38 protein-coding genes are annotated in these 48,706 nt (G+C 71.0%); 21 read left to right on the plus strand and 17 right to left on the minus strand.

What is annotated here, in order from left to right; all coding sequences use genetic code 11:
• Positions 1-450, minus strand: a 450-nt coding sequence (locus tag ACWDR3_RS28260; protein WP_450355381.1) for a GTP-binding protein, incomplete at its 3' end; no start/stop codon positions are given.
• Positions 451-704: 254 nt separating this feature from the next.
• On the opposite strand from ACWDR3_RS28260, the gene ACWDR3_RS28265 reads away from it, so the two are divergent.
• Complete coding sequence (locus ACWDR3_RS28265; RefSeq protein ID WP_450355382.1) at positions 705-1,805, plus strand: XdhC family protein; 1,101 nt, start codon at positions 705-707, stop codon at positions 1,803-1,805.
• Between the two features lie 41 nt (positions 1,806-1,846).
• Here ACWDR3_RS28265 and ACWDR3_RS28270 read toward each other — a convergent pair whose 3' ends face one another.
• Entirely contained in the window at positions 1,847-2,347 is a 501-nt protein-coding gene (locus ACWDR3_RS28270; protein WP_450355383.1) for a metallophosphoesterase family protein, read from the minus strand.
• A 116-nt stretch (positions 2,348-2,463) separates the two neighbouring features.
• Between ACWDR3_RS28270 and ACWDR3_RS28275 the strand changes: the two genes are divergently transcribed.
• The 3 genes from ACWDR3_RS28275 to ACWDR3_RS28285 all read left to right on the plus strand — a co-directional run bounded on the left by ACWDR3_RS28275 (position 2,464) and on the right by ACWDR3_RS28285 (position 5,710).
• On the plus strand, positions 2,464-2,925 hold the full coding sequence (locus ACWDR3_RS28275; protein WP_450355384.1) for a MarR family winged helix-turn-helix transcriptional regulator: 462 nt from the start codon (positions 2,464-2,466) through the stop codon (positions 2,923-2,925).
• A 128-nt stretch (positions 2,926-3,053) separates the two neighbouring features.
• Entirely contained in the window at positions 3,054-3,638 is a 585-nt protein-coding gene (locus tag ACWDR3_RS28280) for a hydrolase (protein WP_450355385.1), read from the plus strand.
• Positions 3,639-3,757: 119 nt separating this feature from the next.
• Complete coding sequence (locus ACWDR3_RS28285; protein WP_450355386.1) at positions 3,758-5,710, plus strand: glycosyltransferase; 1,953 nt, start codon at positions 3,758-3,760, stop codon at positions 5,708-5,710.
• 59 nt (positions 5,711-5,769) lie between these two features.
• Here ACWDR3_RS28285 and ACWDR3_RS28290 read toward each other — a convergent pair whose 3' ends face one another.
• The 4 genes from ACWDR3_RS28290 to ACWDR3_RS28305 form a co-directional block, all read right to left on the minus strand.
• Positions 5,770-6,573 (minus strand): class I SAM-dependent methyltransferase, encoded by an 804-nt coding sequence (locus tag ACWDR3_RS28290; RefSeq protein ID WP_450355387.1) that lies wholly within the window; start codon positions 6,571-6,573, stop codon positions 5,770-5,772.
• Between the two features lie 69 nt (positions 6,574-6,642).
• Positions 6,643-7,710, minus strand: coding sequence for a glucose-1-phosphate thymidylyltransferase (locus ACWDR3_RS28295; protein WP_450355388.1), 1,068 nt, complete (start codon positions 7,708-7,710; stop codon positions 6,643-6,645).
• Positions 7,711-7,809: 99 nt separating this feature from the next.
• On the minus strand, positions 7,810-7,983 hold the full coding sequence (locus tag ACWDR3_RS28300) for a hypothetical protein (protein ID WP_450355389.1): 174 nt from the start codon (positions 7,981-7,983) through the stop codon (positions 7,810-7,812).
• A gap of 103 nt (positions 7,984-8,086) precedes the next feature.
• The gene (locus tag ACWDR3_RS28305; protein WP_450355390.1) at positions 8,087-9,055 is read right to left on the minus strand and encodes an alpha/beta hydrolase; all 969 of its coding nucleotides are present in this window, start codon (positions 9,053-9,055) and stop codon (positions 8,087-8,089) included.
• 213 nt (positions 9,056-9,268) lie between these two features.
• On the opposite strand from ACWDR3_RS28305, the gene ACWDR3_RS28310 reads away from it, so the two are divergent.
• Positions 9,269-9,736 carry a MarR family winged helix-turn-helix transcriptional regulator gene (locus tag ACWDR3_RS28310; RefSeq protein WP_450355391.1) on the plus strand — a complete coding sequence of 156 codons (468 nt, stop codon included), beginning with the start codon at positions 9,269-9,271 and terminating at the stop codon, positions 9,734-9,736.
• Here ACWDR3_RS28310 and ACWDR3_RS28315 read toward each other — a convergent pair.
• Positions 9,723-12,182, minus strand: coding sequence for a SpoIIE family protein phosphatase (locus ACWDR3_RS28315; RefSeq protein WP_450355392.1), 2,460 nt, complete (start codon positions 12,180-12,182; stop codon positions 9,723-9,725). The two genes, ACWDR3_RS28310 and ACWDR3_RS28315, sit on opposite strands and share 14 nt — an antisense overlap.
• Before the next feature lie 179 nt (positions 12,183-12,361).
• Between ACWDR3_RS28315 and ACWDR3_RS28320 the strand changes: the two genes are divergently transcribed.
• On the plus strand, positions 12,362-14,518 hold the full coding sequence (locus ACWDR3_RS28320; protein ID WP_450355417.1) for a SpoIIE family protein phosphatase: 2,157 nt from the start codon (positions 12,362-12,364) through the stop codon (positions 14,516-14,518).
• 286 nt (positions 14,519-14,804) lie between these two features.
• On the opposite strand, the gene ACWDR3_RS28325 is transcribed toward ACWDR3_RS28320, so the two are convergent.
• Positions 14,805-16,217: a S1 family peptidase gene (locus ACWDR3_RS28325; protein WP_450355393.1), complete on the minus strand. Its 1,413-nt coding sequence runs from the start codon at positions 16,215-16,217 to the stop codon at positions 14,805-14,807.
• 768 nt (positions 16,218-16,985) lie between these two features.
• Between ACWDR3_RS28325 and ACWDR3_RS28330 the strand changes: the two genes are divergently transcribed.
• The 4 genes from ACWDR3_RS28330 to ACWDR3_RS28345 all read left to right on the plus strand — a co-directional run bounded on the left by ACWDR3_RS28330 (position 16,986) and on the right by ACWDR3_RS28345 (position 23,154).
• Positions 16,986-17,201 (plus strand): type A2 lantipeptide, encoded by a 216-nt coding sequence (locus ACWDR3_RS28330; RefSeq protein WP_450355394.1) that lies wholly within the window; start codon positions 16,986-16,988, stop codon positions 17,199-17,201.
• A gap of 112 nt (positions 17,202-17,313) precedes the next feature.
• Entirely contained in the window at positions 17,314-18,120 is an 807-nt protein-coding gene (locus ACWDR3_RS28335; protein WP_450355395.1) for an HlyD family efflux transporter periplasmic adaptor subunit, read from the plus strand.
• On the plus strand, positions 18,117-20,339 hold the full coding sequence (locus tag ACWDR3_RS28340) for an NHLP family bacteriocin export ABC transporter peptidase/permease/ATPase subunit (RefSeq protein ID WP_450355396.1): 2,223 nt from the start codon (positions 18,117-18,119) through the stop codon (positions 20,337-20,339). The genes ACWDR3_RS28335 and ACWDR3_RS28340 overlap by 4 nt, the downstream gene beginning before the upstream one ends.
• 1 nt (position 20,340) lies before the next feature.
• Entirely contained in the window at positions 20,341-23,154 is a 2,814-nt protein-coding gene (locus ACWDR3_RS28345) for an NHLP bacteriocin export ABC transporter permease/ATPase subunit (RefSeq protein WP_450355397.1), read from the plus strand.
• A gap of 4 nt (positions 23,155-23,158) precedes the next feature.
• Here ACWDR3_RS28345 and ACWDR3_RS28350 read toward each other — a convergent pair whose 3' ends face one another.
• Positions 23,159-23,686 carry an SRPBCC family protein gene (locus ACWDR3_RS28350; protein ID WP_450355398.1) on the minus strand — a complete coding sequence of 176 codons (528 nt, stop codon included), beginning with the start codon at positions 23,684-23,686 and terminating at the stop codon, positions 23,159-23,161.
• Positions 23,687-23,840: 154 nt separating this feature from the next.
• Between ACWDR3_RS28350 and ACWDR3_RS28355 the strand changes: the two genes are divergently transcribed.
• On the plus strand, positions 23,841-25,349 hold the full coding sequence (locus ACWDR3_RS28355) for an MFS transporter (RefSeq protein WP_450355399.1): 1,509 nt from the start codon (positions 23,841-23,843) through the stop codon (positions 25,347-25,349).
• Positions 25,350-25,553: 204 nt separating this feature from the next.
• Complete coding sequence (locus ACWDR3_RS28360) at positions 25,554-25,976, plus strand: STAS domain-containing protein (RefSeq protein WP_450355400.1); 423 nt, start codon at positions 25,554-25,556, stop codon at positions 25,974-25,976.
• A gap of 156 nt (positions 25,977-26,132) precedes the next feature.
• Here the strand turns inward: ACWDR3_RS28360 and ACWDR3_RS28365 are convergent, their stop codons facing one another.
• Positions 26,133-26,570 (minus strand): protease inhibitor, encoded by a 438-nt coding sequence (locus tag ACWDR3_RS28365; protein WP_450355401.1) that lies wholly within the window; start codon positions 26,568-26,570, stop codon positions 26,133-26,135.
• Positions 26,571-26,894: 324 nt separating this feature from the next.
• On the opposite strand from ACWDR3_RS28365, the gene ACWDR3_RS28370 reads away from it, so the two are divergent.
• The 4 genes from ACWDR3_RS28370 to ACWDR3_RS28385 all read left to right on the plus strand — a co-directional run bounded on the left by ACWDR3_RS28370 (position 26,895) and on the right by ACWDR3_RS28385 (position 31,197).
• Positions 26,895-27,458: a hypothetical protein gene (locus ACWDR3_RS28370; RefSeq protein ID WP_450355402.1), complete on the plus strand. Its 564-nt coding sequence runs from the start codon at positions 26,895-26,897 to the stop codon at positions 27,456-27,458.
• A gap of 162 nt (positions 27,459-27,620) precedes the next feature.
• Complete coding sequence (locus ACWDR3_RS28375; protein ID WP_450355403.1) at positions 27,621-29,219, plus strand: purine-cytosine permease family protein; 1,599 nt, start codon at positions 27,621-27,623, stop codon at positions 29,217-29,219.
• A complete protein-coding gene (locus ACWDR3_RS28380) occupies positions 29,216-29,911 on the plus strand; it encodes an alpha/beta fold hydrolase (RefSeq protein ID WP_450355404.1) in 696 nt (231 codons plus the stop codon). Before ACWDR3_RS28375 ends, ACWDR3_RS28380 begins: the two co-directional genes overlap by 4 nt.
• Before the next feature lie 116 nt (positions 29,912-30,027).
• Complete coding sequence (locus ACWDR3_RS28385) at positions 30,028-31,197, plus strand: lactate 2-monooxygenase (RefSeq protein ID WP_450355405.1); 1,170 nt, start codon at positions 30,028-30,030, stop codon at positions 31,195-31,197.
• Between the two features lie 15 nt (positions 31,198-31,212).
• Here ACWDR3_RS28385 and ACWDR3_RS28390 read toward each other — a convergent pair whose 3' ends face one another.
• The 3 genes from ACWDR3_RS28390 to ACWDR3_RS28400 form a co-directional block, all read right to left on the minus strand.
• A complete protein-coding gene (locus tag ACWDR3_RS28390; RefSeq protein WP_450355406.1) occupies positions 31,213-32,826 on the minus strand; it encodes an RICIN domain-containing protein in 1,614 nt (537 codons plus the stop codon).
• Between the two features lie 541 nt (positions 32,827-33,367).
• Positions 33,368-33,745 carry a toxin Doc gene (locus ACWDR3_RS28395; protein WP_402343825.1) on the minus strand — a complete coding sequence of 126 codons (378 nt, stop codon included), beginning with the start codon at positions 33,743-33,745 and terminating at the stop codon, positions 33,368-33,370.
• A 3-nt stretch (positions 33,746-33,748) separates the two neighbouring features.
• Entirely contained in the window at positions 33,749-33,994 is a 246-nt protein-coding gene (locus ACWDR3_RS28400; protein WP_450355407.1) for a hypothetical protein, read from the minus strand.
• 146 nt (positions 33,995-34,140) lie between these two features.
• Here ACWDR3_RS28400 and ACWDR3_RS28405 point away from each other — a divergent pair, with 146 nt between their 5' ends.
• Together ACWDR3_RS28405 and ACWDR3_RS28410 are read left to right on the plus strand one after the other, a co-directional pair.
• Positions 34,141-34,635, plus strand: a complete 495-nt coding sequence (locus ACWDR3_RS28405; protein WP_450355408.1) for a methylated-DNA--[protein]-cysteine S-methyltransferase — start codon at positions 34,141-34,143, stop codon at positions 34,633-34,635.
• A gap of 14 nt (positions 34,636-34,649) precedes the next feature.
• The gene (locus ACWDR3_RS28410) at positions 34,650-35,372 is read left to right on the plus strand and encodes a 2OG-Fe(II) oxygenase (protein WP_450355409.1); all 723 of its coding nucleotides are present in this window, start codon (positions 34,650-34,652) and stop codon (positions 35,370-35,372) included.
• Between the two features lie 68 nt (positions 35,373-35,440).
• Here the strand turns inward: ACWDR3_RS28410 and ACWDR3_RS28415 are convergent, their stop codons facing one another.
• Together ACWDR3_RS28415 and ACWDR3_RS28420 are read right to left on the minus strand one after the other, a co-directional pair.
• Positions 35,441-36,070 carry a hemerythrin domain-containing protein gene (locus ACWDR3_RS28415; protein ID WP_450355410.1) on the minus strand — a complete coding sequence of 210 codons (630 nt, stop codon included), beginning with the start codon at positions 36,068-36,070 and terminating at the stop codon, positions 35,441-35,443.
• Entirely contained in the window at positions 36,070-37,680 is a 1,611-nt protein-coding gene (locus ACWDR3_RS28420) for an MFS transporter (protein WP_450355411.1), read from the minus strand. Before ACWDR3_RS28420 ends, ACWDR3_RS28415 begins: the two co-directional genes overlap by 1 nt.
• A gap of 168 nt (positions 37,681-37,848) precedes the next feature.
• Here ACWDR3_RS28420 and sigJ point away from each other — a divergent pair, with 168 nt between their 5' ends.
• Positions 37,849-38,784, plus strand: a complete 936-nt coding sequence (sigJ, locus tag ACWDR3_RS28425; protein WP_450355412.1) for an RNA polymerase sigma factor SigJ — start codon at positions 37,849-37,851, stop codon at positions 38,782-38,784.
• Positions 38,781-40,346, plus strand: coding sequence for a cytochrome bc1 complex cytochrome b subunit (qcrB, locus tag ACWDR3_RS28430; protein ID WP_450355413.1), 1,566 nt, complete (start codon positions 38,781-38,783; stop codon positions 40,344-40,346). Before sigJ ends, qcrB begins: the two co-directional genes overlap by 4 nt.
• Here the strand turns inward: qcrB and ACWDR3_RS28435 are convergent.
• Together ACWDR3_RS28435 and ACWDR3_RS28440 are read right to left on the minus strand one after the other, a co-directional pair.
• The gene (locus ACWDR3_RS28435) at positions 40,291-42,534 is read right to left on the minus strand and encodes a glycoside hydrolase family 9 protein (RefSeq protein ID WP_450355414.1); all 2,244 of its coding nucleotides are present in this window, start codon (positions 42,532-42,534) and stop codon (positions 40,291-40,293) included. The genes qcrB and ACWDR3_RS28435 overlap by 56 nt on opposite strands.
• Positions 42,535-42,747: 213 nt before the next feature.
• Positions 42,748-45,846 carry a glycoside hydrolase family 2 TIM barrel-domain containing protein gene (locus tag ACWDR3_RS28440; protein WP_450355415.1) on the minus strand — a complete coding sequence of 1,033 codons (3,099 nt, stop codon included), beginning with the start codon at positions 45,844-45,846 and terminating at the stop codon, positions 42,748-42,750.
• Positions 45,847-46,184: 338 nt separating this feature from the next.
• Here ACWDR3_RS28440 and ACWDR3_RS28445 point away from each other — a divergent pair, with 338 nt between their 5' ends.
• Positions 46,185-48,563 (plus strand): SpoIIE family protein phosphatase, encoded by a 2,379-nt coding sequence (locus ACWDR3_RS28445; protein WP_450355416.1) that lies wholly within the window; start codon positions 46,185-46,187, stop codon positions 48,561-48,563.
• Positions 48,564-48,706: the final 143 nt, after the last annotated feature.

The raw sequence follows: 48,706 nt of genomic DNA on the forward strand, positions 1-48,706 counted from the left end.
CGGTGTGAGCCGGTCGGCGATCTCGCGCAGCACACCGTCCTGGCGGGCCCCGCGCCGGTCGATCTTGTTCACGAACAGCAGGGTCGGGATGCGCAGCCGCCGCAGTGTCCGCATCAGGACGCGCGTCTGCGCCTGGACGCCCTCGACGGCCGAGACGACGAGCACCGCGCCGTCGAGCACGCCGAGGACGCGCTCCACCTCGGCGATGAAGTCCGGGTGGCCCGGTGTGTCGATGAGGTTGACCGTCACGTCGTCGACCTGGAAGGAGACGACGGCGGACTTGATGGTGATGCCGCGCCGGCGCTCCAGCGCGAGGGTGTCGGTACGGGTGTTCCCGTCGTCGACGCTGCCGATCTCGTCGATCACGCCGACGGTGTGCAGCAGCCGCTCGGTCAGGCTGGTCTTACCTGCGTCGACGTGCGCGAGGATGCCGAGGTTGAGCAAGTGCACGAAGCGTCATGTCCTTTGGGTGAGGGGTCATTCCTTCCTGGGTGGACATGAACGGTGCGCGCATCTCAGCTCCTCGGTTCTTTCACTGCGGGTTCCTGAGCAGTGCAGCAGACGGACGTCCGCGATGCCAACGGATTATCGGGGAGCGCGATGATGGAAGGCGTGGTGATACGGAGTCGCTCGGGGCCCGGATGCGACCCTTGACCCGACCGCCGGAACACCGGCTGACCTGGGCCTGTCCGAAGGAGCGGAGCGTGCGTGACATCCTCCCGCGGCTGAGCGAGTGGTATGCGGACCGGGTGCCGTTCGGCCTCGCGACCGTCGTCGCCGTCAGCCGCAGCGCGCCGCGCGATCCCGGCGCGGCCATGGCGGTCGGGCCCGGCGACGAGGTCGTGGGGAGCGTGTCCGGCGGCTGTGTCGAGGGAGCCGTCTTCGAGCTCGCCCAGGAGGTGGTGGCGAGCGGCGAGGCACGCCTTGAGACCTTCGGGTACAGCGACGAGGACGCGTTCGCGGTCGGGCTCACCTGCGGCGGCGAGATCACGCTGCTGGTCCGGCCCGTCACTCCGGAGACCGATCCGACGTTCCCGGTGATCGCGGAGGCCGTCGCCGCGGGCCGTCCGGTGACCGTCGCGACGGTGCTCGACGGACCCGCGCCGCGCGGGGCGACCCTCGCGGTCGGCCCCGACGAGGTCTCGGGCACGCTGGGATCGGAAGGCCTGGACTTCGCCGTCACCGCCGACGCCCGGGGCGAACTCGCCCTCGGCGCAACGGGGTTGCGGCACTACGGGCCGCGCGGCGAGCGCCGCGAGGACAAGGTCACCGTCTTCCTGCACTCCTTCGCCCCACCGCCCCGCATGCTGGTCTTCGGCGCGATCGACTACGCGGCCGCGGTCGCCCGCATCGGCGGCTTCCTCGGCTACCGCGTCACCGTGTGCGACGCCCGCCCGGTCTTCGCCACCCCGAAACGCTTCCCGACGGGCGTCGAGGTGGTCGTCGACTGGCCGCATCGCTACCTCCACGGCACGGACACGGACGAACGCACGGTGATCTGCGTGCTGACCCACGACCCCAAGTTCGACGTACCGCTCCTGACGGAGGCGCTGCGCCGCCCGGCCGCCTACATCGGCGCGATGGGCAGCCGCCGTACCCACGACGACCGCATGCGGCACCTGGTCGACGCCGGCCTCACCGAGCCCGAGCTCTCCCGACTGCGCTCCCCCGTCGGCCTCGACCTCGGGGCCCGTACGCCCGAGGAGGTCGCGGTGTCAGTCGCGGCGGAGATCATCGCGTTGCGGTGGGGCGGCAGCGGCACGCCGCTCTCGGCCACGGCGGGGGCGATCCATCCGTCGTCGTAGGCGTCAGGGCCCGGTAGGTCTGCGTCGCGCCACCGGCGGGGCTACCTCGGAGGCAGTCGGTGCAGTTCCAGGTCGGTGAGGCGGCCGTCGGCGGCCGTGGCGGTCATGTACGTGCAGTGCGGCTGGCGTCGGCGGTCGGTCGGGGAGCCGGGGTTGAGCAGGCGCAGGCCGGTGGCGGCGGTGGTGTCCCAGGGGATGTGGCTGTGCCCGAAGACCAGCACGTCGAGGTCCGGGAAGCGTGCGGCGCAGCGGGCCTCCCTGCCCTGGGCGGCGCCCGTCTCGTGGACGACACCGAAGCGCAGGCCGCCGAGTTCGGCGTACGCCACCTCGGGCAGCCGGGCGCGCAGGGGCGGCCCGTCGTTGTTGCCGTACACGCCGACGACCCGCTGGGAGCGGGCCTCCAGCAGATCGAGGGTGGCGCTGTCGACCCAGTCCCCGGCGTGCAACACGACGTCCGCGCGCGGGAGTTCGGCGAGCAGCGGCGCGGGGAGTTCCTTGGCGCGCTTGGGGAGGTGGGTGTCGGACATGAGGAGGAGGCGCACGGGGTCAGCCTAGGGAGGATGGCGGGAGTCCGCTCGGCCGGTCCAACAGAGGTCTACAGTTGAAACTGTTCAGTCTGGACTGGACAGTTTCCCGATCACGGATCTACGGTGGGCCCATGAACGCATCGGCCACCGACCCGCCCGAGGGCATCTCCGACTCGGCGGCCCGGGCAGCCCGTGACCTGCGGGTGGTGTTCAGCCGGCTGCGGCGCCGGATCCGAGTGATCGCGGAGAACGAGGAGCTCACCCCGCCCCAGGTCTCCGCGCTCACCCTGGTCGCCAAGCACGGCGCGGCCACGGCCAGCGCGCTGGCCACGGCGGAGGGCGTACGTCCGCAGTCGATGGCCACCACGCTCGCCGCGCTCGACCGGCAGGGCATGATCCGCCGCACCCAGGACCCCGACGACGGCCGTCGTCAGCTCGTCACCCTCACCGATGCCGGGCGCAGACGCGTCGACGGCGACCAGCAGGCGCGCGAGGAGTGGCTGGCCCGGGCCCTCCAGGACCGGTACACCGAGGACGAGCGGAGAAGACTCCTGGACGGGCTGGCCCTGCTGGAACGGCTGACGCAGGAGTGAAAAGCCCGGCTTGAGAGGCTCGCTCGCGAGGCCTCCCCCTCGTCGGCCGGCACGCCCCGGGGAGCGCACACCGTCCTCCCCGCTCCTCCTCCCCCCAGCTCCACCGCACTCTCCCGAAAGGCACGTCCATGACCGTCACCGCCCTCGACCCGCGCACCGCCCTCGTAGTGATCGACCTTCAGGCCGGCATCGTCGGCGCGCCCACTCAGCCGTACTCCGGCGAGGAGGTCGTGGCCCGCACGGTCGCGCTCGCCGACGCCTTCCGTGACCGGGGGCTGCCCGTGGTCCTGGTCCGGGTCTCGTTCGCCGCCGACGGGGCGGACGCCCCCTCCGGCCGCACGGAAGCCGCCGGACGGACCGGGACCCCGCCCGAGGGCTGGGACCTGATCGTCGGTGAACTCGCGGGCCACGCGGGCGACATCACCGTCACGAAGCACAACTGGGGCGCCTTCCACGGCACCGACCTCGACGTCCAGTTGCGCCGGCGCGGTGTCACGCAGATCGTGCTGACGGGCATCGCCACCAGCATCGGCGTCGAGTCCACCGCCCGCGCGGCCTACGAGCACGGCTACCACGTCACGCTGGCCACCGACGCGATGAGCGACCTGAGCGCCGAGGCGCACGACAACAGCGTCGAGCGGATCTTCCCGCGCCTGGGCGAGCGGGGCACCACGGCGGAGATCCTCGAACTCCTCGCCAAGACACACGACTGACGCCGCATGGTCATCCTCTCGTCAGGGAGGTGCGAGTGGGGCAAAGCCCCCTCGCGGGTTAGCATCTGGCCACCCGCACCACCCATTCGGCGAGCGACCCGAGGGGGCTCGGAAGCCCGATGCCGGTCAAGGTCAGCGTCATCGTCCCCGTCCACAACCCGGGGGCCCGCATCGGCGATTGCATCGCCTCCCTGCTCAAACAGTCCCTGCCGCCCGACGACTTCGAAGTGATCTTCGTCGACGACGGCTCGACCGACGCCACCCCGGCCCGGCTCGACGCGCTCGCCGCCGAGGACCCCCGGGTCCGGGTCGTCCACCAGGACAACTCCGGCTGGTCCGGCAAGCCCCGCAACGTCGGTGTCGCCGCCGCCCGCGGGGAGTACGTGATGTTCGTCGACCACGACGACGTCCTCGGCGACGAGGCCCTGGAGCGGATGTACGGGTACGGGGTGGCCAACGGCGCCGACGTGGTCGTCGGCAAGATGGCCGCGCGGGGCCGGCCGGTGCCGGTGGAGCTGTTCCGCCGCAACCGGCCGCGCGCGAGCGTCGAGGACGCCCCGCTCATCGACAGCCTCACCCCGCACAAGATGTACCGCAGGGCGTTCCTCGACGGCATCGGGCTGCGGTTCCCCGAGGGCCGGCGCCGCCTGGACGACCACGTCTTCGTGACCGAGGCCTATCTGCGCGCGGCCAACGTCTCCGTGATCGGCGACTACGTCTGCTACTACCACGTCCCGCGCGACGGCCACTCCAAGGCGGGCATCCAGCCCTTCGACCCGGCCGGGTACTACAAGAACCTCCGCGAGGCGCTGGACGTCGTCGAGCGGTACACCGAACCGGGCCCGGTGCGCGACAAGTTGTACCGGCGCTGGCTGCGGGTGGAGATGGTGGACCGGCTGCGCGGCCGCCGCCTGCTCGCCCTGCCGGAGGACCACCGCCGGAAGCTCTTCGAGGAGATCCGCCAGGTCGTCGTGGAGCGCTTCGGGCCCGGTGTCGCCGCCGGGTTGCAGCCGACGCAGCAGGTCGTCGCCGCGCTGGTCGTCGCGGACCGGCTCACCGACGTGACGGCCTTCGCGGAGTGGGAGGCGGGTGTCGAACTGGCCGCGGCGCCCGATCTCGTCGAGTGGCGGGACGGTCTGCTGCGGTTCGACTTCGCCGCCGAACTCACCACGGACGGTACGCCGTTGACGTATCCCGGCGGCAGTGTGCGCACCCGGCCGGACGAGCCGCCCCGTGATGTGGCCGACGCGATCGCCAGGGTGGGGGCCGGGGCGGTGACCCGGTTCGGCCGGGCGACCGCGGACCTGTTGCTGCGTGAACGGGCCACGGGCGCCCAGTACTTCCAGCCGATCGAGGTCACCCGGGAGATCGTGCCGGTCGAGGACAGCGGGCAGGTCCGGCTGGTGCTGCGCGGGGTGGTCACCGTCGACGCGGCCACCGCGGCGGGCGGCGCTCCGCTGCACGGCGGGCTGTGGGACACGTACGCCCGGATCAGGCTGGGCGGCTGGACCAAGGAGAGCCGGGTCGGTCCGGGTCCGCGCAAGGCCCGGGCGGCGACGTCGGCCGGGGTGGTGGCCGGCCGGGTGGTGCTGCCGTACTGGACGGACCGGCACGGCACCCTCTCGCTCGACGTCGACCGGGCGGTCAAGCGGCTCGGCCTGAACGGGCTGAGCCCGGACGACACCGACGCCTCGACCGGCCGGCTGCGCGCGCCGCTGCCGCTGTACGCCCCCGCCAGGACAGGCGTCCTGCTGAAGCTCACGTCCTCCGACGCCGCGGTGGAGACACCGGGCACGCTCTCACCGACCGATGACGCCGTTGTGCTCGACGCGGCCCTGCCGGTCGACCGGCTCGACGGCGGCACCTGGCGGTCCGCGCTGTGCCTGGCCCCCGACGCCGAGGAGCCGCGCTTCCTGCCGCTGCCGCTCGCCCTGCGCACCGCGGCCGGCTCGGTCGAGGTGATGCGGCCGCCCCGGCCCGGCGTCGTACGCCAACTCGCCCGCCGGGTACGGCGTTTGCTCGCCGCGACCCTCGGCCGCAGGGCGTCCGAGGGCGCGGGGCAGAGGATCTGACCGCGCCCCGCGCAGGCCGGCCGCTCTCGTGAGGGGGCGTCCTGCGCGGGGCGAGTGGTTCAGTGTCCGCCGGTGATCTGGCCCAGGGCGGAGCTCAGCGGCTTCCAGCCGCGGGAGCGGCCGAGGCCGAGGTTGCGGGCCCGGACCAGCGGGCGCCAGAAGTCCGCGCGGGTCAGCGTCTCGGGCTGGACCGCCTGGACACGCTCCAGGATCGCCTCGGGCACCTTCTGCGGGTCGGGCACCTCGAACTCGGCGATGATCTCGTCGTACTTGTCGCTGAGCACGGTGTTGGCGTGGTCGGCGCCGAAGACGACCAGCTGGCCGGTGGGCTGGGTGTCGACGAGGACGGTCACCAGGTCGGGGCGGTAGCGGTTGAGGATCTCGACGACCTTGTAGACGTCACCGGTCCAGTACTTGGTGTGCCGGTCCCGGGCCGCCTCGTCGACGCTGCGCGGCAGCATGTCGTCGAAGACGATGACGCTGGCCCAGTCGGAGTGCTTCTCGACGTTGATGAAGTCCCGCAGCGCGTACTCGAAAAGGTGCATGCCGTCGATGAAGGACAGGTCGAGGGTGGTGCGCCGCCAGTAGCCGAAGGGTTTACGGCCCCGGCGCAGGTTGCGCAGGGGGTGGCGGCCGCTGCGCAGGTGGGCCAGCGGGTTGTTGCGCTTGAAGAAGTCGTCACTGGTGGCCTTCACCAGGTGGACGTCGTTCCGCACCTCCGTGACCACCTTGAACGCGGGGTCGATCGCGATGCTCGGGACGCGCGACAGGGCGAGGCTGCGCCCGTCGTTGACCCCGATCTCCAGGTAGTTGCGGTTGGCGCTGGCCTTGTGCAGTTCCCGGAGGAACTCATGGCGATTCACGAAGGGACTCCTAGCGGATGTGTGGCATTGCTCCGTGCGTGGTGGCGGCGCGGCCGTCGGCGACAACGGTCATGAATGGATCTGCACCTTGCTGTGGTCGCCGAGGACGAACCGGTGGGCGCTGGGCACGCTGGGGGCCGGAGTGACCTCCACGTGCCGGCCGATCAGGGAGTTCTCGATCCGGCCCACGCCGCGGATCGAGGAGTCGCGCAGCACGATGGAGAACTCGAGCTCGCTGTCGGTGATGCCGCAGTTCTCGGCGACCGAGGTGAACGGGCCGACGTAGGAGTCCTCGACGACCGTGCCGGCGCCGATCAGGACCGGGCCGACGATCCGGGAGCGCACGATCCGCGCGCCCTCCTCGACGACCACCCGTCCGATGAGTTCGGACTCCTCGTCGACCTCCCCGTCGGTGCGGGGTTCGAGGGTCTCCAGGACGGTCCGGTTGACCTCCAGCATGTCGGTGACGTTGCCGGTGTCCTTCCAGTAGCCCTGGATGACCGTGCTGCGTACGTCGGCGTCCGTGTCGATCAGGTGCTGGAGGGCGTGGGTGATCTCCAACTCCCCGCGCCAGGACGGGCTGATGGCGCGCACCGCGTCATGGACGACCGGGGTGAACAGATAGACGCCGACGAGGGCGAAGTCGCTCTTGGGATGCTCCGGCTTCTCCTCCAGGCCGACGACCTGGCCCGTGGCGTCGAGTTCGGCGACGCCGAAGGCGCGGGCGTCCGCGACCTGGGTGAGCAGAATCTGGGCGTCGGGGCGGTTGCGCCGGAACTCGTCGACGAGGGCGCTGATGCCGCCGACGATGAAGTTGTCGCCCAGATACATCACGAAGTCGTCGTCGCCGAGCCAGTCCCGCGCGATCAGCACCGCGTGGGCCAGCCCGAGCGGGCGTTCCTGCGGGATGTAGGTGATCCGCAGCCCGAACTTGGAGCCGTCGCCGACGGCCTCCTGGATCTCGGCGGCGGTGTCCCCGACGATGACGCCGACCTCGGTGATGCCGGCCGCGGCGATCGATTCCAGTCCGTAGAAGAGCACGGCCTTGTTGGCCACGGGCACGAGCTGCTTCGCCGAAGTGTGCGTGATCGGCCGCAGGCGTGTACCGGCTCCGCCGGACAGCACAAGAGCCTTCATCTGCTTCACCTTAGCCTCGATCGTCCGGGTGTGACGCGGGACGGTGACGCTCGATGGTCACGAATCAGGCATGGCGGCCCGGTGGACTCCAGGTGACGCTCAGTCCTCGCCGCGCACGATGTTCCACTCCGGCCCCACGGGCACCGCGGGCGGTCCGACCCGCTCCTCGACGGCCGGCAGGCAGGTGCGGACCGCGCCGCGCGGGCGGCGGGCCTTGGACCAGCCGGTGCGGGGCCGGCGGACGACGGGTTTGTCACTGATGGGCGAGGTCACCGCGGTTCATCTTCTCTCTGCATCCGTTGACTGCTCGGGGACGGGTCCCCGGCGGTTGCTGGGCCAAACGCCCCTTCGGCCGGCCGGGGACCCGTCCCTTCGGTCAGGCGGTGCCGAGCGCGGTACGCAGGGTGGCGACGGCCTGCGCGATGGCCGCGCCGGCGGCATGGGTCTCGCGCAGGGCGTTCAGCATCACGAAGTCGTGGATGATCCCCTGGTAGCGGACGGCGACGACCGGCACGCCCGCCTCGCGCAGCTTGGCCGCGTAGGCCTCGCCCTCGTCGCGCAGGACGTCGGCCTCGCCGGTGATGACCAGCGCCGGCGGCAGGCCGCTGAGCTGCTCGGTGGTGGCGCGCAGCGGCGATGCGGTGATCTGGGCCCGCTCGCTCTCGTCGGTCGTGTACTGGTCCCAGAACCACTGCATGCCGTCGCGGCGCAGGAAGTAGCCGGTGGCGAACTGGTGGTAGGAGGCGGTGTCGAAGCTCGCGTCGGTGACCGGGTAGAAGAGCACCTGCTGGACCAGCGGGACGTCGCCGCGCTCCTTGGCCATCAGGGTCAGCGCGGCGGTCATGTTCCCGCCGACCGAGTCGCCGGCGACGGCCAGCCGCGAGGCGTCCAGGCCCTTGCCGGCGCCCTGCTCGACGATCCAGCGGGCCACGGCGTAGTTCTGCTCGATCGCCACCGGGTAGCGGGCCTCGGGCGAGAGGTCGTACTCGGGGAAGACGACCGCCGCGCCGGCGCCGACGGCGAGTTCGCGCACCAGCCGGTCGTGGGTGTGGGCGTTGCCGAAGACCCAGCCGGCGCCGTGGATGTAGAGGATCACCGGAAGGGTGGCGTTGGAGCCCGCCGGCTTGACGATCCGGGCGCGGACCTGGCCGGTGGGGCCGCCCTCGACGGTGATCCACTCTTCGTCGACGTCGGGCTTCGCGATGTCGCCGGACTGGACCTCGTCGACCGCCTTGCGGCCCTCGGCCGGTGCCAGGTCGAACAGGTACGGCGGGTTCGCCGTGGCCTCGACGAAGGCCTGGGCGGCGGGTTCGAGGACGGGGCGGGATGCGGTGCTGTCGGTCATGACGGCCTCCTCGGTTCGGGTGCCGCGGCGGCTCCTGCGGAGGTGCGGGAGCCGGTGGTACGGCATGCCATGGACAGTAGCCCTCGATTTAGTCGTGCGCAACTAATTAGTGCGCGATAGGATCGGGCAGACCTGACCGTTAGGGTGGCGACTAGGGTGGTGACCGTCGTGAAGGTGACCGTCGTGAACAGGACAGCAACCGGGAGCAGTGCCGTGAGCCAAGCCTCAGTGGGGCCGAGCGTGGAGCCGAGCGAGGGCTCGCTGCTCCTGGACGACCAGCTCTGCTTCGCCCTGTACGCCGCCTCCCGAGCCGTCACCGCGCGCTACCGCCCGCTCCTGGACGAACTCGGCCTGACCTACCCGCAGTACCTGGTCATGCTCGTGCTGTGGGAGCGGGACTCGATCTCCGTACGGGACCTCGGGGCCTCGCTGCAGCTGGAGTCCAGCACCCTGTCGCCGCTGCTGAAGCGGCTGGAGGCGGGCGGTCTTGTGCGCCGGGAGCGCAGGGCGGAGGACGAGCGGTCGGTCGCCATCCGGCTCACCGAGGCGGGCGCCGCCCTGCGGGAGCGGGCGGCGACGGTCCCGCTCGCCATCGGCGACGCCATGGGCCTCACGCCCGAACAGGACGCGCTGGCCAAGCAGTTGCTGCGGCTGATCACCGCCAACGTCACGAACGCCTGACCGCCAGCTCGGCCCACACCTGCTTGCCCCCGCTGACCGGCACGGTCCCCCAGGTCCCCGACATGGCCTCGACGAGCAGGATGCCGCGCCCGCCGGTGGCCTCCCAGCCGATGCTGGTCGGCTTGACCGGGGTGCGGGGCGAGGAGTCGGCGACCGCCACGCGCAGCCGGTCGCCGAGCAGGGTGAGGTCCAGGCGGACCCGGCCGTCGGTGTGCACGAGGGCGTTGGTGACCAGCTCGGAGACGACGAGCAGGGCGGCGTCCATGTCGTCCCGGGGCACGCCCCAGCCGCGCAGGGCCCGCCGGGTGAAGCGGCGGGCGTGGCCGACGGCCTCGGGCACCCGCCACACCGTCCAGGTCTCCCGCAGCGGGCGCAGGGTCATGCCGTCGTAGCGCAGCAGGAGCAGGGCCACGTCGTCGCTGCGGCGGGCGCCCACCAGCAGGGCGTCGGCGACCAGGTCGAGGTGGGCGGGGTCGGCGGCGGAGAGTTCGTGCGCGAGCCGGTCGAGGCCCTCGTCGATGTCCGCGTCGGACGACTCGACAAGGCCGTCCGTGGTGAGCGCGATGACCGTGCCGGGCTGGAGCCGCAACGGGCTCATCGGGAAGTCGGCCTGCGCGACCACGCCGAGCGGCGGCCCGCCCTCGGCGTCGGGCATCTCGATTCCGCCGTCCGGGTGACGCAGCATCGGCGGGAGGTGTCCGGCGCGGACGTACCAGGCGAACCCCTCCTCCATGTCGACGTCGACGTAGCAGCAGGTGGCGAAGAGGTCCGTCTCCAGGTCCATCAGGAGGCGGTTGGCGTGGGAGACCACGACGTCCGGCGGGTGTCCCTCGACGGCGTAGGCGCGCAGGGCGGTGCGCATCTGGCTCATCAGGGTGGCGGCGCCCGCGTTGTGCCCCTGGACGTCGCCGATGACGAGGGCGACGTGGTTGTCGGGCAGCGGGATCACGTCGTACCAGTCGCCGCCGACCTCCAGCCCTGCCGTGGTGGGCAGGTAGCGGGCGACGGCGGCTGCGCCGGGCAGGGTGGGCAGGCGGCGCGGGAGCAGTTGGCGCTGGAGCATGCCGACGAGTTCGTGCTCGGCGTCGAAGGCGTGGGCGCGCAGCAGGGCCTGGCCCGCGAGGCCCGCGGAGGCGGTGAGCAGGGCGCGTTCGTCGGTGCCGAAGTCGTGCGGGGCGTCCCAGCCGATGAGGCAGGCGCCGGCCATGCGGCCCCCGGCGGGCAGCGGCAGGACGGCCAGGCCGCCGGGGCCGACCTCGGCGAGCGCGGGTTCCAGGTCGCTGCCGGCCGGCCAGATCCGGGCCCGGCCCTCGCGCAGGGCGGCGGCGAGGGTGGGCATGGTCCGCACGGGCGCGTCCGGCCACTCCGAGCGCCACTCCAGGCGCCACAGCTCGGGCCAGGACTCCGGCTCGGGCGGGTCCAGGACGATGACGACGAGCCGCTCGTTCTCCAGCTCGGCGAGCGCGATCCGGTCGGCGTGCAGCGGCTTGCGCAGCGCGGTGACCACGGCCTGGCTGACGTCCCGCACGGTGCCGGCGGTGGCCAGGGCGGCGGCGAGGCGCTGGACGCGGGCCACGTCGGTGACGTCGGAGCGCAGTTTGGAGGCGTCGGCGACGGTCCCCACGAGCCGGGCGGGCCGCCCCTCGCCGCCGGGCACCAGCCGCCCGCTCAGTCTGAGCCACTTGGGCGGTCCCGAGGGCTGGAGCACCCGGAACTCCAGCTCGCGGTCGCCGATGGACATGTGGTCGGCCTCCACCACCGACATCAGCGAGGGCAGGTCCTCGGGGACCGCGAGGCCGAGCAGGGTCTCGACCTTGCCGTCGAAGTCGTCGCGGGTGAGGCCGAACAGGTCGAGGATCTCGTCGTCGATCTCCACGCGTCCGGTGTCCATGGCGAGGCTGAACGCGTTGGCCGGCAGTTCCCCGCCCTCGGTGGCCCGGTCCGCGGCGGGACAGCTCACGGCGTCGGCGATCAGCTCCAGGGACTTGCGGTCGTCGGTGTCGAACCCGTCGGGGCGTTCACTCACCGCCACCAGACAGCCGCCGCCGGCGTCCCCGCGCGCAGGGAGTACGGCGAGGAAGAAGTCCCGCGCGGACGTCCGCCGTGACTCAGCGCTCCCTGAGAGCTCCTTCGGCCCCAGCCACACCGCGTTCCCGGTGCGATGCGCGTCGGCCACCGGGGAGCCGCCCGTGAGGGGATATCCGTCGCGCAGTCCGAACAGCGTCCGCGGTACGCCGGCCGACTCGACCAGGCACAGGACGTCGCCGTCCTGCGCGGGGGTGTACACGGCGGCGAGCGATGCGCCCGCGAAGACGAGGGCCTGTTCCAGGACACGGCGCACCCGATCGGGCGATGTCGGTTCGGACGTGAGCGCTTTCAGGGCGCTTTCGGCACGCAACGTTCTCGTTCCGCGTCCCGCAGCGCCCTCACTGACCACGTCCGTCATTACAGCGCGTATGCGCCGCCTGCGCAGCCCCTGTGGACGTTCCGTGGAGGCCGAAGGGTCGGTCCGCCCGATACGTACCGAACCTGCCGTGGTCCTCCGCGCCGTTCCGCTCGCCGTGCGCGTCCGGCCCGGGGGAGGCAGATTTGTCCCTGGGACCCGTCGCGCGGCCGTGCGAGGAGGTGGTCGGCGTGTCCGACGGGCATACGTCCGCACAGCCGCCGGCGACCGCGAGGACGCGGGTGGGGCGGCCGCTGCTGTCCCTGGCACTGGCGTCGATGATGGACGAGGTCCACGCGCACTCGGGCGCGGTGTATCTGCTGGCCGCCGACGAGCCCGTACTGGAGATGTCGGTGATGGCGGGGCTGCCCCGGGCGTTCGCGGCGCCGTGGGAGCGGGTCGGGCTGAGCGCGCCGATCCCGGTGGCGCAGGCGGTGCGGGAGCGGCGGCTGGTCTGGGTGGGCGGCGAGGAGGACATGGCGCGCAGCTATCCGCGCATCGCCGTGGTGCTGCCGTACCCCTTCGCGCTGGCCGCGCTGCCGGTGGCGACGCGGTCGACGGCGTACGGCGCGGTGTTCGTGACCTGGCCCGGTTCCCATCCGCCGGAGCTGTCCGACCGGGAGCGGGACCATCTGACCGCGGCCTGCGACCGGCTCGCGGTGCGCCTTGAGCGGGCCGTCGAGGAGAACCGGCCGGTGTTCGCGGAGCACGATCTGCTGGCCACTCCCGCGCCGGCGGGCGCGGCGGGCACGCTCGGCACGCTGGAGGCGGCGCGGATGGTGGCCCGGCTGCCGTACGGGCTGTGCTCGCTGGATCTGCACGGCAGGATCAGCTTCGCCAATGCGGCCGCGGCCGACCTCATCGGCGTCCCGGTCAGCACACTGCTCGGCACCCAGCTGTGGGCGTCGGTGCCCTGGCTCAACGACCCGGTGTACGAGGACCGTTACCGGGCCGCGCTGCTCAGCCAGCACACCACCTCGTTCATGGCGCTGCGCCCGCCGGGCGACTGGCTGTCGTTCCGTCTGCATCCCAGCACGACCGGGCTGAGCGTACGGATCACCAGGGCACGGCCGGTGGCGGAGATGAACCGGTCCGGGGCGCAGCCCGGTGACGCCCCGCCGCGGCTGGTCACCATCTCCCAGGTTCTCAGCCTGGCGGGCGCGCTCACCGAGGCGGTGGGTGTGCAGGACGTGGTGCAGTTGGTCGCGGACGAGATCGCGCCGGCCGTGGGCAGCCAGGCCCTCGTCGTGCTCGGCTCACGGGCGGGGCGGCTGCATGTGCTGGGGCACCGCGGTTATCCGGACGCGCATGTGGTGGAGCGGTTCGACGGGCTGCCGCTGGCCGAGCGGACGCCGGGCACGCACGCGCTGACCACCGGTGTACCGGCGTTCTTCGACTCGCGCGGGGAACTGGAGCGCCTCTATCCGGGGCGGCTCGACTCCCCCGACGGCTTCGCGGCCTGGGCGTACCTGCCGCTGATCGCCTCGGGACGGCCGGTGGGCACCTGTGTGCTCGCCTACACCGAACGGCATCCGTTCCCCGCGGACGAGCGGGCCGTACTGACGAGTCTGGGCGGGCTCATCGCCCAGGCCCTGGAACGCGCCCAGCTCTACGACGCCAAGCACCAGCTCGCGCACGGGCTGCAGGAGGCGCTGCTGCCCAGCACCCTGCCCTCACTGCCCGGCATCGAGGCCGCCGCGCGCTATCTGCCCGCGACCCAGGGCATGGAGATCGGCGGCGACTTCTACGACCTGGTGCCCTCGCACGGAGTTGCGGCGGCCGTGATCGGGGACGTCCAGGGGCACAACGTGACGGCGGCCGGCCTCATGGGCCAGATCCGTACCGCCGTACGGGCGTACACCACGGTCGGGCAGGCGCCCGAGGACGTCATGCGCAGCACCAACCGGCTGCTGATCGATCTGGGCGCGGACCTCTTCGCCAGCTGCCTCTATCTGCGGCTGGACCCGGCGCGCGGACGCGCGGTGATGGCACGCGCGGGCCATCCGCCGCCGCTGCTGCGCCGACCGGACGGGCGGGTACGGGTGCTCGACCTGGCCGGCGGTCCGCTGCTCGGCATCGACGAGGCGGCCACGTACCCGACGACGGAGGTCGACCTGGCCCCCGGCTCCGTGCTCGCCCTCTACACCGACGGGCTGATCGAGTCCCCGGGCGTCGACATCGAGGACGCGCTGGCCGACCTCGGTGAACTCCTCACGTCCTCGGGCGACTTGCCGCTGGAGGAACTGGCCGACCACCTCGTACAGCACAGCGCGGCGGCACGGGAGCGGGTGGACGACGTGGCGCTGCTGTTGCTGAGGGCGACGCCGACGGACACATGAAGGACGAACACATGAATGCGGTCCGGCCCTCCCGCCGGAGGGCCGGACCGTCCACCACCGACCGGGACGATGAGCCGACCGGCAGTGGGTCTGTGTGGGGGAACCCGCACCGAGGGCCAACGGGGTGGGGCCCGATGGTCGGCCCTCGGTCAGGGTGGATCAAGCAAGCCGGCCGGAATGGGCAACGGCTCACCAACGCCCTAAAGGGGCGCGGGGAACTGCGCGACCAGCCACGACGGCGCCGCAGCCGATCAACTACCGATCCCCTCGCCTACCGACGGAGGGTTCAGTGCGAGCCCGTGAGCTGCGAGCCGTCGTCCACACCGTTCCCGGTCTGGTCCTCCTGACCCGTCCCGTTCAGGTCGTCCCCGGCGCCCTGCTGCTCGTCGCCCGCCGTCGCGGAGGGGTCGACCGCGGCGCCCGACTCCTCGCCGCCGATCTCGTCGCCACCGACGCCCTCGTCACCCGCGCTCGCGCTCGGGTCGACGGCACCTTCGTCACCGGCGCCCGCGTCACCCGCACCCGCGTCACCTGCACCGGCGTCACCCGCACCCGCGTCGCCCAGCGTCGCGCCCGTCGCCGCGAGGGCGGTGGTCACCGGCTGGAAGAAGGTCTCGCCGCCGACGGTGCAGTCGCCGCTGCCGCCGGAGGTCAGGCCGACCGCGCCGCCGTCCTGCGTGAACAGGGAGCCGCCGCTGTCGCCGGCCTCGGCGCAGACGTCGGTCTGGATGAGCCCGGTGACGGTGTCGACGCCGTTGGGGTCGGTCTCGCTCTGGAAGTTGACCGTGGCGTCCAGACCGGTGATCGTGCCGTCCTTCAGACCGGTGGTGCTGCCCATCCGGAAGACCTGCGTGCCGACCGTGGCCTCCTCGGCCTGGACGATCTGGACGGTCTGGCCGCCGCCGACGTTGACCTCGCTCGGCGCCACGGTGGCCGGGTCGTCGTACTTCACCAGCGAGAAGTCGCCCTCGCCGGGGAAGGTGGCCTGGTCGACGGTGGCGATGGGCTCACCGGTCTCGGAGTCGGACCACTGCTTGGCGGCCACACCGCAGTGGCCGGCCGTCAGGAACGCCGGGGCGCCGTCGCTCGCGGTCACGTTGAAGCCGAGGGAACAGCGGACGGTGCCGCCTTCGACCTGGCTGAAGATCGCGTCGCCGCCCGAGACGAAGGGCTTGAAGGTGCCGGCCGACTTCTTCAGGGTCGCCATGCCGTCGCCGAGGCCCTGGACCGTGGACTCCAGCTGGTTCCACTTGGCGCCGGTCACCGTGCTGTCGGCGGTGACCACGATCTTGTTGGTGCGTGCGTCGAGCGCCCAGGCGGTGCCCGGGATGGTCGCGTCGGTCTTGAGGGTCTGCGCACCGGTCTTCAGCGCGGCGAGGCTGTTGTCGACCTCGCGGACCTTGGCGCCGGCCTTCTCGGCCTGGACTATCACGTTGTTGTTGTCGCCGGATATGACGTTGACGACCAACTGCTGGCTGCCGGAGTCGTAGTACGAACCGGCGAAGGCCTGGCCGAGCAGATCCTGAAGCTGGGCGGCGAGATCCGAGGCGTCGGTCGCCTTCAGGGTCTTGGGAGCCGCGTCGGTCGAACTGTCCTGCGACGCGTTGGCGTTCGGCAGCAGTATTGCGGCCGCGCCGAGCGCCACGACGCTGCCTGCCGCGATCGCGACCTTGCGCTTCGGAATTCGCTTGTGACTCAAACTACTCGACCTCCTGGGGGACCGGAGTGTGGGTGCCGCCGTCCGGCAGCTGTTCTGTTCGGGGCGCCTGGTTGGCTGTTGGTACGCACGTGCCGTCTGGTGCGTTCAATTCCGTTTGCCAACTCGCTTTGCCCTACGACGAATCGGCCATGACCCGCGCGTGACTCGTCGGCCCGCCGGGCAAGCGCTTCCCGTCGCCACCACGCCCTGTCCATGCCGTATCCACACCGTGTCCACGCTGCGGTGACCGACTCGGATGTCCTGATCGAAGCGGTGCGCACCGACGACCCATCGGCGACTCGGCAACGGCTTGCCGACACGATCAGCGACCGGTCGACAACGGTCCGTTCCGATCACGGAGCGGAATCCCGGCTTCAGCGAATCTGCACATCGACTACCCAACCAAGTCACCGTGGGCGGAGGTTCTCCACACAGGGACGGCGGCCGCCATGTCATTGGGGCGGGAGTGTCGCATTCGCCGTGAGGGCCGCAAGCCCTCGTGTGAACCGATGCCGTGAGCCATGTGAAGAACTCGCCCGGGAGGCGTGCGCACTCCTGCACGGAATGGTGTCCCTGGGGCCCAAGTGCCCTGGTGAGACGTTTGGTTGATTGGAAGCCCGTACCCGCCGCGTGCTTTGATCCATCGCACCGCAGGGTCCGCCCACGGCTCCCGGAAACGGGCGTCAGGCGTCCGCGGTCGCGGCGTCCATCTGTCCCCAGAGGGGCCGCTCCCCCTTGCTGAATATCCATACGAAGGGAAGTTCCATCATGAACTCCACCCCCCAGGTTCAGACCGTCGAGATCTCCGACGCCGAGCTCGACAACGTCTCCGGCGGCCTTTCCGTGAACGCCGTCAGCAACGTCACCGGCCTGGTGGACGGCATCGTCCCCGTTTCCGGCCTGGTCGACACCGTGGTCGGCACCGTCGAGGCCACGACCGGCCTGAACACCACCCCGGTCACCAACCTGGTCGCCGGTCTCTGATCGCACCTTCTGTGCCGTTGAGCCCCGGAGCCGATACCCGGCTTCGGGGCTCTCGGACGCCCTGAAGCAGATGCCCTGAGTCAGCAGACGCCCTGAATCAAGGGAAGCCCCCGTGCAGTTCCGCCAGCAGGCCCTCACCAAGCTCCAGTCACCGGAGGATCTCGACCTCCCGGTGCGTTTCGCCCGCCCGCAGGGCTGGCTCGTGCTGTCCGTGACGGTGGTCGCGATGGCCGCCGCCTCCGTGTGGGCGGTGACCGGCTCGGTGGCCTCCACGGTCGGCGCACCGGCCGTCCTCACGCACGGGGAGGGCAGTTACATCCTGCAGAGCCCGGTCGCGGGCCAGGTCACGGCGGTGCTCGCGAAGGAGGGCGTACGGCTGCCGGCCGACTCCCCCGTCCTCAAGGTCCGTACGAGCGAAGGCAGTGCGGTCGTCCGGACGGTCGCCGCGGGCCGGATCACCGCGCTCGCCGCCACCATCGGCCAGATCATCCAGACCGGCGCCAATGTCGCCGCGGTCGAGAAGGTCGCCCACGCAGAAGACCCGCTCTACGCCACGGTGTACGTGCCCGCCGAGAACGCGGCCTCCATTCCGGCGGACGCCGCCGTCGACCTGACCGTCTCCTCGGTGCCGACCCAGGAGTACGGAGTCCTGCGCGGCCATGTGAAGTCTGTGGACCGCTCCGCCCAATCGGCCCAGCAGATCGGCGCGTTCCTCGGGGACAGCCAGCTGGGCGAGCAGTTCACCAAGAAGGGCAGGCCGGTGGCCGTGCTGGTCCGGCTGGACAAGTCGTCCGGCACGAAGAGCGGTTACAAGTGGTCGTCCGCCGACGGACCGCCGTTCGCCCTCACCTCCATGACCATGGCCACGGGCTCGATCCGGCTGGCCGATCAGCGTCCCGTCGATTGGCTGCTGCCGTGAGCACCGCACAGGAGACGCGGAGCAGACGCCGCACCGCTCCGCCCAAACGCCCGGTGCCCAAAGGCAGGGCGAAGACCGTCCGGACACCGACCGTGCTCCAGATGGAGGCGGTCGAGTGCGGCGCCGCCTCGCTCGCGATGGTCCTCGGCCACTACGGCAGGCACGTCCCGCTGGAGGAACTCCGCATCGCCTGCGGTGTCTCCCGGGACGGCTCCCGCGCGAGCAACCTGCTGAAGGCGGCCCGCAGTTACGGCCTCACCGCCAAGGGCATGCAGATGGACACGGCCGCCCTCGCCGAGGTGCAGACACCGGCCGTCCTGTTCTGGGAGTTCAACCACTACGTCGTCTACGACGGCATGGGCCGCCGCTTCGGCCGCCGCGGAGTCTTCATCAACGACCCGGGCAAGGGCCGCCGTTTCGTCCCCATGGAGGACTTCGACGGCAGCTTCACCGGCGTCGTGCTGGTCATGGAGCCGGGCGACGACTTCACCAAGGGCGGCCGCAAGCAGGGGATCCTGGGCGCGATGCCCGCCCGGCTGCGCGGCACGGCGGGCACGATGCCGGCCGCGGTCCTGGCGAGTCTGCTGCTCGTCCTGGTCGGCGCGGCGGTGCCCGCGCTGAGCCGGACCTACATCGACATGTTTCTGATCGGGGGTCAGACCTCGCTCCTCGGCGTGCTGTTCGCGTCGATGGGCGCGAGCGTGCTGCTCACGATCGTGCTGACCTGGCTGCAGCAGGCGAACCTGCTGCGCGGCCGCATCATCTCCTCCACCCTCTCCAGCGCCCGCTTCCTGCGCCATCTGCTGCGCCTGCCGGTGACCTTCTTCTCCCAGCGCAGCCCGGCCGACCTGGTCCAGCGGCTGCAGTCCAACGACCAGGTGGCCGAGACCCTGGCCCGCGATCTCGCCGCGGCGGGCGTGGACGCGGTGGTCGTCGTCCTCTACGCCGTGCTCCTCTACACGTACGACCCGCAGTTGACGTATCTCGGGATCGGTGTCGCGCTGCTGAACATCGTCGCGATGCGGGTGGTCATCCGGCTGCGGGCCACCCGGACGGCGAAGTTGCGGGCCGACAGCGCGCGGCTGACCAACACCGCTTATACCGGGCTGCAGTTGATCGAGACGATGAAGGCGACCGGCGGCGAGGACGGCTACTTCCGCAAGTGGGCCGGGCAGCACGCCACCACGCTGGAGGAGCAGCAGCGGCTCGGTGTGCCGAGTGCCTGGCTCGGGGTGGTCGCGCCGACGCTGGCCTCGCTGAACAGCGCGCTGATCCTGTGGATCGGCGGTATGCGGGCCGTGGAGGGCGGTATCTCGGTCGGCCTGCTGGTCGCCTTCCAGTCCCTGGTCACCCGCTTCACCGCGCCGATCACGCGCCTGAACGGCGTCGCGGGCCGCATCCAGGACTTCGCCGCCGATGTGGCCCGGCTGAAGGACGTCGAGAACTTCCAGGCCGACCCGCTCTACGACCGCCCCGGCGCCGGCGACTCCACGCGCCGCCTCCAGGGGCACGTCGAGCTCCAGAACATCACCTTCGGCTACAACCCGCTCGACAAGCCCCTGCTCACCGGCTTCGACCTGACCGTCGGCCCCGGCCAGCAGGTCGCCCTCGTCGGCGGCTCGGGCAGCGGCAAGTCCACGGTGTCCCGGCTGATCTCGGGTCTCTACACGCCGTGGGAGGGCGTGATCCGCATCGACGACCAGCGCCTGGACGACATCCCGCGCGGGGCGCTCGCGGCCTCGGTCTCCTTCGTCGACCAGGAGGTCTTCCTCTTCGAGGGGTCGGTGCGCGACAACGTGGCGCTGTGGGACCCGTCGATCCCGGACGACGCGGTGGTGGACGCGCTGCGGGACGCGGCGCTCCTGGACGTGGTGACGCGCCGGCCCGGCGGCATCCACAGCAGGGTCGAGCAGGACGGGCGCAACTTCTCCGGCGGACAGCGCCAACGCCTGGAGATCGCGCGGGCGTTGGTGCGCCGACCGAGCATCCTCGTCCTCGACGAGGTGACGAGCGCGCTGGACGCGGAGACCGAACTGGTCGTGATGGACAACCTGCGCAGGCGCGGCTGCGCCTGTGTGGTGATCGCCCACCGGCTCAGCACCGTGCGCGACAGCGACGAGATCGTCGTGCTCCAGCACGGCACGATCGTGGAACGCGGGCGCCACGAGGACCTGGTGGCGCACGGCGGCGCCTACGCGGCGCTGGTCAGGGAGCGTTGAGATGACGACGGCACACGAAGGCGACCTCGTACTCGGCGCGCTCGGCTCCATGGGCACCCTGGTGGACTGCTCGGGCCTGCCCCGGCTCGACCTGGAGGGCCCGCAGGTGCTGTGGCTGATCGCGGCGGGCAGTCTCGACCTGTTCGCGGTGGATGCCGTGCAGCAGGGCCACTGGCACCACCTCGGCCGCCTGGAGGCGGGCTCGCTCCTCCTCGGACCGGTCGCCGGGCCCCAACACACCCTGGTGGCCCGCCCGTTGCGCGACTGCGTGGTGCACCGCATCGGCCTGCGCGAGCTGTACCAGACGGCCGACACCCAGACCTGGTCCTACGACGAGTACGGCAACGCCCAGTACGTCCCGCCGACGACGAGCCCGCTGGAGTACGCCCTCGCCCTCGGCGTCGGACGCAGCATGGCCGTCCTCTTCCAGGCGCCGACGGCCGGCGAACGCGCCGCCGAACTCACCGACGACGACGTCTTCTGGATGCAAGTACCGCCCGGCAGCGTGCAGTACGGCTCGCTGTACGGCGCCGAAGCCGCCGCGGACCTGCTGATGGATCCGGCGGTCTGGCAGAGCATGGTCGACCAGCAGTACCGGCTGCTCACCACCCTCGACCGCTGGATCGAGCAGCTGGAGCGCACCCACGAGACCCGAACCGCCGCCGGGATCAAGGCCGGTGAGGCCGTGCGCGCCCAGGCCGACCGGACGCTGCTGGCCTCCATCGGCAAGTCCTCCAAGCGCACGACCTCCGCCGACGCCGACGCCTCGTACGCGGCCTGCAAGTTGGTCGCCCAGGCCGCCGGGATCACCCTGTCCGAGCCCGCGCGGAGCGGCACGGAGAGCGACCGGCTCGACCCGGTGGAGCAGGTGGCGATCGCCTCCCGGGTGCGGACCAGGGCCGTACGCCTGGACGGCCGTTGGTGGCGTGACAACGTCGGGCCGCTGGTGGGACACCGGGCGTTGTCCGGTGCGCCGGTCGCGCTGCTGTGGCGGCGCGGCGGCTATGTGGCCGTGCATCCGGCGACGGGCCGTGAGACGCCGATCGAGAAGGCGAACGCGGAGGAGTTCGAGCCGCGCGCGGTGATGTTCTACCGCCCGCTGCCCGATCACGGCCTCAGTCCCCTGAAGCTGCTGCGGTTCAGCATGAGGGGCACCGGCAACGACCTCACCAGCCTGCTCCTCGGCGGTCTGGTGACCGTCGCGATCGGCGCGCTGGTGCCGATCGCGACCGGCAAGGTGCTGGGCGAGTTCGTGCCGAAGGCGCAGACGCATCTGATCGTGCAGGTCTGTCTGGCCGTGATGATGACCAGCGTGGTGGCGGCGGCCTTCATGCTGCTGGAGAACCTCACCATCCTCCGCCTGGAGGGCCGGATCGAGGCCACGCTCCAACCGGCCGTCTGGGACCGCCTGTTGCGGCTGCCCACGAAGTTCTTCACGGAGCGCTCGACCGGCGAACTGGCCAGCGCGGCGATGGGCATCAGCGCCATCCGCCGCATGATGGCCGGCATCGGGCCCACCGTCGCCCAGTCACTCACCATCGGCGCGATGAACCTGGGACTGCTGTTCTGGTACAGCCCGTCGATGGCGCTGGCGGCGATCGGCATGCTCGTCGTCATCGCGGGGGCGTTCCTGGGCCTCGGCCTGTGGCAGGTGCGCTGGCAGCGCCGACTCGTGGTCCTCAACAACAAGCTCAACAACCAGGCCTTCCAGACCCTGCGCGGCCTCCCGAAGCTGCGGGTGGCCGCCGCCGAGAACTACGCGTACGCGGCCTGGGCCTCGGAGTTCGCGCGCAGCCGGGAGCTCCAGCAGCGGGTCGGCCGGATCAAGAACCTCACGACGGTGATGGGCGCGGTCTATCTCCCCGTATGCACCCTGCTGATGTTCATGCTGCTCGCCGGTCCGGCGCGCGGATCGATGTCGGCCGCCGCGTTCCTCACCTTCAACACTTCGGTGACGATGCTGCTGACCTCGGTCACCCAACTCACCGGCGCCTTCGTCTCGGTGGTGTCCGCGCTGCCCCTCTTCGAGGAGATCAAGCCCGTCCTCGACGCGACCCCGGAGGTGCGCACGGCGAGCACCCGGCCGGGCCCTCTGACGGGCGCGATCGAGACGCGCGGGCTCTCCTTCCGGTACGCGGAGGACGCGCCGCTGGTGCTGGACGACGTGTCCTTCGCGATCCGCCCGGGCGAGTTCGTGGCGATCGTCGGCCCCAGCGGCTGCGGCAAGTCGACGCTGCTACGGCTGCTGATCGGCTTCGACAGACCGGTCTCGGGCAATGTGCTCTACGACGGTCAGGACCTGGCGGCGCTCGACCAGTCGGCAGTGCGCCGGCAGTGCGGCGTGGTGCTCCAGCACGCCCAGCCGTTCACCGGCTCGATCATGGACGTCATCTGCGGCACCGAGCCGTACACGCCGGAGGAGGCCATGGCGGCGGCCGAGATGGCGGGGCTCGCCGAGGACATCAAGCGGATGCCGATGGGGCTGCACACGATCGTCTCGGGCAGCGGCTCGGTCTCCGGTGGCCAGCGCCAACGCCTCATGATCGCCCAGGCGTTGATCCGCCGACCCCGGATCCTCTTCTTCGACGAGGCGACCAGCGCCCTCGACAACGAGACCCAGCGGACGGTCATCGAGTCCACCAAGGCCCTCAACGCCACCCGTGTCGTCATCGCCCACCGACTGTCGACCGTGCTCGACGCCGACCGCGTCATCGTGATGGAGGACGGCAAGGTCGCCCAGCAGGGCCCGCCCGCCCAATTGCTCGCGGACACGGGCGGCCGGCTGCACGAGCTGGTGCGCCGACAGCTGGCGTGAAGGCTCAGTCGAGGCCGGGGACGGGGGCTCCGGAGGGCACGCCGGCCTCGACGTACGCCGCGTAGAAGTCCTTCCAGGAAGCGGTCGTCCCGGCGTGCGGCCCCTCGGACCGCTCGCCCCGCGCCGTCGCGTCGAAGGCGGCCAGGCAGACCTCCCAGCCGGCGGCGTTGCGGGCGGCGGTGTCCGCGGCCTCCAGGACGTCGGTGAGGGTGAAGCGGGTCCGCTTGTCGTCCAACTCCTCCAGATCGAAGCGCAGTTCGTCGCCGCCCCACGCGAAGGACAGGTGCCGGGGCGCGTCGAAGGCGAGCACTCGACCCGTGGACTCGGGCATGTTCGGGTCGCCGCTGAAGGTGATGGTGCCGCCGGGACGCGGCTCGATCTCGGCGCGGGACGGGAACCAGCGGGCGAGTTCGTCGGCGTCGGTCACAAGTTGCCAGACGTGCTCGACGGGGTGATCGTGAATGCGGCTGAAGCGGACGGCCGGTCGGCCGTCGTCCAGGGTCAGATAGGTGCCGGTGAGCTCTGTGGCCATGGCGGATTCCTTCCTCGACTGCCCTCTCGGGCAACCCCTGAAGCGAAACGTTGCCGTTTCGCAGAAAGTGGTCTAGCCTCGACGTGTACGAAACCGTTTCGTTTACTAGCTCTTTGCCCACACCTCCGAACGACTTTCCCTGGAGTGGTTCTCCATGTCCGAGAAGACCCTTACCGAGGGCTCCCACAAGGGAGTCGAGACGTCGGCGGGAACCGCCGCGTCCACCAGCAAGCGGTGGTGGATCCTCGCGGTCGTCGCCCTCGCACAGCTCATGGTGGTACTCGACACCACCATCGTGAACATCGCCCTCCCGTCGGCCCAGGCCGACCTCGGCTTCAACGACGGCAACCGGCAGTGGATCGTCACCGCCTACGCCCTCGCGTTCGCGTCCTTGCTGCTGCTGGGCGGACGTATCGCCGACCTCTTCGGCCGCAAGACCGCGTTCCTGATCGGCATCGTCGGCTTCGCCGTCGCCTCCGCCCTGGGCGGCGCCGCCCAGGGCTTCGGCATGCTGGTCGTCGCACGTGCCCTTCAGGGTGCCTTCGGTGCGCTGCTCGCACCGGCCGCGCTGTCGATCCTCAACACCACCTTCACCGACGCACGGGAGCGGGCCAGGGCGTTCAGCGTCTACGGCGCCATCGCCGGTGCCGGTGGCGCGGTGGGCCTGCTGCTCGGCGGTCTGCTGACCGACGCGCTCGACTGGCGCTGGACGCTGTACGTGAACGTGGGCATCGCCTTCATCGCCTTCGCGGCCGGCTGGATGCTGCTGACCAACCACCGCGACGCCGGGGGCTCCAAGCTCGACGTGCCGGGCACGGTCCTGGTCGCGGGCGGTCTGTTCTCGGTGGTCTACGGCTTCTCCAACGCCGAGACGCACGACTGGGGTTCGCCGCTCACCTGGGGCTTCCTGATCGCCGGCGGTGTGTTCCTGGCCGCCTTCGCCTGGTGGCAGACCCGGGCCGAGCACCCGCTGCTGCCGCTGCGCATCCTGCTCGACCGCGACCGCGGCGCCTCGTTCCTGGCCCTGCTGATCTCCGGCGGCGGCATGTTCGGTGTCTTCCTGTTCCTCACCTACTACCTCCAGCTCAACCTCGGCTTCAGCCCGACGAAGACCGGTGTGGCGTTCCTGCCGATGGTCGCGGCACTGATGGTGGCGGCCCAGCTCGGCACCACGGTCCTGGTGCCGCGGATCGGCCCGAAGGTGATCGTCCCGCTGGGCTTCGCGGTCGCCGCGATCGGCATGGCCTGGCTGACCGGGATCGACAACGGGTCGAGCTATGTCAGCGCGGTGCTGCCACAGCTGGTCATCACCGGTATCGGCCTCGGTCTGGTCATGCCGCCGGCCATGCAGCTGGCGACCGGCGGGGTGGCGGCCGAGGACGCGGGTGTCGCCTCCGCCTCGGTCAACGCCATGCAGCAGGTGGGCGGTTCGGTCGGTACGGCGCTGCTGAACACGCTCGCCGCGAGCGCCGCGACCTCGTACCTGGTCGGCAAGGACGCGACCAGCAAGCTGGTCCAGGCCGAGGCGACCATCGAGAGCTACACCACCGCGTTCTGGTGGTCGGCGGGCATGTTCGCGGCGGGTGCCGTGATCACCTTCCTGCTCTTCCGGCGCGGAGTGCCGCAGCAGGACGAGAACGCGGCACCGGTCGTCCACATGTGATCACCGGCAGCTGAGCCGCCCACATACGAGGGGCCACCCGTCCGCAGGGAGACGAGTGGCCCCTCCTCGCTGCCATCCGTCAAGCGTTTCCGCCGCAATTCACCGGGTCGAGTGAACCCGGTCTTGCGGATCGCCCCACAGGGATGTTCCGCGCCCGGCCGGGGTAACTACCGAGATCGAATGCGCCTGCCAGGTGGAGCGGACATGACGCCGGATGCCCACGACCGCGTCCCCGAACCCTCCGAGGGCACGGCCGCGAACCTCGTCGGTTCCGCGCCGCCCGCGGCGAACGCGCACGCCCGGACCCGGACGGACGGTCCCTTCACCGTGGTCGAGGCGCTCGGCGAGATCGACCTGGCGACCGCGGAGTCCCTCGGCGAGCACCTGGACGCGGCGACCTCGGGGGCCCGTCCTGACGTGCTGGTCGATCTGCGCGCGGTGGAGTTCTTCGACTGTTCCGGCCTGCGCGTCCTGTGCCGGGCCGAGGCGCGGGCCAGGGAGCGCGACGGCCGGCTGCGGATCGTCTCGGACGCTCCGCGCCTGCACCGACTGCTGGCGGGGGCTGGACTACTGCGCCGCTTTCCACCGCTCCCGGACCTGCCGGAAGGGCCCGAGGAGCGGACGTGAGAGAGGAACGCACGTAAAAAAGCCAGGGGCCGGCGGGCAGCCCCACACCGCCCGCCGACCCCTGGTGCGAGATCGCCGGGGTCCCCGCGTCCGGAGCTCGCACTCCCCATCCGCGAGCCGCGTCACGTGGACGCGGGGACCACGCGACCCCGGTCTTTAGAAGCTGAAGACGCTGGTCCCGTAGGAGGTCTTCACGCAGTCGTTGGCGAAGGCGCGCTCGTAGGAGACGCGCTTGCCCTGCCAGACTCCGTCGACGGTGACGACGACGGGGTCGTACTCCCGGGTGCACAGCACGTCGTCTCTCGCCGCCAGCGCGTCGAGGTCCCCGCCGACACCACGCAGTTCGGCGCAGGCCAGGACGGCGGCCGGGTGCGTGCCCGAAGCCGTCGGGGCGCAGGTCAGGGTGACCGCGCGCTGCGGGGCGGCGGTGGCGGAGCTGTCGCCGTGGGCGATGGTCAGCACCAGGGCCGAGGGGGCGTAGAGCGAGGCGGGGGCGGTGGTGGCCGGGGCCGCGAGGGCGGCTCCGGTGAGGGGGCCGCAGACGGCGGTGGCCGTGAGAGCGATGGTCGTTGCCCAGCGCGCGGTGTTCCGCATCGTGTGCATCCTTCCGCTGGTTTCGAGGGTGAGCCGGACCTCATCGGGTTGGTGCCGGACCGGCGAGCGCGAGTCTGCCGAGTCCGCCGCGGAAACACACCTCGACCCCATGCGTTTCAGTAACCTTGCGTATTGAATCAGTGGCGCGAAGTTACGGTGTTCGAACGTACGGACCCAGGAACCGCACGGATCTTGATCGCCGAAAACAGTCGACTGGCCGATTTACCTGGCCTCGTTAATAGGCCTGAAACATTCCGATTGAGCTGTCGGCTGACTCCGCCGCGATCCCTTGCGTTCACGGCGGGGCCGAGTAATCGTCATTACATGATTACGACAGAGCAGCACGAGAAGGTGCGCGGCTGGTTCGCCGGCCGCATCCCCGACGACCTCTTCGAGGGACCGGTCGAGCTCACGGTCGACCGCGAGGAGATCACCGTCATCGGCCGCGTCCCCGAACCCGCGCTCGCCGCGGACGCCTCGGCGGCCGAGCGCGAGGCGGCCATCCAGGGCCGCGTCCAGGAGTTCCGCGAGCGCACGCGCGAGGCACGGATCGAGGTGGCCCGCGAGGCCGAGCACCGGTTCCGCCGGAAGGTCTCCTGGGGTGTGGAAGTGGGCGGCGAGCGCGCCCTGTTCACGCACATCGCCGCGCCCGTCATGACCCGGCTGCGCCAGCCCGAGCGCCAGGTCCTCGACACCCTGATCGCGGGCGGAGTCGCCCGCAGCCGCAGCGAGGCCCTCGCCTGGTGCGTACGCCTGGTCGAGCGCCACACCGACGACTGGCTCGCCGAACTGCGGGACTCCCTCGAACACGTCCAGCGGGTGCGGGCCCAGGGCCCGGACGTCGAGGAGGTGAACGATTCGTCCACCAAGGACGCCGAAGATGGATGAAACGTCCACTGGTACGGGTGACGTCCGGGGCCTTAACGTCGGCAGACGCCCGCCGGACGCCACCCGTCGACCCGCCCACCCCCAGCTCGTCGCTACGGCCGTCCGCACCGCCCACCGCGCCGACCCCCGCGCTCCACGCCTGTAGCCACGCCGGAGCCCATCTTGTCGTCCCTGCCCTCGAACTCCCCCGCCGCGCCGCCCCCGTCCCTGACCGAGGTGGAGACACACGGCGTCGAGCGCATCCCCGACGCGGACCGCACCGCGACCCCGCTCGACCTGTTCCGGCTCGCCTTCGGCGGTGCCAACACCTTCTCCACCTGTGTCCTCGGCGCCTTCCCGATCCTGTTCGGCCTCTCCTTCTGGCAGGGGCTCGCGGCCACCCTCCTCGGGGTCGTCGCGGGCGCGCTGATCCTGTGCCCCATGGCCGTGTTCGGCCCGGTCAACGGCACCAACAACGCCGTCTCCTCCTCCGCCCACCTCGGCGTCCACGGGCGCGTGGTCGGCTCCTTCCTGTCCCTCCTCACGGCGATCGCCTTCTTCTCGATCTCGGTGTGGAGCTCGGGCGACGCCCTGGTGGGCGGCGCGCACCGGCTGTTCGGCCTGGAACGCAGCGACCTCTCCTACGTCGTCGCGTACGCGCTGTTCGCCGTCCTGGTCCTCGCGGTGTGCGTGTACGGCTTCCGGTTCATGCTGTTCGTCAACAAGGTCGCGGTGACCTCGGCGACGGTGCTGTTCCTGGTCGGCGCCTTCGCGTTCGCCGGCGACTTCGACCCGTCGTACGCCGGTGTCTTCACGGACTCGGCGGACGCGGCGACCCAGTCGCTGTTCTGGCCGTCGTTCATCGGCGCCGCCCTGATCGTGCTGTCGAACCCGGTGTCGTTCGGGGCCTTCCTCGGTGACTGGTCGCGCTACATCCCGGCGAGCACTCCGCGCCGCCGGGTGGTCGGCGCCGCGTTCCTGTCGCAGATCGCGACGCTGGTGCCGTTCCTCTTCGGCCTGACGACCGCGAGCATCATCGCGACCAAGGCCCCCAAGTACGTCGACCCGGCGGCCCCCGACTTCGTGGGCGGACTGCTCGCGATCTCGCCGACCTGGTACTTCCTGCCGGTGTGTCTGCTGGCGCTCATCGGCGGCATGTCGACGGGGACGACCGCGCTGTACGGGACCGGCCTGGACTTCTCGTCGGTGTTCCCGCGCCTCTCGCGCGTGCAGGCGACCGTGCTGGTCGGCGTGTTGTCGATCGCGTTCATCTTCGTCGGCCGGTTCGGCCTGAACCTGGTCCAGTCGATCTCGACCTTCGCCACGATGATCATCACCTGCACCACACCGTGGATGGTCGTGATGATGCTCGGCTTCTTCACCCGGCGCGGCTGGTACGACCCGGACGCCCTCCAGGTCTTCAACCGCCGTCAGCGCGGCGGCCGTTACTGGTTCGCGCACGGCTGGAACTGGCGGGGCATGACCGCCTGGTGGGTCTCCGCCGTCATCGGCGTGCTCTTCACCAACATCCCGGGCCAGTTCGTCGGCCCGCTCGGCGATCTGGCCAACGGCGTCGACATCAGCCTGCCGCTGTCCCTGGTCGTTGCGGCGGTGCTGTTCCTGTCGCTGCTGCGTATCTTCCCCGAGCCGCGAGCGGTGTACGGACCCGAGGGCGCGCGGCTGGCCCGGACCGTGGAGGTGCCGGTACCGCCGATCACGGGTCCCGGCACGGAGGCCGACGAGGGGGCGTTGTCAGACCCCTCGGCTACGTTGCGGGCATGACTCAATTCGTGTTGGTGGCGGGCGCCTGGCTGGGTGCGTGGGCGTGGGACGAGGTCGCGGACGGGCTGCGTGCGGCCGGGGACGACCCTCATCCCCTGACTCTGACGGGACTGGCCGACAAGCAGGGGGTTCCGGCCGGGCAGCAGACGCACGTCCAGGACATCGTCGACGAGGTCGAGCGGCTCGACCTGCGCGATGTGGTCCTGGTCGGGCACAGCTACTCAGGTGTTCCCGTCGGTCAGGCCGCCGAACGGATCGGGGACCGGCTGCGCAGAGTCGTGTACATCGACGCGAACCTCCCCACCGACGGAGAGTCCTTCCTGGACGACTGGCCCAGCGACCACGTCCGCAAGTCGATCGACGAGCACGACGGCTTCTGGCCGCCGCTGGACGCCGAGGACTACGCAGGGCAGGGCCTCACGGACGAGCAGATCGCCCGGATCGTCACCGCCGGCACCCCGCACCCTGGTGCCTCGCTCACCGAACCGGCCGTGCTGACCGGCTCCCCTGGCGACCTGCCCTCGACGTACGTGAAGTGCCTGCTGGACGGTCCGGAACCGCCGCCTTCCGTGGCCGAGTTGCTGCGCGGTGAGCAATGGGAGCTGGTGAACCTGGACACCGGTCACTGGCCGATGTTCTCCGAGCCGGCCGAACTGGCCCGGATCCTGCACGAGTCGGGCACCGCGCGCTGACGCCCACCATCCGCTGACTGCCGCCCCGAGTCCGCACCCGGGGCTCGGACCTGCGGCTACTCGCCAGTATCGTTCGGGTGCAGCGCGTTCTCAGCGACGAGAGGCGGGATGGCTCCATGGGCAAGCACTGGGCGGACTTCCAGTACGAGATCTATCTCAACGGGATGTCGGGGGCGGTCCCGCGGCTGCCCACCGATCTCACGCGGCTGGAGGAGATCACCGAGCAACGGCTCGGTCCCGGCCCGGTCGGCTATGTGGCGGGCAGCGCCGGTGACGGCAGCACGGCGCGGGCGAACCGGGCCGCGCTGGAGCGGCGCCGCATCGTGCCGCGCATGCTGCGGGACGTGCACGAGCGGGATCTGTCGGTCGAGGTGCTCGGGCGTGCCCTACCCGCGCCGCTGGCCCTGGCGCCGGTCGGCGTGCTGTCGATCATGCACCCCGACGCCGAGTCCGCGGCAGCCCGGGCCGCCGCGGCGCAGGGGGTGCCGTTCGTCCTGTCCTCCGCGTCCAGCACGCCCATGGAGCAGGTCGCCGAGGCGATGGGGGACGCCGAGCGCTGGTTCCAGCTGTACTGGCCCAAAGACCCGGAGGTGGCCCGGAGTTTCCTCAACCGGGCGAAGGCGGCCGGGTTCACCGCACTGGTCGTCACGCTGGACACCCCGCTGCTGGCCTGGCGCCCGCGCGATCTCGACCAGGCCTATCTGCCGTTCCTGCACGGCGTCGGCACCGCCAACTACTTCTCCGACCCGGCGTTCCAGGCGGGCCTCGCCAAGCCGGTCGCCGAGGATCCGAACGCGGCGGTGATGCACTTCGTCGGCATGTTCTCGGACCCCGGCAAGACCTGGCCCGACCTGGCGTTCCTGCGCGAGAACTGGGACGGCCCGATCGTCCTCAAGGGCATCCTGCACCCCGACGACGCCCGGCTCGCCGCCGACGCCGGGATGGACGGCGTGGTCGTCTCCAACCACGGAGGCCGGCAGGTGGCCGGGTCCGTGGCGGCGGCCGACGCGCTGCCCCGGGTGGTCGAGGCGGTCGGCGACCGGCTGACCGTCCTCTTCGACAGCGGCGTCCGCACCGGCGACGACGTCTTCAAGGCCCTCGCGCTCGGGGCCCGGGCGGTGCTCGTGGGGCGGCCGTACGTCTACGGGCTCGGCCTCGACGGACAGGCGGGCGTCGAGCACGTGATCCGCTGCCTGCTCGCCGAGTTGGACCTCACCCTCGCCCTCACCGGACACGCCACGCCCGCCACGATCGGCGCCGCCGACCTCGTCGAGGGACCTGCCTGAGCCACCCCGCTCCCCCTACGCCGTCCGGCGGTTCAGCTCCGCCGGCTCCTGTGCGGGCGGTTCCTCGGTCCGCGTGACCGCGAGCGAGCTGGGGCTCGCCGTGGTCTGCGCGTCGCCCACCCAGCGCTGCCCGGTGGAGCGGTCCCGCACCTTGAGAACGATGTCGGCACCGGGGGCGTCCGTGGTGGCGGCGAGGGCGAGACTGTCGTCCCAGCGGGGCACCACCTCCCCCTGCACGGTGAAGTCGTAGCGGACGTCGTCGGCACGCTTGGCCTTCTCGTCGGCGCAGGTGCCGAGGACGACCACACCGGCGTCCACGTGCGAGTCCAGACACAGATCGGGCTCGGCGGCGCTGCGCAGCAGCCCGTCCTCGCCGTACGACCACTGCTGGGTCCGGACGTCGGAGCAGGCCGCCAGTTCGGCCCCGGCACCGGCCCGTACGGTGCCGTTGATGTCGAGGCAGAGGTCGGCCGCCACATTGCGCAGCCTGGACTGGCCGCCCGCCGTGGGGAGTTTGGCGGTGCCCGGGGACGACTGGGTCCCTGCGCTCGGTGACGTGCCGTCGCTCGCGCTGTTGGAGGCGGCCGGGTCCACTCCGCTGTCGTGGGACCACATTCCGGCGGCGACCAGCGTCACGATCACCCCGGCCGAGACGACGCCCACGCCCGTCATCAGGGTGCGCGAGGATCGCGGCGACCCCGGCGGACGGCGGAGCGGCAAGGTGATGCGGGGTAGGACCCGGTGGCGTCCGCCGCCGTGCCGGCCGACGCTGCGCGCGCCGCGGGACTCCCCCGGCGTGCGCCCGGGGCGTGAGTCCACGTAGCGGCGGGCACCCCAGCCCAGTACCGCCTCGGCCAGGAGCACCCCCAACCCGCCGTCGAATTGGCCCAGTTGTTCGGCGGCGAAACGGCAGTAGCGGCACACCGACAGATGCTGCTGGACATCCGGCAGCAGCGTGCCGCCCCGGCGCAGCGAAACATCCAGGAGGCGGCTGTAGTAGCTGCATTCCTTGGACGGGGCGAGTTCCCGATGGGCATGTACACAACCCTCGCGGAGTTTTTCCCGCGCCTGTTCGAGTGCCGCCGACGCGCTGTCGGTATCCATGCCGAGCAGTCCGGCGGGAACGGAAATCGACTCCGCCTCGACCTCGGTGTGCCACAGCAAACACCGGGCGAGTCCGGGAAGAGCGTGAAATGAACGCTCCGCCAGCTTCCGGTTATCGGGTGTCATCGACTTGGCGTCACGCATACCGCGTCCGCCGGCGGGTTTCTGCAACTGCGGCAGAACCGCGGATATTCGGTCCTCGGCGGACCACACCCGGGCGGTGTCCCGCACGGCCAGCAGAATCCTGGGGCGCAGCGCGACGCCGGGCTCGCCCAGCGCCAGCCGGTCGAGCACCTGGTGGAAGGCGGCCGAGGTCACCATGGAGACGACGTCGCCCGAGGAGGCGAGGCAGATCGACCCGTAGTCGTGGGCTGACGGCCAGTGCCGCGCCATGAGCAGCGCGACGGAATGGGTGACCTCACCGTCGGGACGGCCGCCGAGCATGGCCGCGAGGTTCTCGTCGGATTCTCCGGGAACCCCGCCGGGCGGCGGGTAAGGGGGCTGAGGGGGGTGGGGGGTGGACACGGAGCGGATTCCTTCCCACACATGGGGCACGTGAGCGGTGACCGCCGAAAGGCCCCCTGTGGTGCATACCTTCTGGACGGCGCGCACGAGGAGCGTGAAATTCAGCTACGTCCGTTCGACCCGGATCCCCATAGGTCGAACGAAGCCCGGCCATTACCCCCCGCACAGGTGGTTCACCCTTGCACAACACACTCATCACCAACAAGGCACTTGGGCAACATCGGCCTCATTGAACGGAAGTCTGATACGGCGGCAAGTCAGTTCGTGTTCGCCACCATTCGGCATTCCATGCGCCCCGTGTGAAACACATGCACGCGCCGGAGCGCCACGCGCGCTCCCCGCGCGGTGCGCCGGCGTAGTCAGATGGGACCGGCCCTTCTCGGAGGCCAGGCGCGGAACGGCGGCTCTCCCGCGCCCATCCGGGCCGCCGACCTTGTTCCTCCCGCCCTCGGTCGGCGGCCCCGGGACCGGACTCGGCTCGCGCGGCCCGTACACCTCGGATCCGCGCGCCTCGGATCTCCGCGGCTCAGAACTCCGCGCCTCAGATCTGCCAGGAGCGCAACCGGTCGGCCGCGCCGTACACGTCGGTCTTACCGGAGATCAGATCGCGGGCGAGGTCGACGAGTGCGCCGTAGGGCGGGTCGATGCCGACGTCGCTGACGAACATGTAGGCCACCGCTGTCGCGCACGCGAAGCGGGCGTTGGCCGACGGCAGGGGCTTCAGCAGGGCCAGCGTGTGCAGCAGCGCGGCGGCCCGCCAGGCGGGGTCGGAGTCCGTGCCCAGACGGGGCGGGTCGACGCGGTGGCGGGCGACGGCGGCGACCAGGGCGGAGAAGTCGTTGATCGTGGGCTGCTCGGGCAGTACCTCTTCGTGCCGTTGGAGCAGCCAGGGCACGTCGATGTGGATGACGGATGCCATCACTCAGGCGACCCGCCCCTCGCCGGCCGTGGGTGGTTCGTCGTCGGGGAAGGCGGCGGCGAACTCGTCGGCATGCGTGGCGAAGAAGCGCCGGAAGGCTTCCGCGCCTTCCTGCAGAGCGCGGTGCCTGGCGATGTCGGCCGCGGCCGCCTCGCGCACGAGCGCCTTCATCGACGTACCGCGTTCCTTGGCGATCTGCCTCAGATCCTCTAGTTCGCGATCGCTGAACTCCACATTCAGAGCTGGCATGCGCATACGGTACCGCCGGGGTACTCGATCGTAAATAAGTGCTGCTCACAGCGCCTGCGCCAAGGTACCGTCAAGGGCTACTCCGGTACGAGGGCGATGTCCGAATCCCGCCGGTCCCGGGCCGCTCGGCGCAGCAGACTGGAGCCATGGAAACGACGTACACGACGATCGACAGCCCGCTCGGGGAACTGCTGCTCGTGGGCGAGAACTCACGGCTCACCTCGCTGTCCATGCCGGGGCAGCGGAACGCGCCCACCGTCCGCGCCGACTGGCGCAGGGACGACGAGGCGTTCGGGGAGGCCTCCCGGCAACTCGCCGACTACTTCGCCGGCCGCCTCACCCGCTTCGCGCTCGAACTCGCCCCCGCGGGAACGGAGTTCCAGCAGCGGGTGTGGCGGGCACTGGACGACATCCCGTACGGCGACACGACGACGTACGGGCAACTCGCCGAACGACTCGGCGTGCCGCGCGCCGAAGTCCGGGCCGTGGGTGCGGCGGTGGGCGCCAACCCGCTGCTGCTCGTCCGCCCTTGTCACCGCGTGATCGGCGCCGACGGCTCGATGCGCGGCTACGCGGGCGGAGTCGAGCGCAAGGTGCGGCTGCTCACGCACGAGGGCGCGCTGCAGCCGACGCTGCTGTGACGGGAGGAGACGCCATGTCCCTCAACACCGTTGAAGCCGGCAGGCGCGTGGCCGACACCGACTGGGCGGCGCTCGCCACCGAGTTGGACACATACGGCAGCGCGCCGACCGGGCCGCTGCTGACGCCCGCCGAGTGCGGTGACCTGGCCGCGCTGTACGAGAAGCCGGAGTTGTTCCGGACCACCGTCGACATGGCACGGCACCGGTTCGGCTCCGGCGAGTACCGCTACTTCACCCACGAACTGCCGGCTCCGGTGGCCGCCCTGCGCGCCGCCCTCTACCCGCGGTTGCTGCCGGTCGCCCGTGACTGGGCGGCCCGGCTCGGCCGTCCGGCGCCCTGGCCGGACGACCTGGAGGAGTGGCTGGAGTTGTGCCACGCGGCCGGTCAGGACCGGTCGGCGCAGATCCTGCTGCACTACACGGAGGGCGACTGGAACGCCCTCCACCGGGACGTGTTCGGCGACTTGGTCTTCCCCCTCCAGGTCGTCGTCGGCCTGGACGTGTACGACTCCGACTACACCGGCGGCGAGTTCCTGATGGTGGAGCAGCGGCCGCGGGCCCAGTCCCGGGGCACGGCGACCGCGTTGCGGCAGGGCCACGGGTTGGTGTTCACGACTCGGGATCGGCCGGTGCGCGGCAGCCGTGGCTGGTCGGCCGGAGCGATGCGGCACGGAGTCAGCACCGTTCGCTCCGGCCGGCGGCGGGCGTTGGGCCTCGTCTTCCACGATGCGGCCTGAACCACGCTGCGCAAGTGCCACGTCGTGCCGTCGGTCGTCTGCCGCGCACCTGTATTCGCCCGGCCTGCTCAGGGTTCGACCCACAGGCCCTTCCGGCGGTAACTCCCCTCCCAGAACAGGCGGTTGAGCACGCGGACCGGGGGTGGCATGGCATTCAGGAAGGCCGCTCGGTCGGTTTCGGGTGCGCCGTCGACGACCCAGGGCACGAACACCGCGGCGCCACGCAGGCCCTGGGTCTCTCGGATGCGGCCGGTGAAGGAAGCCCAGTCGGCGGTGGTCAGGACCTCCTGCATCAGCGGGAGCGCGCTGTCCTCCTCGTGCTTGAGGTGGTCGTCGAGTGTTGCCGTCAACGCCCTTACGATGTCGGGGAGTTCAGGAGCCTGGTCCAGCAGTGCCGTGTCCACGGCGGCGAGCAGCGGGTCGATGCGGGAGTGTTCCGCCTCCATGTCGTCGAGCAGGGCCAGATCGCGCGGGCGCCCGGCGACACGGTCCCTCACACGCGGCCACAGACCGCTGTCCTCGGCGGTGTGGTGGATGTGGAGCTGGTGCGTGAAGTTGTCCCAACCGGCGCGCACCCCAGGGGTGTTCGCCCGGCCGTCGGCCACGGCCCGGCCCAGGCGCTCCAGGTCTCGTCGGAAGGCGTCGTGGGACGCGTACATGGCGGTGAAGTCGATCTTTTCCGTACGGGTCTCGGTCATCAGGCGGCCTCTTCCAGTTCGGGTTCGGAGACGGGCAGGGCGTGCGGGTTGGCGGACGGGCCGCGGTATCGGCGTACGGCCAGACAGGCGAGCGCTCCGGCCAGCAGGACCGCGGCGGATACATAGACCGCCGGGCCCATCGCGTCGACGAAGCCGTGGCCGAAGACCTGGCCGCCCAGGGCGCGCATGCGCTCGGCGATGTCCTGCGGGACCCCCTGGGGAGTGCCGGCCTGTTGCTGGGCGCTGACGTCCGCCTCGGCCCGCGAGAAGGCGCCGACGAAGGACTCGCGGTACGCGGCGGGCAGTCCGCCCGCGCTCTCGCGGGCCCGGTCGGTCAGCGCCGAGGACAGCTGCGCCTGGAGCACGGCGCCTACGACCGCGCCCGCGAGCACCGAGCCGACCTGCCGCAGCGCGTTGGTGACGCCGGACGCGGCTCCGGCCAGGGCCGCCGGGACGCCGCGCATGACCTCGGCGGCCATGGGGGCGAAGGTGCAGCCGACGCCCAGGCCGGTGAGCAGGAGGGGGAAGGCGATGCTGGGCCAGTCCGAGCCGACGTCCGCGACGGACACCACCCACACCAGTCCCCCGGCCCAGGCGAGCAGCCCGCCCATCAGGATGAACTTGCCGCCGATCCTGTCCGCGAGCGCCCCGGCCGGACCGGCGGTCACGAAAGAGCCGAGGGCCACGGGCAGAAGCACCAGGCCGGACTTGAGGGCGCTGTAGCCGAGGACGGACTGGAGGTAGATCGTCAGCGGCAGGAACATGCCGACCACGCCGAACGACACCGTGACGCCGACGAAGTTGATCAGGGTGAAGTTGCGGTCGCGGAAGAGCGAGAACGGGACCAGGGGTTCCTTGGTCTGCTGGCCGCGCTCGTGCAGCAGGAAGGCTGCGAAGAACACGCCGGCGAGCACGAACAGGCCCCAGATCCAGCGGTTCCAGTCGTAGCGCTGGCCTTCCGTAAGACCGAAGGCCAGGCAGAACAGCGCGGTCGAGGCGAGCGCCACGCCGAACGTGTCGAGGCGGTGGCGGACCGTGCGTCGGCCGGCCGGGATGATCGTGGCCGTCAGCAGCAGGACGAGGGCGCCCAGCGGCAGGTTGACGAAGAAGATCCACCGCCAGCTGAGGTGGGTGATCAGGGCGCCGCCGAGGATGGGCCCGAGGGCGCCGGACACCCCGGCGACCGTGCCCCAGATGCCCATCGCCACACCGCGCCGCTCGGCCGGGAACACCTCGGCGATGATCGACAGGGTCTGGGGCATCAACAGCGCCGCGCCCAGGCCCTGTACGGCCCGGAACGCGACGAGCTGGGTCGGGTCCTGGGCCAGACCGCAGGCGAGGCTCGCCAGGGTGAACACGGCGACTCCGACGGCGAACAGATTGCGTTTGCCGCGCAGGTCGCCGAGGCGACCGCCGGTGATCAGCAGGACGGCCAGCGCCAGTGTGTAGGCGTTGACGACCCAGAGGATCTCGTCGAGGGACGCGTCGAGATCCGCGCCCAGGTCGGGGATCGCGATGTTCACGATCGTCAGGTCGAGGAGGGTCATGAAGAACCCGAGCGAGAGGGTGATGAGGATCGCCCATGGGTTGCCGTGCCACTTCTTGAACACGATGTCGACTCCCTTGCGTCAGACTCGCGTTCAAGAGGGCGGGCCGGTCGCCGACTGTGACGCGCCGCCCTTTCTGTGAGGCATAGGTCACATTCGGGCCGTCCGATGTCACATTCCGACCCCCTGCGCCCCTCGCATTGGTGAGCGCGTCAGCGGGGAGGCCCACCTATGTCCGAAACCCATGTCACCGACGAGGCGACCGATGCCTTCATGGACCATCGGGAGCTGTTGTTCGGACTCGTCTACAACATGCTCGGCAGCGTCGCGGACACCGAGGACGTGCTGCAGGAGACCTGGCTGTCGTGGTCGGGCCGGGGAACGGGCGGGGTCACCAACCCCCGCGCCTACCTGGTCCGCATCGCCGTCAACCACGCGCTGCAGCGCCGGACCACGATCACCCGCCGCCGCGAGACGTACGTCGGCCCGTGGCTGCCGGAGCCCCTGGTCGGCGGCGACGCGGGCGCCGACGACCCGGCCCTGCGCACCGAGTCCGTGTCACTGGCGATGCTGGTGGTCCTGGAGTCCCTGACCCCGCTGGAACGCGCGGTGTTCGTGCTCCACGAGGTGTTCGGGTACCCGCACACCGAGATCGCGGACATCATCGACCGGACCCCGGCGGCCGTACGGCAGTTGGCGCACCGCGCACGGGCCCATGTGCACGCCCGGCGGCCGCTGTACCGGGCGCATCCGCGGGTGCGGCGGGAGGCGACGGAGCGGTTCGTGCGGGCCGCGCTCGGCGGGGACATCTCCGCGCTCCTTGAGATCCTCGCGCCGGACGTCACGGTGTGGACGGACGGCGGCGGCAACCGCAAGCCCGCGGGGCTGCGGCCGGTGCACGGCCGGGACAAGGCGGCCCGCCTCATCACGAAGTTCGGTTCCCGGCACGATCCGCGGGGCCTGGATCTGCGCTACCGCCGCGTCAACGGCGACGACGCCGTCGTGCTGTTCGAGGGCGACGCCGCCTACGCGGTGATGGTCATGGACCTCACCGACGAGGGCGACCGGATCAACGGCGTCTACATCGTCACCAATCCCGACAAGCTCACGCACGTGATCAAGGACGAGACGGACGACAGGAACGAGAAGGACGGGGAGGAAGCGTGACCGCGACTCGGGAAGCGGCGAACACTCAGGAGTCGTCGAAGGGCGAGCGGGTCGCCGACTGGCTCGACGGCCGCCTCGGCATCCACACCCTGGGCCGGAAGTACCTGCGCAAGGTGTTCCCGGACCACTGGTCGTTCCTGCTCGGCGAGATCTGCCTGTACAGCTTCGTCGTACTGATCCTGACCGGCGTCTACCTCACCCTCTTTTTCCATCCGTCGATGAACGAGGTGACGTACCACGGCAGTTACGTCCCGCTCAACGGCGTCCGCATGTCCGAGGCGTACGCCTCCACACTCGACATCAGCTTCGACGTGCGCGGCGGGCTGCTGATCCGGCAGCTGCACCACTGGGCGGCGCTGATCTTCGTCGCGGCGATGCTCACGCACATGATGCGGCACTTCTTCACCGGCTCGTTCCGCAAGCCGCGCGAGCTCAACTGGCTGTTCGGCTGGACCCTGTTGTTCCTCGGCCTGTTCGAGGGCCTGATGGGCTATTCGCTGCCGGACGACCTGCTGTCGGGCACGGGCCTCAGGTTCGTCAACGGCGCTCTGCTGTCGGTCCCGATCGTCGGGACGTACCTCTCGATGTTCCTGTTCGGCGGCGAGTTCCCCGGCCACGACATCGTGCCGCGCTTCTACTCGCTGCACGTCCTGCTGATCCCCGGCGTCATGGCCGCCCTCGTGGTGCTGCACCTCCTGCTGGTCGTGTATCACAAGCACACCCAGTTCGCGGGCCCGGGAAGGACCGAACGCAACGTCGTCGGCACGCCGTTCATGCCGGTCTACCTGGCCAAGGCGGGCGGCTTCTTCTTCCTGGTCTTCGGCGGACTGACCCTGATCGCGGCCGTGGCGGCCATCAACCCGGTCTGGGTGTACGGCCCCTTCCGCCCCGACCAGGTCTCCACGGGCGCGCAGCCCGACTGGTATCTGGGCTTCGCGGAGGGTCTGGTGCGCGTGATGCCGGGCTGGGAGATCAGCTTGTGGGGGCACACCCTGGTACTCGGCGTGCTGATCCCGGTCGTCGTCTTCCCGCTCCTCCTCGTCTTCATCGGCGTCTATCCGTTCCTGGAGTCCCGGCTCACCGGCGACAAGCGGGAGCACCACCTCCTGGACCGCCCGCGCAACCGCCCCACCCGCACGGCGATCGGCGCGGCCTGGATCAGCCTCTACCTGATCCTGCTGGCGGGCGGCGGCAACGACATTGTCGCCACCCGCCTCCATCTGTCGATCAACACCGTCACCTGGACCGTGCGCATCGCGGTGTTCGTCCTGCCCGCCGTCGTCTTCGTCGCCACCCGCCGCATCTGCCTGGGGCTCCAACTCCGGGACCGGGAGCTGGTGTTGCACGGCCGGGAGACCGGCCTGATCAAGCGGCTGCCGCACGGTGAGTACGTCGAGATGCACCAGCCGCTGGACCAGGCCCGCCTGCACACTCTCACCGCCCATGAGCGCCCGGGGGAGCTCATGGGCGGTGAGGCCGACTCCAGTCAGGACGGCTCGGACGAGGTCAGCCTTGATCGGCGACGAAAGACGCCATCCGGGCAAGGGCCGCGTTCCAGTTGATCGCCGTCTCGTTGGTGGACCAGGACTGGATGTCGTCGATGTAGCAGAACTGGCCGACACAGCCCTGGAGTTTGCTCTGTGCGTAGGGGTCCTGGATGGAGGAGTTCGGGCCGCCGGCGAGGGTGCCCCGCGGCGGGTTCGGCAGGTTCGGGTCCAGCTCGTGGGCGTACCAACGGCTGTGCTGGTTGTGGGAGTTGGCCTCGCCGTAGCCGGTGACGTACGACATGTTCAGCGCGTTGCGGCCGAGGATGTAGTCCATGCTCTGCACCGCGCCGTCGCGGTACTTGGAGGCGCCGGTGAGGTCGTAGGCGGTGCCGAGGACGACGGCGTTGTTGAGGATCTGGTGGCTGGAGCCCCAGTCGTAGACGTTCTCGGGCGGTGCGTACGGCATGCCGTACGGCTGCGACTTGAGCGTGGACAGGTAGCCGTCGGCGCCCTTGACGACCGACGCGCGCACCTTGTCGCGGCCGGGCAGCCGGCTCGGCACGGTCGCGAGGTCGAGGCGTCCTGCGGCGGCCGTGCGGCCCCAGTCGAAGCCGAGGCTGCCGAAGATGTCGGCGCTGTGGACCGGGGAGTTGAGGACGTAGTCCTTGAACTCCCTGTCACCGGTGGTGAGATACAGCTCCGCAGCCGCCCAGTAGAACTCGTCGGTCGCGTTCGTGTCGGGGTAGGCACCGCCGCCGGTGCCATCGCTCTCGGAGGCGTACATCGCGGGATGGGCCAGGGCTGCCGTCCACGCCTTGCGGGCTGCCGTGAGGGCCTTCGTCGCGAAGGCGCGGTCGTAGGGGCGGTACAGACGGGCCGCCTGAGCCGCCGTCGCCGCCAAGTTCAGGGTCGCCTGGGTGGACGGCGGGTGCAGCTCGCGCTTCTGCGGGTCCTCGCTCGGCAGCAGGGGCAGGCCCGTCCACTGCTCGTCGTGGATCTTGTGATGGGCCATGCCGGCCAGCGGCTGCCCGTCCGGCACCTGCATCTTCAGCAGGAACTCCAGCTCCCAGCGTGCCTCGTCGAGCACGTCCGGCACCTTGTTGCCGCTCTCCGGCAGGGCGAGGGTGCCGTCCCCGAGCCGGCCGGGGTGCCCGGTGCGGGCCAGCAGCGAGCGCTCGTACGTGCTCAGCAACTCCCAGGTGGCGATACCTCCGTTGACGACGTACTTGCCGTGGTCGCCCGCGTCGTACCAGCCGCCGGTGACGTCAAGGGTGTAGTCGCAGACGCCGGGTTGGCAGGGAACGTTGTAATCCCCTTGATTCGGGGCCGAGTTGAGATGCCCGGCGGCACGCCCGTACCCCGGACGCAGGTCGTCGCGGATCGGGGTGCCGCTGCGCTGTGTGTAGTAGTACTTCACCGCGTCGACCCGCAGTTGCTCGTAGGCACTCGTACCGATGTCGAACGGGCGGCTGGTCTCCCCGTCGGCGACCAGCGTGAAGCCCGTGCCCGGCCTGCGATAGCCGCCGAAGTCGATCGAGTGGACGTTCTGCCCGGAGGAGACGTCGACCCCGCGCGGCACGCTCCAGCCGTGCGCGACCGTGGTCCCACCGGCGTTCTTCAGCTGCCACGGCAGCTTCGCGGTCGCGTCGGTCACCAGCGTGGCGTTCTTCGGACCCGAAGGCAGATAGGCGACCTGGTTGACCCGCACCCGCGGCCCGGTGTCCGGCTCGTACACCTCGGGCGGGACACCACCGAGCAACGACACGTCGTCCATGCAGAACTTCCAGGCGTCGGCGCTCCCACCGGCCTGGAAGGCGACCTGCCCCTGAGTGGTGTCGACGGGCGAGGTGAAGGTGTACGCGTAGCCGTCACCGGAGACGCTCAGCTCCGGACTCACCTCGAAGTACGTGTCGTACGGCGCCACTTGGAGCCCGACGATCGCCCGCACGACGTGCCCCGCGGGCGAACCGCTCGCGGTGAAGGCGAACTTGTACGACTCGCCCTTCACGAGGGTGAGGTCGTTCTGGCCGACGGCGGCGTCCCAGCGGTTGGTGGTGCCACCCGGTACGTCCGCGCAGAGCTGTCCGCCGGACAGACCCGCGGTGACATTGCTCGTCGTCCACCAAGGCTCGGTGGTGGTGTCGAAGGTGCCGTTCTTGAGCTGCTCGACCTCGTCGGCGGCGGCCGGACCGGCCGGCAGCCCGGTGAGCAGGGCTCCCAGCAGGGCCGTCAGGGTCAGCAGGGCGGTTCTGCGTCGTTTCACGTCTGGGCTCCTCGGGCGGAGGGGCGGGCGACGCTCACCATCGCTCAAGGTGGGAGCGCTCCCAGATGCGGACGCGGTTCATGGTGTTCGTGTCATGACACCTCGTCAACGGTCCGGACGGGACGGGACTGATTTCGCATGGTTTCCCGCCCGAACCGTCCGAACCATGCGGCCCGTTCGAACCAAGCAACCCGTCCGGACCGTCAGGCCGCCTCAGCCCGCCGGCACCTCCAGTCTGCTGATCCGCACCGCACCGGCGGCCTCACCCGGCCGAGAGCTGGTCAGGGTCAGCCGCACCCGGGAGCCACGTACGGCGTCGAACGTGACCACGGTCGGAGCGTCCGAGGCAGTGGCCCACTCGACAGCCGCTCCCGTGACCGGCGCATACCGACGGCCGTCCCACACCTCCACCGCCACGGACTTGGGCAGGCTGTGGGTCGCGTCCACGGTGAAGGAGATCTCCGCCCGGTCGAGGTTCCGGGTCCGCCCGAAGTCGACGGAGACCCAGTCCGCGAGCCGGGCGCCACTGAACGCGGGCAGGAGAGCCGTGGCCGACTTGGCGAAGCCGTTGGACCAGCCGGTGGCCGCGTCACCGTCGAGCATCGCGGCGGGCAGGGTGTCCGGGCGGCCGGAGTAACTGGCGTCCGCGTGCGGGGAGTTCACGGCGGCGGGCGCTTCGGGCTCGAACCTCGCCGGTGCGGTGAGGGCGACCGACCCCGCATGCGTCGTACGCACGGTCGTCGCGCCCGTCCGCAGCCCCTCCGCCCGCGCGGTCACCTTCAGGGTGCCTGGCCTGGTGCCGGAGCGGACGATGGCAAGTGCCTTGCCGTGGAAGGCGGTTCGGGTGGTCGCCTGGTAGCGCTCGGCGCTCTCCTCGCGCCCGTTGTCGAGTCCGGAGAGCGAGCCGCCCCGCACGTCGAAGGTGATCAGGTGCTCCGCGTCCGGCACCACCACGCCGTGCGCGTCGACGACGTCCGCGGTCACGAACACCAGTGAACGGCCGTCCGCCGCAAGGGACTTGCGGTCGGCGGTGAGCTGTACGGCATGCGGCTCGCCCGCCGTGCGCAGCACATCGGTGGCCACCACCTTGCCGTCGCTGCGGGCCACCGCCTTCAACTCCCCCGGCCTGTACGGCACTTTCCACGTCAGGTGGAGCTTGCCCGCGCTGCCGTTGGGGCTCGTGTAGCTGCCCGGGTAGGGGCCGTCGGTGAAGGTCTTGTCGTCGCCGGTGGCCTCGGTGGTCTCCAGATAGGCGCGGCCGTCCGTGGTCTTCTTCGTGTCGAACGTCCGCGTGCCGAGGGACTTTCCGTTCAGGAAGAGCTCGACCGCCTCGACGTTGGAGTAGGCCCAGACCTCGACCGTGGCGCCCTTCTCGTGGTTCCAGGTCATGGGCACCAGATGGACCATCGGCTCGTCGACCCACTGGCTCCGGAAAAGGTGGTACATGTCCTTGGGGAAGCCTGCCGTGTCCACGGCGCCGAAGAAGGACGCCTTCACCGGGAAGACGTTGTACGGCGTCGGCTCGCCGATGTAGTCGATGCCGGACCACAGGAACTGCCCCGCGAACCACTTCCGGTCCCGGTCCTTCTTGTGCCCGTACTCGCCGCTCATGGTCCAGGAGGCGAGGTTGTTGTCGTACGAGGAGGTCGCCCGCTTGCCCGGCGTGTGGTTCTCGCCCGTGTTGAGGTGCTCCGGCTCCTGGTAGGTGCCTCGGGTCGAGGTCTCCGAGGAGGACTCGGACTCGAAGAGGAACAGGCCGGGGTAGGCGGCGTGCAGGGCGTCGACGGACTTGGCGGTGTTGTAGTTGAGGCCGAGGCCGTCCAGCTTGGCGAGCATCAGGTCCGCGGCCGAACCCTTCCGCGGCACACTGCGGTACTTGTCGGAGCCGATGACGAGCGGGCGGGTGTCGTCGGCGGCCCGGATGGCGGCGATGATCCGGTCGGCCATGGCGAGACCGGCGGTGGCGGTGGAGTCGGGGATCTCGTTGCCGCTCGACCACAGCACCACGGCGGGTGAGTTGCGGGCCGCGAGGACCATCTCGGTGGCGTCCTTCTCGCACCACTCGTCGAAGAAGCGGCCGTAGTCGTACTTCGTCTTGCCGGTCCGCCAGCAGTCGAAGGCCTCCACCATCATCACGATGCCCAACTCCTCGCAGACCTCGACGATCTGCGGCGAGGGCGGGTTGTGGGAGGTGCGGAAGGCGTTGACGCCCATCGCCTTCATGATGGTCAGCTGTCTGCGGACGGCGTCGATGCTGATCGCGGCGCCGAGGGCGCCCTGGTCGTGGTGGAGGTCGACGCCCTTGATCTTGGCGTGGGTGCCGTTGAGGAAGAAGCCCTCGGCCGGGTCGAAGCGGTAGGTGCGGATGCCGAAGGCGGTGCGGTAGGTGTCGACCACCTCGCCGCCGACGCGCAGCTCGGTCTCCACCGTGTAGCGGTGCGGGGCCGCGAAGTCCCACACCTTCGGTTCGGGGACGGCGAGTTCATGGGTCTCGACGGTCCGGTCGGTGACGGCGACCATGCTCGTGGCGCGGGCCACCGTCCGACCGCGCGGGTCCTTCACCTTCGACCTGATCTCGACCTGGCTCGCGGCCCCGGACTCGTTCAGCACGGCGGTGGCGACCCGTACGACGGCACGGTCCGCGGTGATCTCGGGCGTGGTGACGTACGTACCCCAGCGCTCCACGTGGACGGGTTCGGTGACGACCAGGCGGGCCTCGCGGTAGATGCCGCTGCCCGAGTACCAGCGGCTGCTCGGGAGCTGGTTCTGCACCTTGACGGCGATGACGTTCTCGGTGACGCCGTCGGTGTGCACGAGGTCGGTGAGGTCGAGGGCGAAGCCGGTGTACCCGTAGGGGTGGCGGCCAACCTCGGTGCCGTTGCAGTGGACGTACGAGTCCATGTAGACGCCGTCGAACTCGACCGAGATCCGGCGGCCGGCGAAGGCGGGCGGCAGCATGAAGGCGATCCGGTACCAGCCGAGGCCGCCCGGGAAGAAGCCGGTGCCGCTGGTGGTGCCGTGCTCGGTGGTGGGGGTCTGCTCGATGCTCCAGTCGTGCGGGACCGCGACCTCGCGCCACGTCGAGTCGTCGTAGGCGGGGTCGGCGGCCTGTGCGTAGGCGCCGGTCGGGTCGGTGAGGCCGCCCGGATCGACGAGCGCGAAGCGCCAGCCGTCGCGCAGCGCGACCGTTTGGCGGCCGACTCCGCCCCGGACGGCGGTCTCGGCGGCCCGGGCGACCGGGGTGGCGAGGAGTGTTCCGGCCGCGGGCGCGACGGCGGAGGCGAGCAAAACCGATCTGCGAGTGACCGTCATGGCGGCTCTCCCTCATCAGGGCCCAGAAGTACTCACAACTGATCGTGCAACTGATCGCGAACAAACAGATTCTGACGACCTGCCACACCACCACGTCAAGGGTGCGGAAAGCGCCTTCTGCCCCAGCGGCCACGCCCGACGGCGGGGCCGCCCGGTCGCCGCCGCTGCCCGGCCGCCGCAAGATCGCCGTGCGTTCCGGCTCCCACCTGGTCACCCGCCCTGTCGTCCGCCCCTGCCGCGTGCTCGGTGTTTGTCGTTCACGCGCGGGCGGGACGCACTAGGCTGGAACACGAGTTACGCACCTGATCACTGTGCGTAGGCGCGATGGAGTGGCGACGATGAGCCCGGTGGATCCGTTCGACGATGCCTCGACCGCGCGGGCCGTCATCGACGTCCACGGCGCTGTCGTCCGGTGGAGCACCGGCGCCCGACGGCTGCTCGGGTACGCGGAGACCGAGGTGCTGGGCCGGCCCGCAGCCGCTCTCCTGGCCGATCCCGCCGACGCCCCGTCCGGCACGCCGGCCGACGGTCGGTGGAGCGGCCCCCTCGCCCTGCGTCACCGGGACGGGCACACGGTGTCCGTCCGGTTGCTCGCCCTGCGCGCCTCGACACCGGACGCCCCGGACACCTGGCACGCCGTCGTTCCGCCCGACATCACGGACCTCGACCCGCCGCACGAGACTCTGACCGCGGCCGCGCTGGCCCAGTCCCCGTGCCCGATGCTGGTCTGCGACCGGCAGCTGCGCCTGCGCTGGCTCAACGACCGCATGACCGAGATCGTCGACCTGCCCGCGGGCCAGGTGATCGGCCTGCGGGTCTCGGACATCGGCGTCCGCTCGGAGAACACGGAGCTCGAACAGCACCTGACCGATGTGCTCGCCTCGGGTCTGCCCCGGGACATCCCCACGTACGTCCGCCCGAGCGGCCTCAGCAAGGCCACCGCCCAGCTGACCCGGCTCGCCCCGCTCATCGACGCCGCCGGACACGTCCAGGGCGTCTGCCTGACCGGCCACGACTTCACCGAGCACTATCTGGCCCGCGAGCGGCTCCAGCTGGTCAACGAGGCGAGCGTCCGGATCGGCAGCACCCTCGACGTCACACGGACGGCGCAGGAGCTCGTGGACGTCTGCGTGCCCGCGCTCGCCGACTTCGTCAGCGTCGATCTGCTGGACCCGCAGGAGCACGGCGAGCCACCGCTGCGGCTCATCGCCCCGCTCGGCCTGCGCCGCGCCGCGCACGGGTCGGTGAACCCGGGCAGCCCCGAGGCCGTGATCAAGCCCGGGCAGCTGGAGATCTACCCCACCGGCTCGCCCCAGGCCGACTCCCTCGTCGCGGGCCGGTCCGTCGTCGCCTCGGTGTCGGGGGGCGACCTGGACGAGTGGCTCGCGCACAACGAACCGCGCGGCGACCGGGTCAGGGAGTACGGCATCCACTCGTCCATGTCCGTGCCGATCCAGGCCCGCGGCACCACCCTGGGGGTCGCGGTCTTCCGCCGCTACCGCAGACCGGACCCGTTCACGGCCGACGACGTACTGCTGGCCGAGGAGATCACCGCCCGGGCCGGCGTCTGCGTCGACAACGCCCGCCGCTACTCCCGCGAACGCGACACCGCCCTCGCCCTGCAGCGCAGTCTGCTGCCCCGCAGGCTCCCGCGCACGGCCGCCGTGGAGGCGGCCTCGCGCTATCTGCCAGCCGCGCGGGCCGGGGTCGGCGGCGACTGGTTCGACGTGATCCCGCTGTCCGGGATGCGCGTCGCGATGGTCGTCGGGGACGTCGTCGGACACGGCATCCAGGCCTCGGCCACCATGGGCAGGCTACGCACCGCCGTGCGCACCCTCGCCGACATCGACCTGGCCCCCGACGAACTGCTCACCCACCTCGACGACCTGGTGGTACGGCTGTCCACCGAGGCCGGCGGCGAGGGCAACCCCGGCGAGGTCGGCGCGACCTGTCTGTACGCGGTCTACGACCCGGTGTCCCGCAGCTGCACCCTGGCGCGGGCCGGGCATCCACCGCCGGTCCTGGTCACGCCCGGCGGTGCGGCCCGGCAGATCGACCTGCCGGCCGGGCCGCCGCTGGGTCTGGGCGGGCTGCCCTTCGAGTCCGCCGAGCTGGACGTGCGCGAGGGCAGCGTCCTCGCGTTCTACACGGACGGCCTGATCAAGTCCCGGGAACGGGACGGCGACTCGGGCCACCGGCTGCTGCACGACGCGCTGGCGACGTACTCCGACTCGCTGGACGAGACCTGCGACCGGGTCCTGAACACGCTGCTGCCGGCGGGCGGTGTCGCCGACGACGTGGCGCTGCTGCTGGCCCGCACCCGGGGGCTGCCCGCCTCCCAGGTCTCGACCTGGCACATCCCCGCCGACCCGGCGCTCGTCTCGCCCATCCGCAAGCAGGTCGTCGAGCAGCTCGACGTCTGGGAGCTCCAGGAGGCCGCGTTCACCGCGGAGCTGGTGGTGAGCGAGCTCGTCACCAACGCCATCCGGTACGGCGCCCACCCCATCCGGCTGCGGCTGATCCACGACACCACGACGCTGATCTGCGAGGTGTCCGACACCAACCACACCGCTCCGCACCTGCGCCGCGCCAAGACCTGGGACGAGGGGGGCCGCGGTCTGCTCTTGGTCGCGCAGCTCACCGAGCGCTGGGGCAGCCGGCACACGACGGACGGCAAGACGATCTGGGCGGAGATCACGGTCCTGCCGGAGGACTGAGCCCGCCCGAAGGCGCGCCCCCTCGTGGAGCCCTGAGCCTTCTTGGCGCGATCCCCCAGCTCCAGTCCGGCGAGCGGTTGGTCGCGGTCGATTCGGGCGGCGTAGACGGCGAACATGGCCTCGACGATAGGCTCCGCCGGTTG

It is taken from the genome of Streptomyces sp. NPDC001002, assembly GCF_053599215.1.

What these genes read in the sequence shown, in the direction of transcription:
- ACWDR3_RS28275 (WP_450355384.1), top strand. Translation starts at nt 2,464, where the DNA reads ATGAACGCATCGGCCACCGACCCGCCCGAGGGCATCTCCGACTCGGCG.
- ACWDR3_RS28280 (WP_450355385.1), top strand. Translation starts at nt 3,054, where the DNA reads ATGACCGTCACCGCCCTCGACCCGCGCACCGCCCTCGTAGTGATCGAC.
- ACWDR3_RS28285 (WP_450355386.1), top strand. Translation starts at nt 3,758, where the DNA reads ATGCCGGTCAAGGTCAGCGTCATCGTCCCCGTCCACAACCCGGGGGCC.
- ACWDR3_RS28295 (WP_450355388.1), bottom strand. Translation starts at nt 7,710, where the DNA reads ATGAAGGCTCTTGTGCTGTCCGGCGGAGCCGGTACACGCCTGCGGCCG.
- ACWDR3_RS28305 (WP_450355390.1), bottom strand. Translation starts at nt 9,055, where the DNA reads ATGACCGACAGCACCGCATCCCGCCCCGTCCTCGAACCCGCCGCCCAG.
- ACWDR3_RS28315 (WP_450355392.1), bottom strand. Translation starts at nt 12,182, where the DNA reads ATGACGGACGTGGTCAGTGAGGGCGCTGCGGGACGCGGAACGAGAACG.
- ACWDR3_RS28330 (WP_450355394.1), top strand. Translation starts at nt 16,986, where the DNA reads ATGAACTCCACCCCCCAGGTTCAGACCGTCGAGATCTCCGACGCCGAG.
- ACWDR3_RS28345 (WP_450355397.1), top strand. Translation starts at nt 20,341, where the DNA reads ATGACGACGGCACACGAAGGCGACCTCGTACTCGGCGCGCTCGGCTCC.
- ACWDR3_RS28350 (WP_450355398.1), bottom strand. Translation starts at nt 23,686, where the DNA reads ATGGCCACAGAGCTCACCGGCACCTATCTGACCCTGGACGACGGCCGA.
- ACWDR3_RS28355 (WP_450355399.1), top strand. Translation starts at nt 23,841, where the DNA reads ATGTCCGAGAAGACCCTTACCGAGGGCTCCCACAAGGGAGTCGAGACG.
- ACWDR3_RS28360 (WP_450355400.1), top strand. Translation starts at nt 25,554, where the DNA reads ATGACGCCGGATGCCCACGACCGCGTCCCCGAACCCTCCGAGGGCACG.
- ACWDR3_RS28365 (WP_450355401.1), bottom strand. Translation starts at nt 26,570, where the DNA reads ATGCGGAACACCGCGCGCTGGGCAACGACCATCGCTCTCACGGCCACC.
- ACWDR3_RS28370 (WP_450355402.1), top strand. Translation starts at nt 26,895, where the DNA reads ATGATTACGACAGAGCAGCACGAGAAGGTGCGCGGCTGGTTCGCCGGC.
- ACWDR3_RS28380 (WP_450355404.1), top strand. Translation starts at nt 29,216, where the DNA reads ATGACTCAATTCGTGTTGGTGGCGGGCGCCTGGCTGGGTGCGTGGGCG.
- ACWDR3_RS28385 (WP_450355405.1), top strand. Translation starts at nt 30,028, where the DNA reads ATGGGCAAGCACTGGGCGGACTTCCAGTACGAGATCTATCTCAACGGG.
- ACWDR3_RS28395 (WP_402343825.1), bottom strand. Translation starts at nt 33,745, where the DNA reads ATGGCATCCGTCATCCACATCGACGTGCCCTGGCTGCTCCAACGGCAC.
- ACWDR3_RS28400 (WP_450355407.1), bottom strand. Translation starts at nt 33,994, where the DNA reads ATGCCAGCTCTGAATGTGGAGTTCAGCGATCGCGAACTAGAGGATCTG.
- ACWDR3_RS28405 (WP_450355408.1), top strand. Translation starts at nt 34,141, where the DNA reads ATGGAAACGACGTACACGACGATCGACAGCCCGCTCGGGGAACTGCTG.
- ACWDR3_RS28410 (WP_450355409.1), top strand. Translation starts at nt 34,650, where the DNA reads ATGTCCCTCAACACCGTTGAAGCCGGCAGGCGCGTGGCCGACACCGAC.
- ACWDR3_RS28415 (WP_450355410.1), bottom strand. Translation starts at nt 36,070, where the DNA reads ATGACCGAGACCCGTACGGAAAAGATCGACTTCACCGCCATGTACGCG.
- sigJ (WP_450355412.1), top strand. Translation starts at nt 37,849, where the DNA reads ATGTCCGAAACCCATGTCACCGACGAGGCGACCGATGCCTTCATGGAC.
- ACWDR3_RS28440 (WP_450355415.1), bottom strand. Translation starts at nt 45,846, where the DNA reads ATGACGGTCACTCGCAGATCGGTTTTGCTCGCCTCCGCCGTCGCGCCC.
- ACWDR3_RS28445 (WP_450355416.1), top strand. Translation starts at nt 46,185, where the DNA reads ATGAGCCCGGTGGATCCGTTCGACGATGCCTCGACCGCGCGGGCCGTC.